This window comes from Flavobacterium chungbukense, assembly GCF_020805785.1.
Lineage (GTDB): Bacteria > Bacteroidota > Bacteroidia > Flavobacteriales > Flavobacteriaceae > Flavobacterium > Flavobacterium chungbukense.
Genome location: NZ_JAJGZV010000006.1, coordinates 115,343 through 172,240, shown reverse-complemented (window position 1 = coordinate 172,240; position 56,898 = coordinate 115,343). Strand labels below are relative to the sequence as shown.

68 protein-coding genes (2 of these 68 only partly in view) are annotated in these 56,898 nt (G+C 31.9%); 67 read left to right on the top strand and 1 reads right to left on the bottom strand.

Features of this window, described 5'->3' with window-relative positions; genetic code table 11:
• The 36 genes from rpsG to ctlX form a co-directional block, all read left to right on the top strand.
• Positions 1-461, top strand: partial view of a 30S ribosomal protein S7 gene (rpsG, locus tag LL966_RS17405; RefSeq protein WP_017495022.1) — the 3' portion only. 16 nt of this gene lie to the left of the window's left edge; the window shows 461 of its 477 coding nt (coding positions 17-477); its start codon lies off the left edge, out of view; it ends in the stop codon at positions 459-461.
• A 10-nt stretch (positions 462-471) separates the two neighbouring features.
• Entirely contained in the window at positions 472-2,628 is a 2,157-nt protein-coding gene (gene fusA, locus LL966_RS17400; RefSeq protein ID WP_229354989.1) for an elongation factor G, read from the top strand.
• 11 nt (positions 2,629-2,639) lie between these two features.
• Positions 2,640-2,945, top strand: coding sequence for a 30S ribosomal protein S10 (gene rpsJ / locus LL966_RS17395; RefSeq protein WP_007803605.1), 306 nt, complete (start codon positions 2,640-2,642; stop codon positions 2,943-2,945).
• Between the two features lie 405 nt (positions 2,946-3,350).
• Complete coding sequence (gene rplC / locus LL966_RS17390) at positions 3,351-3,968, top strand: 50S ribosomal protein L3 (protein ID WP_026727877.1); 618 nt, start codon at positions 3,351-3,353, stop codon at positions 3,966-3,968.
• Positions 3,968-4,597: a 50S ribosomal protein L4 gene (gene rplD, locus LL966_RS17385; RefSeq protein WP_229354988.1), complete on the top strand. Its 630-nt coding sequence runs from the start codon at positions 3,968-3,970 to the stop codon at positions 4,595-4,597. The genes rplC and rplD overlap by 1 nt, the downstream gene beginning before the upstream one ends.
• 7 nt (positions 4,598-4,604) lie before the next feature.
• Positions 4,605-4,895, top strand: coding sequence for a 50S ribosomal protein L23 (rplW, locus tag LL966_RS17380; protein WP_091496652.1), 291 nt, complete (start codon positions 4,605-4,607; stop codon positions 4,893-4,895).
• Between the two features lie 9 nt (positions 4,896-4,904).
• Positions 4,905-5,729 (top strand): 50S ribosomal protein L2, encoded by an 825-nt coding sequence (gene rplB / locus LL966_RS17375; RefSeq protein ID WP_035650459.1) that lies wholly within the window; start codon positions 4,905-4,907, stop codon positions 5,727-5,729.
• Between the two features lie 6 nt (positions 5,730-5,735).
• Positions 5,736-6,014: a 30S ribosomal protein S19 gene (gene rpsS / locus LL966_RS17370; RefSeq protein ID WP_008464288.1), complete on the top strand. Its 279-nt coding sequence runs from the start codon at positions 5,736-5,738 to the stop codon at positions 6,012-6,014.
• A gap of 8 nt (positions 6,015-6,022) precedes the next feature.
• Complete coding sequence (gene rplV, locus LL966_RS17365) at positions 6,023-6,436, top strand: 50S ribosomal protein L22 (RefSeq protein ID WP_007803631.1); 414 nt, start codon at positions 6,023-6,025, stop codon at positions 6,434-6,436.
• Between the two features lie 5 nt (positions 6,437-6,441).
• Positions 6,442-7,200, top strand: coding sequence for a 30S ribosomal protein S3 (gene rpsC / locus LL966_RS17360; protein WP_008464292.1), 759 nt, complete (start codon positions 6,442-6,444; stop codon positions 7,198-7,200).
• A gap of 19 nt (positions 7,201-7,219) precedes the next feature.
• Positions 7,220-7,645: a 50S ribosomal protein L16 gene (gene rplP / locus LL966_RS17355; protein WP_017495016.1), complete on the top strand. Its 426-nt coding sequence runs from the start codon at positions 7,220-7,222 to the stop codon at positions 7,643-7,645.
• Positions 7,646-7,657: 12 nt separating this feature from the next.
• Positions 7,658-7,849, top strand: a complete 192-nt coding sequence (gene rpmC / locus LL966_RS17350; RefSeq protein ID WP_008464297.1) for a 50S ribosomal protein L29 — start codon at positions 7,658-7,660, stop codon at positions 7,847-7,849.
• A gap of 17 nt (positions 7,850-7,866) precedes the next feature.
• Complete coding sequence (gene rpsQ / locus LL966_RS17345; RefSeq protein ID WP_012022485.1) at positions 7,867-8,127, top strand: 30S ribosomal protein S17; 261 nt, start codon at positions 7,867-7,869, stop codon at positions 8,125-8,127.
• Positions 8,128-8,129: 2 nt separating this feature from the next.
• The gene (gene rplN, locus LL966_RS17340) at positions 8,130-8,498 is read left to right on the top strand and encodes a 50S ribosomal protein L14 (RefSeq protein ID WP_007803649.1); all 369 of its coding nucleotides are present in this window, start codon (positions 8,130-8,132) and stop codon (positions 8,496-8,498) included.
• 11 nt (positions 8,499-8,509) lie between these two features.
• Positions 8,510-8,824 carry a 50S ribosomal protein L24 gene (gene rplX, locus LL966_RS17335; RefSeq protein WP_026727873.1) on the top strand — a complete coding sequence of 105 codons (315 nt, stop codon included), beginning with the start codon at positions 8,510-8,512 and terminating at the stop codon, positions 8,822-8,824.
• 2 nt (positions 8,825-8,826) lie between these two features.
• Positions 8,827-9,378: a 50S ribosomal protein L5 gene (gene rplE, locus LL966_RS17330; protein ID WP_017495015.1), complete on the top strand. Its 552-nt coding sequence runs from the start codon at positions 8,827-8,829 to the stop codon at positions 9,376-9,378.
• A gap of 3 nt (positions 9,379-9,381) precedes the next feature.
• Positions 9,382-9,651 carry a 30S ribosomal protein S14 gene (gene rpsN / locus LL966_RS17325; protein ID WP_008464305.1) on the top strand — a complete coding sequence of 90 codons (270 nt, stop codon included), beginning with the start codon at positions 9,382-9,384 and terminating at the stop codon, positions 9,649-9,651.
• A 105-nt stretch (positions 9,652-9,756) separates the two neighbouring features.
• Positions 9,757-10,155 carry a 30S ribosomal protein S8 gene (gene rpsH, locus LL966_RS17320; RefSeq protein WP_008464306.1) on the top strand — a complete coding sequence of 133 codons (399 nt, stop codon included), beginning with the start codon at positions 9,757-9,759 and terminating at the stop codon, positions 10,153-10,155.
• 18 nt (positions 10,156-10,173) lie between these two features.
• Positions 10,174-10,716, top strand: a complete 543-nt coding sequence (gene rplF / locus LL966_RS17315; RefSeq protein WP_229354987.1) for a 50S ribosomal protein L6 — start codon at positions 10,174-10,176, stop codon at positions 10,714-10,716.
• An 11-nt stretch (positions 10,717-10,727) separates the two neighbouring features.
• Positions 10,728-11,078, top strand: coding sequence for a 50S ribosomal protein L18 (gene rplR, locus LL966_RS17310; protein ID WP_035650451.1), 351 nt, complete (start codon positions 10,728-10,730; stop codon positions 11,076-11,078).
• 3 nt (positions 11,079-11,081) lie between these two features.
• Positions 11,082-11,606: a 30S ribosomal protein S5 gene (rpsE, locus tag LL966_RS17305; protein ID WP_085949269.1), complete on the top strand. Its 525-nt coding sequence runs from the start codon at positions 11,082-11,084 to the stop codon at positions 11,604-11,606.
• A 10-nt stretch (positions 11,607-11,616) separates the two neighbouring features.
• Positions 11,617-11,799: a 50S ribosomal protein L30 gene (gene rpmD / locus LL966_RS17300; protein WP_008464315.1), complete on the top strand. Its 183-nt coding sequence runs from the start codon at positions 11,617-11,619 to the stop codon at positions 11,797-11,799.
• A gap of 11 nt (positions 11,800-11,810) precedes the next feature.
• Positions 11,811-12,263 carry a 50S ribosomal protein L15 gene (gene rplO / locus LL966_RS17295; protein WP_095931496.1) on the top strand — a complete coding sequence of 151 codons (453 nt, stop codon included), beginning with the start codon at positions 11,811-11,813 and terminating at the stop codon, positions 12,261-12,263.
• A 13-nt stretch (positions 12,264-12,276) separates the two neighbouring features.
• A complete protein-coding gene (secY, locus tag LL966_RS17290) occupies positions 12,277-13,623 on the top strand; it encodes a preprotein translocase subunit SecY (RefSeq protein ID WP_229354986.1) in 1,347 nt (448 codons plus the stop codon).
• Positions 13,624-13,630: 7 nt separating this feature from the next.
• On the top strand, positions 13,631-13,846 hold the full coding sequence (infA, locus tag LL966_RS17285) for a translation initiation factor IF-1 (protein WP_007136545.1): 216 nt from the start codon (positions 13,631-13,633) through the stop codon (positions 13,844-13,846).
• Positions 13,847-13,858: 12 nt separating this feature from the next.
• A complete protein-coding gene (ykgO, locus tag LL966_RS17280; protein ID WP_002987490.1) occupies positions 13,859-13,975 on the top strand; it encodes a type B 50S ribosomal protein L36 in 117 nt (38 codons plus the stop codon).
• A gap of 2 nt (positions 13,976-13,977) precedes the next feature.
• Positions 13,978-14,352 carry a 30S ribosomal protein S13 gene (gene rpsM, locus LL966_RS17275; RefSeq protein WP_229354985.1) on the top strand — a complete coding sequence of 125 codons (375 nt, stop codon included), beginning with the start codon at positions 13,978-13,980 and terminating at the stop codon, positions 14,350-14,352.
• 8 nt (positions 14,353-14,360) lie between these two features.
• Entirely contained in the window at positions 14,361-14,744 is a 384-nt protein-coding gene (gene rpsK, locus LL966_RS17270; protein ID WP_026727866.1) for a 30S ribosomal protein S11, read from the top strand.
• 92 nt (positions 14,745-14,836) lie between these two features.
• A complete protein-coding gene (rpsD, locus tag LL966_RS17265; RefSeq protein ID WP_008464326.1) occupies positions 14,837-15,442 on the top strand; it encodes a 30S ribosomal protein S4 in 606 nt (201 codons plus the stop codon).
• Between the two features lie 21 nt (positions 15,443-15,463).
• Entirely contained in the window at positions 15,464-16,456 is a 993-nt protein-coding gene (locus LL966_RS17260) for a DNA-directed RNA polymerase subunit alpha (RefSeq protein ID WP_008464329.1), read from the top strand.
• A 62-nt stretch (positions 16,457-16,518) separates the two neighbouring features.
• Complete coding sequence (gene rplQ / locus LL966_RS17255; protein WP_057114917.1) at positions 16,519-17,010, top strand: 50S ribosomal protein L17; 492 nt, start codon at positions 16,519-16,521, stop codon at positions 17,008-17,010.
• Between the two features lie 250 nt (positions 17,011-17,260).
• Positions 17,261-18,370 carry a glutamine-hydrolyzing carbamoyl-phosphate synthase small subunit gene (carA, locus tag LL966_RS17250; protein WP_229354984.1) on the top strand — a complete coding sequence of 370 codons (1,110 nt, stop codon included), beginning with the start codon at positions 17,261-17,263 and terminating at the stop codon, positions 18,368-18,370.
• Positions 18,371-18,481: 111 nt separating this feature from the next.
• A complete protein-coding gene (gene eno / locus LL966_RS17245; protein ID WP_229354983.1) occupies positions 18,482-19,774 on the top strand; it encodes a phosphopyruvate hydratase in 1,293 nt (430 codons plus the stop codon).
• A 153-nt stretch (positions 19,775-19,927) separates the two neighbouring features.
• The gene (locus tag LL966_RS17240) at positions 19,928-21,205 is read left to right on the top strand and encodes a citrate synthase (RefSeq protein ID WP_229354982.1); all 1,278 of its coding nucleotides are present in this window, start codon (positions 19,928-19,930) and stop codon (positions 21,203-21,205) included.
• 63 nt (positions 21,206-21,268) lie between these two features.
• Positions 21,269-22,183: a dimethylarginine dimethylaminohydrolase family protein gene (locus LL966_RS17235; protein WP_229354981.1), complete on the top strand. Its 915-nt coding sequence runs from the start codon at positions 21,269-21,271 to the stop codon at positions 22,181-22,183.
• A gap of 90 nt (positions 22,184-22,273) precedes the next feature.
• Positions 22,274-23,209, top strand: a complete 936-nt coding sequence (gene ctlX, locus LL966_RS17230) for a citrulline utilization hydrolase CtlX (protein ID WP_229354979.1) — start codon at positions 22,274-22,276, stop codon at positions 23,207-23,209.
• A gap of 78 nt (positions 23,210-23,287) precedes the next feature.
• Here ctlX and LL966_RS17225 read toward each other — a convergent pair whose 3' ends face one another.
• Entirely contained in the window at positions 23,288-23,914 is a 627-nt protein-coding gene (locus tag LL966_RS17225; protein ID WP_179002214.1) for a MarC family NAAT transporter, read from the bottom strand.
• 153 nt (positions 23,915-24,067) lie between these two features.
• Here LL966_RS17225 and LL966_RS17220 point away from each other — a divergent pair, with 153 nt between their 5' ends.
• The 31 genes from LL966_RS17220 to rfbA all read left to right on the top strand — a co-directional run.
• Complete coding sequence (locus LL966_RS17220) at positions 24,068-24,433, top strand: CoA-binding protein (protein ID WP_229354977.1); 366 nt, start codon at positions 24,068-24,070, stop codon at positions 24,431-24,433.
• 129 nt (positions 24,434-24,562) lie between these two features.
• Entirely contained in the window at positions 24,563-25,183 is a 621-nt protein-coding gene (recR, locus tag LL966_RS17215; protein WP_229354975.1) for a recombination mediator RecR, read from the top strand.
• Positions 25,184-25,255: 72 nt separating this feature from the next.
• Positions 25,256-26,047 carry a polysaccharide biosynthesis/export family protein gene (locus tag LL966_RS17210; RefSeq protein ID WP_229354973.1) on the top strand — a complete coding sequence of 264 codons (792 nt, stop codon included), beginning with the start codon at positions 25,256-25,258 and terminating at the stop codon, positions 26,045-26,047.
• 12 nt (positions 26,048-26,059) lie between these two features.
• A complete protein-coding gene (locus LL966_RS17205; RefSeq protein ID WP_229354971.1) occupies positions 26,060-28,513 on the top strand; it encodes a polysaccharide biosynthesis tyrosine autokinase in 2,454 nt (817 codons plus the stop codon).
• A 10-nt stretch (positions 28,514-28,523) separates the two neighbouring features.
• The gene (locus LL966_RS17200; RefSeq protein WP_229354970.1) at positions 28,524-29,507 is read left to right on the top strand and encodes an SDR family oxidoreductase; all 984 of its coding nucleotides are present in this window, start codon (positions 28,524-28,526) and stop codon (positions 29,505-29,507) included.
• A 28-nt stretch (positions 29,508-29,535) separates the two neighbouring features.
• Positions 29,536-30,927, top strand: coding sequence for a UDP-glucose 6-dehydrogenase (locus LL966_RS17195; protein WP_229354969.1), 1,392 nt, complete (start codon positions 29,536-29,538; stop codon positions 30,925-30,927).
• 75 nt (positions 30,928-31,002) lie between these two features.
• A complete protein-coding gene (locus LL966_RS17190) occupies positions 31,003-31,467 on the top strand; it encodes a UpxY family transcription antiterminator (RefSeq protein WP_229354968.1) in 465 nt (154 codons plus the stop codon).
• A gap of 281 nt (positions 31,468-31,748) precedes the next feature.
• Positions 31,749-33,038, top strand: a complete 1,290-nt coding sequence (locus LL966_RS17185) for a nucleotide sugar dehydrogenase (protein WP_229354967.1) — start codon at positions 31,749-31,751, stop codon at positions 33,036-33,038.
• A gap of 34 nt (positions 33,039-33,072) precedes the next feature.
• On the top strand, positions 33,073-34,080 hold the full coding sequence (locus tag LL966_RS17180) for a mannose-1-phosphate guanylyltransferase (RefSeq protein WP_229354966.1): 1,008 nt from the start codon (positions 33,073-33,075) through the stop codon (positions 34,078-34,080).
• A 12-nt stretch (positions 34,081-34,092) separates the two neighbouring features.
• Positions 34,093-35,139 carry a dTDP-glucose 4,6-dehydratase gene (rfbB, locus tag LL966_RS17175; protein WP_229354965.1) on the top strand — a complete coding sequence of 349 codons (1,047 nt, stop codon included), beginning with the start codon at positions 34,093-34,095 and terminating at the stop codon, positions 35,137-35,139.
• Positions 35,140-35,181: 42 nt separating this feature from the next.
• Positions 35,182-37,614: an SLBB domain-containing protein gene (locus LL966_RS17170; protein ID WP_229354964.1), complete on the top strand. Its 2,433-nt coding sequence runs from the start codon at positions 35,182-35,184 to the stop codon at positions 37,612-37,614.
• Positions 37,615-37,635: 21 nt separating this feature from the next.
• Complete coding sequence (locus tag LL966_RS17165) at positions 37,636-38,688, top strand: Wzz/FepE/Etk N-terminal domain-containing protein (RefSeq protein ID WP_229354963.1); 1,053 nt, start codon at positions 37,636-37,638, stop codon at positions 38,686-38,688.
• Between the two features lie 196 nt (positions 38,689-38,884).
• Entirely contained in the window at positions 38,885-40,234 is a 1,350-nt protein-coding gene (locus LL966_RS17160) for an oligosaccharide flippase family protein (RefSeq protein ID WP_229354961.1), read from the top strand.
• A gap of 19 nt (positions 40,235-40,253) precedes the next feature.
• The gene (locus LL966_RS17155) at positions 40,254-41,363 is read left to right on the top strand and encodes a glycosyltransferase family 4 protein (RefSeq protein WP_229354959.1); all 1,110 of its coding nucleotides are present in this window, start codon (positions 40,254-40,256) and stop codon (positions 41,361-41,363) included.
• Positions 41,364-41,385: 22 nt separating this feature from the next.
• Entirely contained in the window at positions 41,386-42,375 is a 990-nt protein-coding gene (locus LL966_RS17150; protein ID WP_229354957.1) for a GDP-mannose 4,6-dehydratase, read from the top strand.
• A gap of 41 nt (positions 42,376-42,416) precedes the next feature.
• Positions 42,417-43,169 carry a glycosyltransferase family 2 protein gene (locus tag LL966_RS17145; RefSeq protein WP_229354955.1) on the top strand — a complete coding sequence of 251 codons (753 nt, stop codon included), beginning with the start codon at positions 42,417-42,419 and terminating at the stop codon, positions 43,167-43,169.
• Between the two features lie 32 nt (positions 43,170-43,201).
• Entirely contained in the window at positions 43,202-44,008 is an 807-nt protein-coding gene (locus LL966_RS17140) for a glycosyltransferase family 2 protein (RefSeq protein ID WP_229354953.1), read from the top strand.
• A gap of 1 nt (position 44,009) precedes the next feature.
• Complete coding sequence (locus LL966_RS17135) at positions 44,010-45,224, top strand: O-antigen polymerase (RefSeq protein WP_229354951.1); 1,215 nt, start codon at positions 44,010-44,012, stop codon at positions 45,222-45,224.
• Complete coding sequence (locus LL966_RS17130; RefSeq protein ID WP_229354950.1) at positions 45,218-46,129, top strand: glycosyltransferase; 912 nt, start codon at positions 45,218-45,220, stop codon at positions 46,127-46,129. The genes LL966_RS17135 and LL966_RS17130 overlap by 7 nt, the downstream gene beginning before the upstream one ends.
• Positions 46,130-46,134: 5 nt before the next feature.
• On the top strand, positions 46,135-47,010 hold the full coding sequence (locus LL966_RS17125) for a glycosyltransferase family 2 protein (RefSeq protein WP_229354949.1): 876 nt from the start codon (positions 46,135-46,137) through the stop codon (positions 47,008-47,010).
• On the top strand, positions 47,007-48,113 hold the full coding sequence (locus LL966_RS17120; protein ID WP_229354948.1) for a glycosyltransferase: 1,107 nt from the start codon (positions 47,007-47,009) through the stop codon (positions 48,111-48,113). Before LL966_RS17125 ends, LL966_RS17120 begins: the two co-directional genes overlap by 4 nt.
• On the top strand, positions 48,103-49,251 hold the full coding sequence (locus tag LL966_RS17115; protein WP_229354947.1) for a glycosyltransferase: 1,149 nt from the start codon (positions 48,103-48,105) through the stop codon (positions 49,249-49,251). The genes LL966_RS17120 and LL966_RS17115 overlap by 11 nt, the downstream gene beginning before the upstream one ends.
• On the top strand, positions 49,251-50,150 hold the full coding sequence (locus tag LL966_RS17110) for an NAD-dependent epimerase/dehydratase family protein (RefSeq protein ID WP_229354946.1): 900 nt from the start codon (positions 49,251-49,253) through the stop codon (positions 50,148-50,150). The genes LL966_RS17115 and LL966_RS17110 overlap by 1 nt, the downstream gene beginning before the upstream one ends.
• 67 nt (positions 50,151-50,217) lie before the next feature.
• Entirely contained in the window at positions 50,218-51,336 is a 1,119-nt protein-coding gene (gene gmd, locus LL966_RS17105) for a GDP-mannose 4,6-dehydratase (RefSeq protein WP_229354945.1), read from the top strand.
• Between the two features lie 41 nt (positions 51,337-51,377).
• Positions 51,378-52,310: a GDP-L-fucose synthase family protein gene (locus LL966_RS17100; RefSeq protein ID WP_229354943.1), complete on the top strand. Its 933-nt coding sequence runs from the start codon at positions 51,378-51,380 to the stop codon at positions 52,308-52,310.
• Positions 52,311-52,319: 9 nt separating this feature from the next.
• Entirely contained in the window at positions 52,320-53,285 is a 966-nt protein-coding gene (locus LL966_RS17095) for an MraY family glycosyltransferase (RefSeq protein ID WP_229354941.1), read from the top strand.
• Positions 53,282-53,710, top strand: coding sequence for a WxcM-like domain-containing protein (locus tag LL966_RS17090; protein WP_229354940.1), 429 nt, complete (start codon positions 53,282-53,284; stop codon positions 53,708-53,710). The genes LL966_RS17095 and LL966_RS17090 overlap by 4 nt, the downstream gene beginning before the upstream one ends.
• A complete protein-coding gene (locus LL966_RS17085; RefSeq protein ID WP_229354939.1) occupies positions 53,703-54,830 on the top strand; it encodes a DegT/DnrJ/EryC1/StrS family aminotransferase in 1,128 nt (375 codons plus the stop codon). Before LL966_RS17090 ends, LL966_RS17085 begins: the two co-directional genes overlap by 8 nt.
• Before the next feature lie 13 nt (positions 54,831-54,843).
• Complete coding sequence (gene rfbC, locus LL966_RS17080; RefSeq protein WP_229354938.1) at positions 54,844-55,392, top strand: dTDP-4-dehydrorhamnose 3,5-epimerase; 549 nt, start codon at positions 54,844-54,846, stop codon at positions 55,390-55,392.
• Positions 55,392-56,237 carry a dTDP-4-dehydrorhamnose reductase gene (gene rfbD / locus LL966_RS17075; protein ID WP_229354937.1) on the top strand — a complete coding sequence of 282 codons (846 nt, stop codon included), beginning with the start codon at positions 55,392-55,394 and terminating at the stop codon, positions 56,235-56,237. Before rfbC ends, rfbD begins: the two co-directional genes overlap by 1 nt.
• Positions 56,238-56,299: 62 nt before the next feature.
• On the top strand, positions 56,300-56,898 hold the 5' portion of the coding sequence (gene rfbA / locus LL966_RS17070) for a glucose-1-phosphate thymidylyltransferase RfbA (RefSeq protein ID WP_229354936.1). It continues 286 nt past the right edge of the window; the window shows 599 of its 885 coding nt (coding positions 1-599); its start codon is at positions 56,300-56,302; its stop codon lies beyond the right edge, outside the window.

The window sequence follows — 56,898 nt, the reverse complement described above, 5'->3', positions numbered from 1 at the left end:
CAAAGAAAAGACCACTTTTACCGGATCCAAGGTTTAACGACCAATTAGTAACACGTTTTGTGAACAACTTGATGTGGGATGGTAAGAAATCTACAGCTTTTAAAGTATTTTATGATGCAATTGATATCATTGAATCTAAAAAGCAAAATGATGAGAAAACTTCATTAGAGATCTGGAAAGATGCTTTAACAAACGTTATGCCTCACGTAGAAGTACGTAGCCGTAGAGTTGGTGGAGCTACATTCCAAATTCCAATGCAAATTCGTCCAGACAGAAAAATTTCTATGGCAATGAAGTGGTTAATACTTTATTCAAGAAGAAGAAATGAAAAATCTATGGCGCAACGTTTAGCTTCAGAGTGTTTAGCTGCTGCTAAAGAAGAAGGTGCTGCGGTTAAGAAAAGAATGGATACTCACAAAATGGCAGAAGCTAACAAAGCATTCTCTCACTTTAGATTTTAATTCGTAAGAAATGGCTAGAGATTTAAAATATACAAGAAATATCGGAATCGCTGCTCACATTGATGCTGGTAAAACAACAACAACTGAGCGTATTCTTTTTTATACTGGAAAGTCACATAAAATTGGTGAGGTGCACGATGGTGCTGCAACAATGGACTGGATGGCACAAGAGCAAGAAAGAGGTATTACAATTACTTCTGCTGCTACAACTTGTACTTGGAATTTTCCAACTGAACAAGGTAAAGTGTTGCCAGAATCATTGCCATACCACTTTAATATTATTGATACTCCTGGACACGTTGACTTTACTGTAGAGGTAAACCGTTCTTTACGTGTACTTGATGGTTTAGTTTTCTTATTTAGTGCTGTTGATGGTGTTGAGCCTCAATCAGAAACTAACTGGAGACTTGCAGATCAATATCGAGTTCCTCGTATGGGATTCGTAAACAAAATGGACCGTCAAGGTGCTAACTTTTTAGGAGTTTGCGGACAGGTTAAAGATATGTTGAAATCAAATGCGGTTGCAATTACTTTACCTATCGGAGACGAGGCAGATTTTAAAGGTATTGTTGACTTAGTGAAAAATCAGGCTATTGTATGGCATGATGAAACTCAAGGAGCTACTTTTGATATCGTTGATATTCCTGCTGATATGGTAGACGAGGTTAGACAATATCGTTCTATCCTTATCGAAGAAATTGCAACTTACGATGAAAATCTTTTGGATAAATACATGGAAGATGAAAACTCTATTACAGAGGATGAAATCAACAATGCATTAAGAGCTGCTACTATTGACATGGCAATCATTCCTATGCTTGCTGGTTCTTCTTTTAAAAATAAAGGAGTTCAGTTTATGTTAGATGCTGTTTGTAAGTATTTGCCATCTCCATTAGATAAAGAAGGTATTGAAGGAATTCACCCTGATGATGCTGAATTATTAGAAGAAGATCAAACTAAAATCTTACGTAGACCAGATGTAAAAGAGCCGTTCGCTGCTTTGGCATTTAAAATTGCTACTGACCCATTCGTAGGTCGTTTAGCTTTCTTCCGTGCTTACTCTGGACGTTTGGATGCTGGTTCTTATGTTTTAAATACTCGTTCTGGTAACAAAGAGAGAATTTCTCGTATTTACCAAATGCATGCTAATAAACAAAATCCAATCGAATTTATTGAGGCTGGAGATATTGGTGCTGCTGTAGGATTTAAAGATATCAAAACTGGAGATACATTATGTGATGAAAAGAATCCAATTATTTTGGAATCTATGAAATTCCCTGATCCAGTAATTGGTATTGCTATTGAGCCAAAAACAAAAGCTGACGTTGATAAAATGGGTATGGCTTTAGCTAAATTAGCTGAAGAGGATCCAACATTTACTGTTAGAACTGATGAGGCTTCTGGTCAAACTATTATTTCTGGTATGGGTGAGCTTCACTTAGATATCTTAGTTGATCGTATGAAACGTGAGTTTAAAGTAGAGGTAAATCAAGGTGAGCCTCAGGTTGAATATAAAGAAGCGTTTACAAAATCTGCTCAACATAGAGAAACTTACAAAAAACAATCTGGAGGTCGTGGTAAATTCGGTGATATCGTATTTACAATTGAGCCTGCTGATGAAGTTGATGGTAAAGTTCCAGTTGGATTGCAATTTATCAATGCTGTAAAAGGTGGTAACGTTCCTAAAGAATATATCCCTGCTGTTGAAAAAGGATTTAGAGAAGCTATGAAAACTGGTCCATTAGCAGGATATGCTGTAGATAGTTTAAAAGTAACTCTAACTGATGGATCTTTCCACCCTGTGGATTCTGATGCATTATCTTTTGAGTTAGCTGCAAGAATGGGTTATAAAGAGTCTGGACGTGCTGCTGGTGCTGTTATTCTTGAGCCAATCATGAAAATTGAAGTTATTACTCCAGAAGAAAATATGGGTGATATCGTAGGTGACTTGAACCGTCGTAGAGGTCAGGTTAATGATATGGGTGACAGAAATGGAGCTAAAACTATTAAGGCTGATGTGCCTTTATCTGAAATGTTTGGTTATGTTACAACATTAAGAACATTGTCTTCGGGTAGAGCTACTTCAACAATGGAGTTTTCTCACTATGCAGAAACGCCTTCTAATATTTCAGAAGCGGTAATTAAAAAAGCAAAAGGTAACGCTTAATTCTTAAGAAAATGAGTCAAAAAATCAGAATAAAACTAAAATCTTACGATCACATGTTGGTAGATAAATCTGCTGAAAAGATCGTAAAAACAGTAAAAACTACTGGAGCGGTTGTAACAGGTCCAATTCCGTTGCCAACTCACAAAAAACTTTTCACTGTATTGCGTTCTCCGCACGTTAACAAAAAAGCGAGAGAGCAATTTGAAGTAATGTCATACAAGAGATTGATTGATATTTATTCATCTTCATCAAAAACTATTGACGCTTTAATGAAACTTGAATTGCCAAGTGGAGTTGAAGTTGAGATTAAAGTATAATTTTTTTTATATTTTTTATATAAAAAGCGAGACAGAAATGTCTCGCTTTTTTTGTTTTTAAAAGTTAGTTTTTGTCTTCATCTTTTTTAAGATGTAATGGTTTTGAGAGTGTCATAAAGCTGTGTAAAGTCCTTTGTTTTAAGGAGGTGTGGCGATTTTTTGTTTTGTTTTTATTAAGTGATTGTTAAGTTTAAATTGCGTTAAAATTAGGAAGAATGTTTCGATTTTTAGTGTTAAAAAAAATGTTTTCGATGCTATTTTGAAGCTTGGATTTTGATAATGAGCGATTTAATTTTTGTAACTGTTTGGTATATTCAATTTTAATATCTACTTTTGCACTCCCTGTTTGGAAATTTCTGTTATTTTCAAATTGAAGGGAATTTTAGTAATTAATAATTAATATTTATGTCTGGGTTAATTGGTAAGAAAATCGGCATGACTAGTATTTTCGATGAAAACGGGAAAAACATTCCTTGTACAGTAATCGAAGCTGGACCATGCGTTGTTACCCAAGTCAGAACCAACGAGGTTGACGGGTATGAAGCGTTGCAACTTGGTTTCGATGACAAAAACGAGAAACATTCTACTAAAGCGGCTTTAGGTCACTTTAAAAAAGCTGGAACTGTTGCTAAGAAAAAAGTCGTTGAATTTCAGGATTTTGCAACTGAACAAAAATTAGGAGATCTTATTGATGTTTCTATTTTTGAAGAAGGAGAATTTGTGGATGTACAAGGTGTATCTAAAGGTAAAGGTTTCCAAGGTGTTGTTAAACGTCACGGTTTTGGTGGTGTTGGGCAGGCTACTCATGGTCAGCATAACCGTTTAAGAGCGCCAGGTTCTGTAGGAGCTTCTTCTTATCCATCTAGAGTATTCAAAGGAATGCGTATGGCTGGAAGAATGGGAGGAGAAAATGTAAAAGTTCAAAACCTTAGAGTTTTAAAAGTAGTTGCTGAAAAGAACCTACTTGTTGTTAAAGGGTGTATTCCTGGTCACAAAAACTCTTACGTAATCATTCAGAAGTAATGGAAGTAAAAGTATTAGATTTCAACGGAAAAGATACTGGTAGAAAAGTTCAACTTTCTGATTCAGTATTCGCAATTGAGCCAAACAATCACGCTGTATATCTTGATGTTAAGCAATATCTTGCTAATCAGAGACAAGGTACTCATAAAGCTAAAGAAAGAGCTGAAGTAACTGGAAGTACACGTAAGATTAAAAAACAAAAAGGAACAGGTACTGCACGTGCAGGTAGTGTTAAAAACCCTTTGTTTAAAGGTGGAGGAACAGTATTCGGACCAAGACCAAGAAGTTATTCATTCAAATTGAATAAAAACTTGAAAAGATTGGCTAGAAAATCTGCTTTCTCAATTAAAGCAAAAGAGTCAAACATTGTAGTTCTTGAGGACTTTAATTTTGAAGCGCCAAACACTAAAAATTTCATTAACGTTTTGAAAGCTTTAGGGTTAGAAAATAAAAAATCTCTATTCGTGTTGGGTGAGTCAAATAAAAATGTATATTTGTCGTCACGCAATTTGAAGGCTTCTAGTGTCGTAACTAGCTCAGAATTAAGCACTTACGCAATATTAAACGCTAATAATTTAGTGCTTTTAGAAGGTTCTTTAGAGTTAATTGAAGAAAATTTAAGTAAATAATAGGAATATGAGCATCATTATTAGACCTATAGTAACGGAAAAAGTAACCAAAGAAAGTGAAGTTCTAAACCGCTTCGGATTCGTTGTTGACAAAAAAGCAAACAAAGTTGAAATTAAGAAAGCTGTAGAGGCTGCTTATGGAGTAACTATCGTTTCTGTTAACACAATGAATGTGAGACCAGATAGATCTACTAAATACACTAAAAGTGGTTTAATCAGTGGAAAGACAAATGCTTATAAAAAAGCAATTGTACAAGTACAAGAAGGAGAAACAATTGATTTTTACAACAATATCTAAGATAGAAAAATGTCAGTAAGAAAATTAAAACCTATTACCCCGGGTCAGCGATTTAGAGTTGTGAATGGTTATGACGCTATTACAACTGATAAGCCGGAACGCTCTTTGATAGCGCCGATAAAAAACTCTGGAGGTAGAAATAGTCAAGGAAAGATGACCATGCGTTATACGGGTGGTGGTCACAAGCAGAGATATCGTATTATTGATTTCAAAAGAACTAAAGATGGAATTCCAGCTACAGTGAAATCAATTGAATACGATCCAAATCGTACTGCATTTATCGCTTTATTAGCTTATGCTGATGGAGAGAAAACTTATGTAATTGCTCAAAATGGATTGAAAGTTGGTCAGAAATTAGTTTCTGGTCCAGAATCTCAACCAGAAATTGGTAATACATTACCTTTAAGCAGAATTCCTCTTGGAACTGTTATATCTTGTATTGAGTTACGTCCAGGACAAGGAGCGGTTATTGCTCGTTCAGCTGGAACTTTTGCTCAGTTAATGGCAAGAGACGGGAAATATGCAACAATTAAAATGCCATCTGGAGAAACAAGATTAATCTTGTTGACTTGTTCGGCTACAATTGGAGCTGTTTCAAACTCTGATCACCAATTAGTTGTATCTGGAAAAGCAGGTAGAACAAGATGGTTAGGAAGAAGACCTAGAACTAGACCAGTAGCGATGAACCCAGTTGATCACCCTATGGGAGGTGGTGAAGGACGTTCTTCTGGAGGGCACCCACGTTCAAGAAACGGATTGCCAGCTAAAGGTTACAGAACTCGTTCTAAGAAAAACCCGAGTAACAAGTATATCGTAGAACGTAGAAAGAAATAATAAGATATGGCACGTTCATTAAAAAAAGGACCTTTCGTTCATTATAAATTAGACAAGAAAGTTCAAGAAAACGTAGAAAGTGGTAAAAATGCAGTTGTAAAGACTTGGTCTAGAGCTTCAATGATTACACCAGATTTCGTTGGACAAACTATCGCAGTTCATAACGGTCGTCAATTTGTACCGGTTTACGTAACAGAAAACATGGTAGGTCACAAATTAGGAGAGTTTTCACCAACTAGATCTTTTAGAGGTCATGCTGGAGCAAAAAATAAAGGTAAAAAATAAAAGAAGCAATGGGAGTTCGTAAAAGAGAAACAGCAGATGCGAGAAAAGAGGCTAATAAGTCTATCGCTTTCGCAAAATTGAATAACTGCCCTACTTCACCTAGAAAAATGCGCTTAGTAGCGGACTTGGTAAGAGGTCAGAAGGTAGAAAGAGCACTTAACATCTTAAGATTCAGTTCTAAAGAAGCTTCAAGAAAATTAGAAAAACTATTATTATCTGCAATCAATAACTGGGAGCAAAAAAATAGTGAAGGTAATTTAGAAGAAGCTGGATTATTTGTTAAAGAGATCAGAGTAGATGGTGGAATGATGTTGAAAAGACTTCGTCCAGCTCCACAAGGTCGTGCACACAGAATAAGAAAACGTTCTAACCACGTTACAATCGTGCTTGGAGCTATCAATAACACACAAAGCAATTCTTAAGCAGCATGGGACAAAAGACAAATCCAATTGGAAATAGACTTGGTATCATCAGAGGGTGGGACTCAAACTGGTATGGTGGAAATGATTACGGTGATAAATTAGCCGAAGATCACAAAATCAGAAAGTATATCCACGCTCGTTTATCAAAAGCTAGTGTATCAAAAGTAATCATCGAGAGAACTTTGAAACTTGTAACCGTTACTATCACTACTGCTAGACCTGGTATCATTATCGGAAAAGGTGGACAAGAGGTAGACAAGTTAAAAGAAGAACTTAAGAAAGTTACTGACAAAGAGGTTCAAATCAACATCTTTGAAATCAAAAGACCTGAGTTAGATGCTTATCTTGTGGCGACAAGCATCGCTCGTCAAATCGAAAGTCGTATTTCTTACAGACGTGCAATCAAAATGGCTATTGCTGCTTCTATGCGTATGAACGCTGAAGGTATCAAAGTTTTGATTTCTGGTCGTTTGAATGGAGCTGAGATGGCGCGTTCAGAAGGTTTCAAAGAAGGTAGAATTCCTCTATCAACTTTCAGAGCTGACATTGATTATGCTTTGGCTGAAGCTCACACTACTTACGGTAGAATGGGTATCAAAGTATGGATCATGAAAGGTGAAGTTTACGGTAAGAGAGAGCTTTCTCCACTTGCTGGAATGGACAAAAAACAATCTGGTACAGGTGGTGGTAAAGGTGGAGATGCTCCTAGAGGCAAATCTAACTTTAACAAAGGCGGTAAACCAGATGCTCGTAAAAGAAAGTAAATTTTTAAACTAAAGAAAAATGTTACAGCCTAAAAGAACAAAATACCGTAAGGTACAAAAAGGTAAAATGAAAGGTAACTCTCAAAGAGGGCACGAACTTTCAAATGGAATGTTTGGTATTAAATCTGTACATGAAGATGGAATGTTCTTAACTTCTCGTCAAATCGAAGCTGCGCGTATTGCTGCAACTCGTTACATGAAGAGAGAAGGACAATTATGGATTAAAATATTTCCAGACAAACCTATCACTAAGAAGCCTCTTGAAGTACGTATGGGTAAAGGTAAAGGAGCAGTTGAGTATTGGGCTGCTGTTGTTAAACCAGGAAGAATTATGTTTGAAGTTGGAGGAGTTCCATTGTCAGTTGCAAAAGAGGCGTTACGTCTTGCGGCTCAAAAGCTTCCAGTAAAAACTAAGTTCGTCGTTGCTAGAGATTTCGAAGCATAATTTATATTTATTATGAAACAATCAGAAATAAAAGATCTTTCTGCAGCGGAGTTGCAAGAAAAGCTTAGTCAAACTAAGAAAGTATATGCTGACCTAAAAATGGCTCACGCTATTTCTCCAATTGCAAACCCACTTCAAATTAGAAGTGTAAGAAGAACAGTTGCAAGATTAGCTACAGAGTTAACTAAAAGAGAGTTACAATAATTGTATTCTGCTGAAAGATGGAAGAAAAAAGAAATTTAAGAAAAGAAAGAATAGGTGTTGTTACTTCAAATAAGATGGATAAATCTATCGTTATTTCTGAAGTAAGAAAAGTAAAACACCCATTATACGGTAAGTTCGTGTTGAAAACTAAGAAATATGTTGCACACGACGAAACAAACGACTGTAACATTGGAGATACTGTAAGAATTAGCGAAACGCGTCCTTTAAGTAAAACAAAATGTTGGAGATTAGTTGAAATCTTAGAAAGAGCTAAATAATTATGGTACAACAAGAATCAAGACTAAAAGTAGCAGATAACACGGGAGCTAAAGAAGTTTTAACTATTCGTGTTTTAGGAGGTACTAAAAGAAGATATGCCTCTGTTGGTGACAAAATTGTAGTTTCTATCAAAGATGCAACTCCAAACGGAAACGTGAAAAAAGGAGCTGTTTCAACTGCAGTTGTTGTACGTACTAAAAAAGAAGTGAGAAGAGCTGATGGTTCTTATATCCGTTTCGATGACAATGCATGTGTTCTTTTGAATGCTGCAGGGGAAATGAGAGGAACACGTGTTTTTGGTCCGGTAGCAAGAGAACTTCGTGAAAAACAATTCATGAAAATTGTATCATTAGCACCAGAAGTGCTTTAATTCGTTTTAAGATGATAAAGCTAAAAATAAAATCAGGAGATATCGTAAGAGTTATTGCTGGAGACCATAAAGGTGCTGAAGGTAAAGTTTTACGTGTTTACCGTGAGAAAAATAAAGCGATAGTTGAAGGTGTAAACATGGTTTCAAAACATACAAAACCAAGTGCTAAAAACCCTCAAGGTGGTATCGTTAAGAAAGAAGCTTCTATTCAAATTTCTAACATTGCTTTAATTGATCCTAAAACTAAGGAAACAACTAGAGTAGGTATTAGAGTAGAAGGAGATAAGAAAGTAAGATTTTCAAAAAAATCTAATCAAGTACTATAGTAATGGCATATACACCTAGACTAAAAGAAGAATATAAGAGTAGAGTAATCTCTGCTCTTAAAGAAGAGTTCGGATATACAAACGTAATGCAAGTTCCAAAACTTGAAAAAATCGTTTTGAGCCGTGGAGTTGGTGCAGCTGTATCTGATAAAAAACTTATTGACTATGCTGTTGATGAGTTGACAAAGATCACTGGACAAAAAGCAGTATCTACAATTTCTAAGAAAGACGTTGCGTCTTTCAAATTAAGAAAAGGGATGCCTATTGGAGCAAAAGTAACTTTACGTGGAGAAAGAATGTATGAGTTTTTAGATAGACTTATTACTTCTGCTTTACCACGCGTTAGAGATTTTAGTGGTATTAAAGCTACTGGTTTCGATGGAAGAGGTAACTACAATCTTGGAGTTTTAGAGCAAATCATTTTCCCAGAAATTGATATTGACAAAGTAAATAAAATTTCAGGAATGGATATTACATTTGTTACTACTGCAAAAACAGACAAGGAAGCAAAGTCATTATTGGCTGAATTAGGATTACCTTTTAAAAAGAATTAAGACATGGCTAAAGAATCAATGAAAGCCCGTGAGGTGAAAAGAGAGAAAACGGTAGCTAAGTATGCTGAAAAAAGAAAAGCTTTATTAGAAGCTGGAGATTATGAAGGCCTACAAAGATTACCTAAAAATGCTTCACCAGTTCGTTTACACAATCGTTGTAAATTAACAGGTAGACCTAGAGGTTATATCCGTCAATTTGGTATTTCACGTGTAACTTTCCGTGAGATGGCTAATAATGGATTAATTCCAGGTGTTAAAAAAGCGTCTTGGTAATCTCGCAATAAGTTATTACTTTTGCAAACCGAAAAATAATTTTTAATTGATTAAAGGTTCGGGAAACGAGTGTTTCCCGAAAACCATAATCGCAATCAAATACATATGTATACAGATCCTATTGCAGATTATTTGACTAGAGTTCGTAACGCTGTGGCTGCAAACCACAAAGTTGTTGAGATTCCAGCATCTAATCTAAAAAAAGAGATAACTAAGATCTTATTTGATCAAGGTTACATCTTAAGTTACAAATTTGAGCAGAATACTGTACAAGGTTCTATCAAAATTGCTTTGAAGTATGATAAAGATACTAAAGAGCCTGTAATTAAAGATATCCAGAGAATTAGTAAACCTGGTTTACGTAAGTACGCAGGTGCTGCCAAATTACCAAGAATCCTTAATGGATTAGGAATTGCTATTGTTTCTACGTCAAAAGGTTTGATGACAGGAAAACAAGCTAAGCAATTAAATGTTGGTGGTGAGGTAATTTGTTACGTATACTAATTTTAAACACTAGATAAGATGTCAAGAATAGGTAAAAGCCCAATTGTAATCCCTGCTGGTGTAACTGTTGAAGTTAAAGACGGTATTATTACAGTAAAAGGAAAAAAAGGTCAACTAGTTCAGGAGTTTTCGGACGTTACTGTAACTGTTGAAGGTGATCAAATTTCAGTAGAAAGATCATCTGATCATAAAGACCATAGAGCAAAACACGGATTATTCAGATCTTTGATCAGTAATATGATTGTTGGTGTTTCTGAAGGTTTCACAAAAGAACTAGAATTAGTTGGAGTTGGTTATAGAGCTTCAAACCAAGGTCAAAAATTAGATTTAGCTCTTGGATATTCTCACAATATTGTTTTAGAAATTGCTCCAGAAGTATCTTTAGAAACAATATCTGAAAAAGGTAAGAACCCTATCGTAAAATTAACATCATTTGATAAACAACTTTTAGGTCAAGTAGCTGCGAAAATTAGAGGTTTCCGTAAGCCTGAGCCGTACAAAGGAAAAGGTGTTAAATTTGTGGGTGAAGTATTAAGAAGAAAAGCAGGTAAATCAGCTTAAAATATAAGATTATGTCATTAACAAAATCTGAAAGAAGACAGAGAATTAAATTCAGAATTAGAAAATCGGTTAGTGGTTCTGCTGCAAGACCAAGACTTTCTGTTTTTAGAAGTAATAAAGAAATTTACGCTCAAATTATTGATGATGTAAATGGAGTTACTATATTAGCTGCATCTTCTAGAGAAAAAGAAATAGGAAAAGGTACTAACGTTGAAGTAGCTGCTGCTGTTGGAAAATTAGTTGCAGAGAAAGCGTTAAAAGCTGGGATTGATACCATCACTTTTGATAGAGGTGGATATTTATATCACGGTCGTATTAAATCATTAGCGGAAGGCGCAAGAGCTGCTGGACTTAAATTCTAATATATTATGTCTAAATACAAAAATGTAGAATTGGTAAAACCTAGTGGTCTTGAACTTAAAGATCGTCTAGTAAGTGTTAATCGTGTTACTAAAGTTACAAAAGGTGGTAGAGCTTTCGGTTTTTCTGCTATTGTAGTTGTAGGTGATGAAAATGGAGTAGTTGGTCACGGATTAGGAAAATCTAAAGACGTTTCTGAAGCAATTGCGAAAGCAGTAGAAGATGCTAAGAAAAACTTAGTTAGAATTCCTTTGAATGGACAATCTGTTCCTCACGAACAAAAAGGTAAATTTGGTGGTGCACGTGTATTTTTAATTCCAGCATCTCATGGTACTGGAGTTATTGCTGGTGGAGCTGTTCGTTCAGTTTTGGAGTCAGTAGGGATTCACGATGTATTGTCTAAATCTCAAGGATCATCAAATCCACATAACGTAGTAAAAGCAACTTTTGATGCTTTATTGCAAATGAGAAGCGCTCATACTGTTGCAAAACAAAGAGGTGTTTCTTTAGAGAAAGTTTTTAAAGGTTAATTAGGAAATTATGGCTAAATTATTAGTAAAACAAGTAAGAAGCAAAATCAACTGCCCTCTTTCTCAAAAAAGAGGATTGGAAGCTTTAGGTCTACGTAAAATTGGACAAGTTGTGGAGCATGAGTCAAATCCTGCTATCCTTGGGATGATAAACAAAGTTAAACACTTAGTTTCTGTTGAAGAAGCTAAATAACAAATACTGTTATGAATTTAAGTAACTTACAACCTGCTGAGGGATCTACACACAATCAAAATAAAAGATTAGGTAGAGGAGAAGGTTCTGGAAAAGGTGGTACCGCTGCACGTGGACACAAAGGAGCAAAATCTCGTTCTGGTTATTCTAAAAAGATTGGTTTTGAAGGAGGGCAAATGCCACTTCAAAGACGTGTACCTAAGTTTGGTTTCAAAAACATCAATCGTAAAGAATACGAAGGTGTTAATTTAGATACTCTTCAATTATTAGTTGATAACGGTGCAATTACTGATTCTGTTTCTATGACAGAATTTGTGGCAAATCGTCTAGCTACTAAAAATGAAATCGTTAAGATTTTAGGTAGAGGAGAATTGAAAGCAAAATTAAAAGTAACTGCCCACAAATTTACTGCTACTGCAAAAGCTGCTATTGAAGCTGCTGGTGGAGAAGCTGTAACTATATAACTTATCTATTAAGATGAAGAAATTTATTGAATCAATAAGTAATGTTTGGAAAATCGAAGAACTAAAAAATAGAATCTTAATTACGTTAGGATTACTTTTAGTATATCGTTTTGGAGCACACGTTACGCTTCCTGGAATTGACGCAACGCAATTGACTGGTTTAGCGGGACAAACTAAAAATGGTCTAGGATCTATTCTAGACATGTTCACCGGGGGTGCTTTCTCTAAGGCTTCAGTTTTTGCCTTAGGTATCATGCCTTATATTTCTGCGTCTATTGTTGTTCAGTTGATGGGGATTGCGATTCCATATTTACAAAAACTTCAAAATGATGGAGAAAGTGGTAGAAAAAAGATTAATCAAATCACTCGTTGGTTGACAATCGCTATCACATTGGTTCAAGGTCCAACTTATATCTATAATTTATACAGAACATTGCCTAGTGATGCATTTTTGCTAGGCTTTAATTCTCCTGAATTTTTGTTCTCTTCTGTTATAATCTTGGTTACAGGTACAATTTTCGCTATGTGGCTTGGAGAAAAAATTACAGATAAAGGTATTGGAAATGGTATTTCATTGTTAATTATGGTTGGTATTTTAGCTCGTTTACCGCAAGCTTTTATTCAAGAGTTTACAACTCGTGTTACCAATAACAATGGAGGCCCAATGTTATTAGTTATTGAAATTATTGTGTGGCTATTAGTAATTATTTCTTGTGTATTGCTTACAATGGCGGTACGTAGAATCCCAGTTCAATACGCTCGTCGTACAACAACTGGTGATTATGAGCAAGATTTAGCAGGTGGTAATAGACAATGGATTCCTCTTAAGCTAAATGCTTCTGGAGTTATGCCAATTATTTTTGCTCAGGCAATTATGTTTATCCCTGCAGCTGTAGCTGGGCTATCTAAATCAGATACATCACAATCAATTGTTGGTGCATTTAGTAATATGTTTGGTTTCTGGTATAATTTTGTTTTTGCAACTTTAATTATTGTATTTACATTCTTTTATACTGCAATCACTGTACCTACTAACAAAATGGCTGATGATTTAAAGAGAAGCGGTGGTTTTATTCCTGGGGTTCGTCCTGGTGCTGAAACTTCTGATTTCCTTGATAAAGTGATGTCTTTAATAACTTTCCCAGGATCTTTATTCCTTGCTTTGATTGCTGTGTTCCCAGCTATTGTTGTAAGTATTATGGATGTACAACAATCTTGGGCAATGTTTTTTGGAGGTACCTCATTAATAATTATGGTTGGAGTTGCAATAGATACTATTCAACAAATCAATTCATACTTGTTAAACAAACATTATGATGGTTTAATGAAGACTGGTAAAAATAGAAAAGCGGTAGCTTAATATATTTATGGCAAAACAATCAGCAATAGAACAAGACGGATCAATTATTGAAGCATTGTCAAATGCAATGTTCCGTGTAGAGTTAGAAAATGGACATATCGTAATTGCTCATATTTCTGGAAAGATGCGTATGCATTACATCAAATTATTACCTGGTGATAAAGTGAAACTAGAAATGAGTCCTTATGATTTGTCAAAAGCAAGAATTACTTATCGATATTAAAGGATATTCAATATGAAAGTTAGAGCATCAGTAAAAAAGAGAAGTGCCGAGTGCATTATCGTGCGTAGAAAAGGGAGACTGTACGTAATAAACAAAAAGAATCCTAGATTTAAACAAAGACAAGGATAATTATGGCAAGAATAGCAGGGGTAGATATCCCAAAAAACAAAAGAGGTGTTATCGCACTTACTTATATCTTCGGATTAGGTAGAAGTAGAGCTATTGAGATTTTAGAAAAAGCTCAAGTTAGCCAAGATAAAAAAGTTCAAGATTGGAATGATGACGAGATCGGAGCAATTCGTGAGGCAGTTTCATTTTACAAAATTGAAGGAGAATTACGTTCTGAAATTTCTTTAAACATTAAACGTTTAATGGATATTGGATGTTACAGAGGTATTCGTCATAGATCTGGTCTTCCATTAAGAGGACAAAGAACTAAAAACAACTCAAGAACAAGAAAAGGTAAAAGAAAAACTGTTGCTAACAAGAAAAAAGCAACTAAATAATAAGTAATATGGCTAAAGCAACTGCAAAAAAACGTAAAGTTATCGTTGAATCAACGGGTGAGGCTCATATTTCTGCCACTTTTAATAACATTATTATTTCTTTAACTAATAAGAAAGGTGAAGTTATCTCTTGGTCTTCAGCTGGTAAAATGGGTTTCAGAGGTTCTAAAAAGAACACTCCTTACGCAGCTCAAATGGCAGCAGAAGATTGCGCTAAAGTAGCACTTGAGGCAGGACTTAAAAAAGTGAAAGTTTATGTAAAAGGACCAGGTAACGGACGTGAGTCTGCTATCCGTTCTATTCATAACGGTGGAATTGAAGTTACTGAGATTATCGACGTTACTCCAATGCCGCACAACGGATGTCGTCCTCCAAAAAGACGTAGAGTTTAATTTTTTATTTTTATAGTATAAACAAGGTAGAACATAGATTATCGAAGGATTAGACCTGAATTCATAATTTCTACCTTAAAATTTTTTTTAAAATGGCAAGATATACTGGTCCTAAAACCAAAATCGCTCGTAAATTTGGCGAGGCAATCTTCGGAGATGATAAATCTTTCGAAAAAAGAAATTACCCACCTGGACAACACGGGATGGCTAAAAAAAGAGGAAAAAAATCTGAGTACGCTGTTCAGTTAATGGAAAAGCAAAAAGCTAAATATTCTTATGGAATTTTAGAAAAACAATTCAGAAATTTATTCGAAAAAGCATCAGCAACTAAAGGAGTTACTGGTGAAGTTTTATTACAATTATGCGAAGCAAGATTAGATAATGTTGTTTTTAGAATGGGAATTGCTCCATCTAGAAGAGGTGCGCGTCAAATCGTTTCTCACAGACACATTACTGTAAATGGAGAGGTTGTTAATATTCCTTCTTACCACCTTAAGCCTGGTGATAAAGTTGCAGTTCGTGAAAAATCTAAATCTTTAGAAGCTATCGAACGTTCTTTATCAAATTCAAGTCATGTTTATGAATGGATTACTTGGAACAATGATCTTAAAGAAGGAACTTTCGTTTCTGTACCTGCGAGACTTCAAATTCCAGAAAACATTAAAGAACAATTAATCGTAGAGTTGTACAACAAATAATAATTGACTTAGTCGAAATTTATGGCAATATTTAATTTTCAAAAGCCCGATAAAGTTATCATGATCGATTCAACCGATTTTGAAGGTAAATTTGAATTTAGACCTTTAGAACCTGGTTATGGATTGACAGTTGGTAATGCACTTAGAAGAGTTTTGCTTTCAGCATTAGAAGGTTATGCAATTACATCTGTTCGTATCGAAGGTGTAGATCATGAGTTTTCTACTATTTCAGGTGTTGTTGAAGATGTTACCGAAATTATCCTTAATCTAAAACAAGTACGTTTCAAACGTCAAATTGAAGATATAGATAATGAATCAGTTACTATTTCTGTTTCAGGTAAAGATCAATTAACAGCAGGTGATTTTCAGAAATTTATTTCAGGTTTCCAAGTTCTGAACCCAGACCTTGTTATCTGTAATTTAGATTCTAAAATCAAATTGAATTTCGATTTAACTATCGAAAAAGGTAGAGGATACGTGCCTGCTGAAGAGAACAAAAAACAGAATGCTGCAATTGGAACGATTTTTACAGATTCTATTTTTACTCCGGTAAAAAATGTAAAATATGCAATCGAAAACTTCCGTGTAGAGCAAAAGACAGATTACGAAAAATTAGTTTTTGAAATCAAAACTGATGGATCGATTAATCCTAAAGATGCTCTTACTGAAGCTGCTAAAGTTTTAATTCACCATTTCATGTTGTTTTCTGATGAAAGAATTACACTTGAGGCTGACGAAATTGCACAAACAGAATCGTATGATGAAGAGTCATTGCATATGAGACAATTGCTTAAAACTAAGCTTGTTGATATGGATCTATCTGTAAGAGCATTAAATTGCTTGAAAGCGGCTGAAGTTGATACACTTGGTGATTTAGTATCGTTCAATAAAAATGACTTAATGAAGTTCCGTAACTTCGGTAAAAAATCTTTAACTGAGCTTGATGAGCTTGTAGCAGTGAAGAATTTAACTTTCGGAATGGACTTAGCTAAATACAAATTAGATAAAGAATAATTTACTTCATATTTTGCTCTCCATAGTGGATTGTAGCAAGATGAAGATAAAAAAAACACGTCATGAGACACGGAAAAAAATTCAACCACTTAAGCAGACAGACTGGACATAGAAAAGCTATGTTGGCTAATATGGCTTGTTCTCTTATCGAGCACAAACGTATTAATACTACTGTTGCTAAAGCTAAAGCGCTTAAACAATTTGTTGAGCCTTTAATCACAAAATCAAAAGAGGATACGACTCATAATCGTCGTATTGTTTTTGCTTACTTACGTAGTAAATATGCAGTAACTGATTTGTTCAGAGATGTAGCTGCTAAAGTTGGTGACCGTCCAGGTGGATACACTCGTATCATTAAAGTTGGAAATCGTTTGGGAGATAATGCTGATATGGCAATGATCGAACTTGTTGATTTTAACGAACTTTACAACGGAGGTAAAAAAGAAGTTAAAAAAGCGAAAAGCCGTCGTGGTGGTAAAGCTAAAAAAGCTGAAGCTGCTACTCCAGAAGCTCCTGCTGCTGAATCAGAAACGACTACTGAAGCTTCTGAATAATTATGAAAGTAATCATTCTATAATATTAAAGGATAAACTAATTATTAGTTTATCCTTTTTTTTTGATTTTTTTAAGCCTGAGTAAAAATGTAACTTATTTAAAAAGATAGGTTTTATTTTTACGAATGAAAGTTTTAAAAAGTCTTGGAAGAGCTTCTTTAAAGAAGTAAATTTGCAAAATATCTAATCACATTTAAAACCGCTATTTTGGTTTTAGCACTTGATAAAAAAAAACAATACAAATTAAATAATGAAATACACAACACGACAAAGCGCCATTTTATTACTTAGTGACGGAACAATCTTTCATGGAAAATCTATCGGTATCAGCGGTAAAACTTTCGGTGAAGTTTGTTTTAATACAGGAATGACAGGTTATCAGGAAATTTTTACTGATCCGTCTTACTTTGGACAAATAATGGTAGCTACAAATACACATATCGGAAACTATGGTGTTAATGATTCTGAAGTTGAATCTGATAGTATTAAAATTGCCGGTTTGGTTTGTAAAAACTTCAGTTTTAATTTTTCTAGAGAAAACGCTTCAGGAAGTTTGGAGGATTACTTTGCAAAACAAAATTTAATCTGTATTTCTGATGTTGATACTCGTGCACTTGTAAGTTACATACGTGACAATGGTGCAATGAATGCTGTTATTTGTACAGATGGTACGTCTATTGAAGACTTGAAGAAAGAGTTGGAAAATGTTCCAAATATGGAAGGTTTGGAGTTGGCTTCGAAAGTGTCGACAAAAGAACCTTATTTTTTTGGTGATGAAAATGCTACTTATAAAATATCTGCTTTAGATCTTGGTATTAAGAAGAATATTCTAAGAAATCTGGCAAAAAGAGATTGTTATATTAAAGTTCATCCGTACAATTCGACTTATAAAGATATGTCTGAATTTAATCCTGATGGTTATTTCTTGTCAAATGGTCCTGGTGATCCTGATCCTTTGTTTGGAGCTATTGAAGTTGCAAAAGAAATATTGGCTGATAATAAACCGCTTTTCGGAATCTGTTTAGGACATCAAGTTATTGGTTTGGCAAATGGTGTAGAAACTTATAAAATGTTTAATGGGCACCGAGGAATTAATCATCCTGTAAAAAATATTATTACAGGTAAAGGTGAAATCACATCTCAAAATCATGGATTTGCTGTTAAGAAAGAGCAATTAGATAATCATCCAGAACTTGAAATTACGCATGTGCATTTAAATGACGGTACTGTAGCGGGAATGAGAATGAAAAATAAAAATTGTTTCTCAGTTCAATATCACCCAGAAGCGAGTCCGGGACCACATGATTCATCATATTTGTTTGATCAATTTGTGGAGAACATTAAAAGTGCTAAAGCCTAAAACGATGTAGTTAATAAATAAAGGTGTTTAATATTTAAAATGCGTTTATAGTATTAAATATTTTTATAATTTCGAAAAAAAAATATAATTTATTAATAAAAAACAAAAATAATGAGTATTATAATTAAAGTTCACGCAAGACAAATTCTTGATTCTAGAGGTAATCCTACTATTGAGGTAGATGTAGTAACTGAAAATGGAGTTTTAGGTAGAGCTGCGGTTCCGTCTGGAGCTTCAACTGGAGAGCACGAAGCTGTTGAATTACGTGATGGAGGTAAAGCTTATCTAGGTAAAGGTGTTTTGAATGCAGTGAACAATGTAAATACTGTTATTGCTGAAGAATTAGTTGGTACTTCTGTTTTCGAACAAAACACAATTGACCAATTAATGATTGATTTAGATGGAACTCCAAACAAATCTAAATTAGGAGCTAATGCTATTTTAGGTGTTTCTTTAGCTGCTGCAAAAGCTGCTGCTAATGAACTTGGTTTACCATTGTACAGATACGTTGGTGGTGTTTCTGCTAATACATTGCCAGTTCCAATGATGAATATCATCAACGGAGGTTCTCACTCAGATGCGCCTATCGCATTCCAAGAATTCATGATTTTCCCAGTAAAAGCAACTTCTTTTACACATGCGATGCAAATGGGAACTGAAATTTTCCACAGTTTGAAAAAAGTATTACATGATAGAGGCTTAAGTACTGCTGTAGGTGATGAAGGAGGTTTTGCTCCAAACTTAGCTGGTGGTACTGAAGATGCTTTAGATACTATCAAACTAGCAGTTGAAAAAGCAGGATATACTTTCGGAGACGAAATTATGATTGCTCTTGACTGTGCTGCTTCTGAATTTTATGTAAACGGTAAATACGATTATACTAAATTTGAAGGAGAAACTGGAAAAATCAGAACTTCTGAAGAGCAAGCTGATTATTTAGCTGAACTTGCTGCTAAATATCCAATTATTTCTATCGAAGACGGGATGTACGAAGATGACTGGGATGGATGGAAAGCTTTAACTGAAAAAATTGGAGATAAAGTACAATTAGTAGGTGATGATTTATTTGTTACTAACGTTGCTCGTTTATCAACTGGAATTGAAAAAGGAATTGCTAATTCAATTTTAGTAAAAGTTAATCAAATCGGAACTTTAACTGAAACAATTGCTGCTGTAAACATGGCGAAAAACGCTGGTTATACTTCTGTAATGTCTCACCGTTCTGGAGAAACTGAAGATAATACAATTGCAGATTTAGCTGTTGCTTTAAACTGCGGTCAAATTAAAACTGGTTCTGCTTCTCGTTCAGATCGTATGGCTAAATACAATCAATTGTTGAGAATTGAAGAAGAATTAGGAAGTACTGCTTACTTCCCTGGTTTAAAAGCTTTCAAGATTAAATAATCATAAGAGTTATATTAAGACAGACCATTCATTTTTTAATGAATGGTTTTTTTTTGGAGTTTTAACAAATTCATAGCAGTATTCTTTTTTTAATTAGTCTTAAATTCATTAGATTTGGTAAATTATTATTTAAAGAATTATTTCCAAGATATTATGTCAAAAATAGCTACATTAGAAATAGATGGTAAAAAGATTGAACTTCCGGTAATCACAGGAAGCGAAAACGAATCAGCTATCGATATTAACAAATTACGTGATTTAACAGGTGTTATAACAATTGATCCAGGTTACAAAAACTCAGGATCTTGTACAAGTGAAATCACTTTCCTAGATGGAGAAGAAGGAATTTTACGTTACAGAGGATATTCAATCGAAGATTTAGCTGAAAAAGCTAGCTTTTTAGAGGTTTCGTATCTTTTGATTTTTGGAGAATTGCCAACTGCTGCACAATTAGAAGATTTTGAGAATAATATTAGAAAACATTCTTTGGTCAACGAAGAAATGAAAAATATTATCGACGGTTTTCCAAAAACAGCTCATCCAATGGGAGTTTTATCTGCTTTAACAAGTGCTTTAACGGCATTTAATCCAAAAGCAGTAAATGTTGATAACGAAAAAGAAATGTACGAAGCTATTTGTAAAACAATGGCTAAATTTCTTGTAATTGCTACATGGACTTACAGAAAGTCTATGGGTTATCCTTTAAATTACTATGATAATACAAAAGGATATGTAGAAAGCTTCATGCAATTAATGTTTAAATTGCCTACAGGGCCTTACGCTGCAAATCCAGTAATTGTAAACGCTTTAGATAAATTATTTATCCTTCATGCTGATCACGAACAAAACTGTTCTACTTCTACAGTAAGAATGGTTGGTTCTTCTCACGCAGGTTTATTTGCTTCTGTTTCTGCAGGTGTTTCTGCATTATGGGGACCACTTCACGGTGGAGCTAACCAAGCAGTACTTGAGATGCTTGAAGAAATTAATAAAGACGGTGGAGATACAGATAAGTTTTTAGCGAAAGCGAAAGATAAAAACGATTCTTTCCGTTTAATGGGATTTGGTCACAGAGTTTACAAAAACTTTGATCCAAGAGCTAAAATCATCAAAAAAGCAGCTACAGAAGTATTAGAAACTTTAGGTGTTGAAGATCCGATTTTAGATATCGCAAGAAAATTAGAAAAAGCAGCTCTTGAAGACGAATATTTCAAATCAAGAAACTTGTATCCAAACGTTGATTTCTACTCTGGAATTATTTACAGAGCATTAGGAATTCCTACAGATATGTTTACAGTAATGTTTGCTATCGGAAGACTTCCAGGATGGATCGCACAATGGAAAGAAATGCGTGAAAATAAAGAACCAATAGGAAGACCAAGACAAATTTACACTGGACACCCTTTAAGAGAGTTCAAGTCTAACAAATAAAAAAAAGAAAGCTTCACTTAACTGTGAAGCTTTTTTTATATTTGCTCAAAATATAATAGAGTTATGTTGCAATTAAATGTAAAGAACGAAACATCGAGACTTCGTGCGGTTGTTTTGGGTTCTGCTGTTCATAATGGGCCTACTCCAACTTTAGAGGAAGCTTATGATCCTAAATCATTGGAACATATTAAGGCAGGAACTTATCCTGTCGAAAAAGATATGGTTGTTGAAATGGATGCTTTTAATGCTGTTTTTCAAAAATATAATGTAACAGTTTATCGTCCAGAAATGATTGAAAATTACAATCAGATTTTTGCAAGAGATATTGGCTTTGTAATTGATGATGTTTTTGTAAAATCGAATATTCTTCCAGATAGAGAACGCGAATTAGATGCGATTCAATATGTTATTAACCAAATAGAACCATCAAAAGTAGTTCGTCCTCCAGTAGAAGTCCATATTGAAGGTGGTGATGTGATGCTTTGGAATGATCATGTTTTTATTGGGACTTACAAAGGAAGCGACTATAAAGATTATATTACTGCAAGAACAAATATGCATGGCGTTAATTATATCAAGTCACTTTTTCCAAATAAAATTGTAAAAGAGTTTGATTTAGTAAAATCAAAACTTGAAGCCAGAGATAATGCTTTGCATTTAGATTGCTGTTTTCAACCAGTTGGAAAAGATAAAGGAATTATTTATAAAAGAGGTTTCCGAGAAGAAGCAGATTATTTGTATTTAGTAAAACTTTTTGGAAAGGAAAATTTATTTCATATCGAAAGAAATGAAATGTATAATATGTTTTCGAATGTGTTTTCAATTGATGAGAATGTCGTTGTTTCTGAGAAGAATTTTACGAGATTGAATAACTGGCTTCGTGAAAAAGGTTTCGTTGTCGAAGAAATTCCATATGCAGAAATTGCTAAACAAGAAGGTTTGTTAAGATGTTCGACCTTGCCGTTAATTAGAGACTAAAATAGTTTTTGAGTTTCAAGTTTCAGGGTTCACGTTTTCTAAAAACTTGAAACCTGAAACTTAAACTTGAATAAAAAAAGAATATAAAAAATGAAACAAACAACTAATGCTATCGTAATGATTCGTCCAGTTGCATTCAGAATGAATGAACAGACAGCGGTAAATAATTATTATCAAAAAGTTTTAGACGGACTTTTGCCAAGTACGGTTAATGCTAAAGCGCAACAGGAATTTGATACTTTTGTAGAAAAATTAAGAGCAGTTGGTGTTGATGTTACTGTAGTTGAAGATAATTTAGAAACAGATACTCCGGATAGTATTTTTCCAAATAACTGGGTTTCATTTCATGAGAATGGTGATGTAGCTCTTTATCCCATGTTTGCAGAAAATCGTCGTCAGGAACGTCGTGAAGATATTTTGGATACTTTGGAAGAAAAAGGATTTGAAATTGCTAATATTATGGACTATACTTCTGCAGAAGAAGATGGCATTTTCTTAGAAGGAACAGGAAGTTTACTGTTAGACAGAGCTAACGGAAAAGCATATTGTGCACTTTCTCCAAGAGCAGATGAAGAATTATTTATAGAATTCTGCGAAGATTTTGATTATGCTCCAGTTATTTTTGAAGCTTTTCAAACTGTCGATGGAGAACGTAAATTGATTTATCATACGAATGTGATGATGTGTCTAGGGGAAACTTTTGCTGTAATTTGTGCAGATTCCATCGATGATAAAAAAGAACGCAAAATGGTTTTGGATAATCTTAAACAAGACGGAAAGGAAATAGTGCTAATAACAGAAGCACAAGTAAATAATTTTGCAGGAAATATGCTTGAAGTTAGAGGAAAAGATGATAAACGATATATTGTTATGAGTGCAGCTGCTCATCAAAGTTTAACTGCGAAACAAATTGCTCAGTTAGAAAATCATGCAGAAATTTTAAGCTCAAGTCTCGATACTATTGAAGCTTGCGGTGGTGGAAGCGCCAGATGTATGATGGCTGAAGTTTTTTTGCCAAGAACTTAAAATAAAAATATTTAATAAAAAGAAAGGGATAAAATCACAATATGATTTTATCCCTTTCTTTTTTAAGGAGGTATGACGTTAGAAATTTCCTTTGATGATATTTACAAGTGCACTTACAATATACTGAATACCAATTGAGATCACAATAAAACCAACAATTCTGGAAATAGCAACAATTCCAGATGCACCTAAAATTCTAGCTAAATAATGAGCACTTTTTAAAATAGCAAAAATTGCAACTGCAATAGCAAGAATTGCTAATGAAGAAATTATGATTTCATTCAATTCATGATGCTCTTGGTAAAAAGCAATTAAAAGAGACATCGACCCTGGACCAGCCAACATCGGAATTGCTAAAGGTGTAAGGGCAATATCGTTTCGTTGCTGTGCCTCATTTTCAATCTTCTTATTGATTCCCCGTTTTTTATTGAATTTTCCAGAAAGCAAAGAAAAACCAGAATTTACGATTACAATTCCACCTGCAATTCTTAAGGCGTCAATACTAATGCCAAAAAAAGTTAAAACATATTGTCCAATAAAATAAGAGACTAGCAGTATGATAAAAACATTAATAGCGGTCCAAAGAGAAATTCTAGATCTCTCTTTTTGTGAATCATGTTGGGTTAATCCGACGAAAATAGGGACAGTTCCAATTGGGTTTAATACTGAAAACAACGCAGCAAATAAGTAAATGAATAATTCCATATAAATTGGGGTTAATAAAGTAAAAGTAATTAATTTTTGAGGTTTTTAAACGAAATAATGTTAGGATAATGTTTTTGAATGTTACGGATTATGAATCAAACACATAGGTTAAAATGCTACTTTTTGATTACTTTTGCAATCTAAATGAAAAAAATGAAAAGTAAAAAAACATTAGTTATAGGAGCATCTACAAATCCAGAGCGTTATTCTTATAGAGCAGTAAATATGTTAGTTGGAAAAGGTCATTCTGTTTTGGCTATAGGTCAAAAAGTAGGAGAGGTCGCTGGGGTAAAAATTCAGACTAAAGCAATACCAGTAAAAAATATTGACACAATTACTTTATATCTTAATCCTGCACGCCAGCGAGATTATTATAATTATATCATTGAAGCGCAGCCTAAAAGGGTAATCTTTAATCCTGGTACAGAAAATCCAGAATTCTACCAGTTGTTAGAGTTAAATGATATTAAGATTGAAGTCGCTTGTACCTTGGTTTTATTAGCTACAAGCCAATATTAGAACATAGAAAAGTTTATTTAATTGATAATTTGTAATTCGACTTTTAAGAATAAGTCAGTAATGGTAATAAACATTGAAATTAATTGCCATCATGTGGGCTAAACCATTAAAAGTATTACTTTTGTCGTCATGGAATTTTCATCAAAACTAATTGAAAAAGCGGTTAACGAAATGTCTCAATTGCCTGGTATAGGTAAACGTACGGCACTTCGTTTAGTTCTTCATTTATTAAAACAACCAAAGGAACAAACTTCTTTTCTGTCTCAGGCTTTAATAAATATGCGTGAGGATATTAAGTTTTGCGAAAGCTGTCACAATATTTCAGATACAAAAATTTGCGAAATATGTGCCAATAAAGCTAGAAACCACGAGACCATATGTATTGTTGAGGATATTCGAGATGTAATGGCGATTGAAAACACGGGGCAATATAAAGGCATTTACCATGTTTTGGGTGGCAAAATTTCGCCGATTGAAGGTGTAGGTCCAAACCAATTAAATATTTCAAGTTTGGTAGATAAAGTTAAATCAGGAAAAGTAGCTGAAATTATTTTTGCATTAAGCTCTACTATGGAAGGCGACACAACCAATTTTTATATCTATAAACAAATTGCAGGTTCTGAAATTATTATCTCAACAATTGCAAGAGGAATATCTGTTGGTGATGAATTAGAATATGCAGACGAAGTTACTTTGGGAAGAAGTATTCTTCATCGAGTTCCTTTTGAAAAAACGTTTAAAAATAATTAACTAAACCCCAAATAAAATTTAGGTTTTTCTAAGCAATTAGAGAAAAACTATATTTGCTATAAAATTTGACTGATGACAAAAAACAGTTTTTATTTATTGTTATTAATTTCGGTATTATTTACTTCATGTATACCGATGAAAGATATGGTTTATCTTCAAGACAAAAACACTTCGAGTGAGCAAAATACAATTGCTTCAGTAGAAAGTAAGCCCTATCGATTACAAATAAATGATGTTTTGAGTATTGATATTAAGGCTATTGACCCGAAGCTGGTTTCTATTTTTAATACTACAAACGTTGGGACCGCGGGAGGTAAGTCTGAGTCTACTTTGTATTTTGAAGGATTTACAATTGATGATCATGGAAATATCAGAGTGCCAATTTTAGGAGAAATAAATGTTATTGGTTATACACTTGAAGAAGTGAGGGTAATAATTGAAAAAAAATTACTTGAAGAATATTTTAAAACTGAGGCAAATATCTTTGTTACTGTAAAACTAGCTGGTTTTAGATACACTATTAACGGAGAAGTTGGGCAAACAGGAACCAAGACATTATTTAAAGATAATGTAACTATTTTGGAAGCTGTTGCTAATTCAGGCGATATAACAGCAGTTGGTAACAGAAAAGAAGTAACTATAATTCGTCAGACTCCAACTGGGGTTCAGATGCATGATATTGATCTAACCGATCGCAATGTTATGAAATCTCCTTATTACTATTTACAGCCGAACGATTACATCTATGTAAAGCCATTAAGACAGAAAACTTGGGGTACCGGTCAAACTGGAATCCAGTCAATTGGTACAATTATAACATTATTGTCTTTAGCTACAACGGTTTACTTTATTATAAAAAATTAAAAGATTTGAAAAATGTTAGATATTAAAGATTTTTCCATTTTTGAAAATCATGCCAATTTTGATTTTAAAGGCCTTTTATTGAAGATTATTAGCTATTGGAAATGGTTTTTAATCAGTTTGATAATATCATTTACAATTGCGTATCAAATAAACATTCGTAAAGAAAAAGTTTACGCAATGCAGACTATGGTTTCTATTAAAGAAGAAAGTAATCCATTCTTTACTTCTAATACAAGTTTGGTTTTCAATTGGGGAGGAGTGTCGGATCAGGTCAATGGGATTTCGACAATTCTTAAATCAAGATCTCATAACGAGTTGGTTGTAGATAAACTACAATATTATATTGATTACTTAGAACAAGGGAAATATAATTTTATAGACTCTTATGGATCGGTGCCTTTTTTTGTAGATATTGATAAATCAAAAGGACAAATTGCTGGAACATTAATAAAAATTAAGTTTTTAAGCGAAAATGAGTATCAAATTAGTATTCCTTTTGAAAGTAATTCTGTTTCAGTTTTAACTTATAGTACCAATACATACAGTAATACTTCTGTTCAGCTTGGAGATTTCTCAAAAACGTATAAAGTTGGAGAACACGTTGAGTTGCCTTTTTTAAATTGGAAATTACAAATAACTGATAATCCTGGTTTTTATAAAGGAAAAGAATACTTTGTTAGATTTAATGATTTTGATGGAACCGTTTCTGGCTACAGAGGCATAGGTGTTGATAGTGATAAAAATGGTGGTTCAATATTAACTTTGTCGATGCAGGGAGGAAACAAGGCAAGAATGGTTGAGTATTTGAATTCGACTGTAAAAATGCTTATTAAAATTCAGCTTGATGGAAAAAATCAATTTGCGACAAATACTATTAGGTTTATTGACAGTACTTTGGTTGCCATGGAATCGCAATTAAAGCAAACAGGAAATGAACTTAAAACATTTCAAAAAGATAAAAATATTTATCAAATTGAAGATGGAGGAGCTAAGGTTTCTGAAAAAATAATGAATTTTGATGTTGAAAAAGATGAGATTACTCGAAAAATAGCCTACTACAATTCACTAAAAGCCTATTTGAATAGCAGTACGGATTATTCAAGACTTCCTGCGCCATCAGTGGCAGGAATTGAAGATCCAAATATCGTAGCGAACATTTCAAAATTGATAGCGCTTTCTACTCAAAGATCAGAAATGGCTTATGCAGTAAAAAGTGAAAAAATATTTAAAGATTTTGATAATCAAATGGTAGCCATAAAAAATGTGCTCCAAGAAAATATTGCTTCAGCAAAAGTATCATTGATTTCTGATTTGTCAATGGTTAATGCTAAACTAGGTCAAGCTGAAAGCACGGTAAAAAAGCTTCCTGCAGAACAGCAAGAATTATTGAAAATCAAACGTAAATATGATCTAAATGACAATATTTACACAGAGTTTCTTCAAAAAAGAAATGAAGCCGAAATAGTTAAAGCATCTAATTTGTCTGATATTCATTTTATAGATCCAGCAAAAGACATTGGAGGAGGATTAATTGGTCCTAAAACTTCAGCAAATTATATTCTAGCTCTGTTTCTAGGAATATTAATTCCATTAGCGTTCGTTTTTGGTATTTTCTTCATAAACAATTCAATTCAAAATACTGACGATATCAGTAAATTAACTCAAATACCATTACTTGGTGTAATTGGTGTTAATAAAAGCGATATTAGTTTAGCTGTATTTGACAAACCAAAGTCCGCACTATCAGAGGCTTTTCGTGGAATTCGTTCTTCATTGCAGTTTTTGTATAAAAAACAACAAGTTAACGGTTCAAAAACTTTAATGATTACTTCATCAATAAGTGGGGAGGGAAAAACATTTTGTTCTATAAATATTGCAACTGTTTTTGCTTTAAGTGAAAAGAAAACTGTAATTGTTGGTTTAGATTTAAGAAAGCCAAGGCTGGCAGATGAATTTCAGTTAACTTCTTCTTTAGGAGTTGTTAATTATCTTATCAGACAAAACAGTCTGGAAGAAATAACAAATTCAACTACAATTCCAAATTTAGATGTAATTCTCTCAGGTCCGATTCCTCCGAATCCTTCAGAGCTTATTTTAGGAGAAGCAATGAAAGAGTTAATAGACGAATTGAAGCAAAAATATGACTACATAATTTTGGATACCCCTCCAGTTGGTTTGGTTGCAGATTCTTTAGAACTAGATCAATTTGCAGATGTCACATTGTACATTGTGAGACAAAACTATACTAAGAAAGAAATGATCACGTTGTTAAATACCAGAATGAAACGAGGTGAGTTAAGAAATGTAAGTATTGTCTTGAATGGTTATGAGAATAAAGCAAAATATGGCGCAGGATACGGATATGGATATGGTTACGGATATGGAGCGTATGCAAATGGTTATCATGATGAAGAAAATAAACTAGGTTTTTGGAATACCCTTGTAAATAGATTTAGAAAACGTTAATCTTTAATAAATGGAAAATGTGGTAAAAAGTACGGTATTAATTACCGGAGGTGCTGGATTTATTGGTTCAAATTTAACGGAGTATTTTTTAGGATTAGGTTATAAAGTGGTTTGTCTGGATAATTTTTCTACAGGACATCGTCATAATTTGAAAGATTTTCTAGATAACCCAAATTTTAAATTGATTGAAGGTGATATTCGAAATCTTAGCGATTGTGCTTTTGCAGTTGAAGGAGTAGATTTCGTTTTACATCAGGCGGCTTTAGGTTCAGTTCCTAGATCAATAAAAGATCCCATTACGACAAATGACGTAAATGTTTCCGGATTTTTAAATATGCTTACCGCAGCAAGAGATGCTAAAGTTAAACGATTTGTTTACGCCGCTAGTTCTTCAACTTATGGAGATTCACAAGGATTACCTAAACTAGAAGAAGTTATTGGAAAGCCATTATCACCCTACGCAATTACGAAATATGTAAACGAATTGTATGCTGAAATTTTCAGTAAAACATATGGATTAGAAACTATTGGACTTCGTTATTTTAATGTTTTCGGAAGAAAGCAAGATCCTAATGGAGCCTACGCAGCGGTGATTCCAAAATTTGTAAAACAGTTTATGAGTTATGAAAGTCCAGTGATTAATGGAGATGGAAATTATTCACGTGATTTTACTTATATTGATAATGTAATTCAGATGAATGAACTGGCAATCACTTCTCAGAATCCAGAAGCAATTAATACTGTTTATAATACGGCTTTTGGTGATAGAAATACATTAAATGACTTAGTGAAATATTTAAAACAATACTTATCTGAATTTGATTCGAAAATAAATGATGTGCAAGTTGTTTATGGAGAAAATAGAGCAGGCGATATTCCTCATTCATTAGCAAGTATAGAAAAAGCCAAAAAAATGCTAGGCTATGATCCGAAATATTCTTTGCAAGATGGTTTGAAAGAAGCAGTTGGATGGTATTGGAATAATTTAAAATAAATTAAAGATCAAGATAATAATAGATCAAATGAAAATTACAAAAATTTGCTGCATAGGTGCAGGATATGTTGGCGGACCTACAATGGCAATTATTGCTCAAAAATGTCCACATATTCAGGTTACGGTTGTTGATTTAAATGAACAAAGAATTGCAGATTGGAATGATCCAAATCCAGAAAATATTCCAATTTATGAGCCAGGCCTATCTGAAGTTGTTTCAGAAGCCAGAGGACGAAACTTGTTCTTCTCAACAGATGTTGATAAGGCAATAGATGAAGCAGAAATGATATTTATTTCGGTAAATACGCCAACCAAAACTTATGGAAAAGGAAAAGGAATGGCAGCTGATTTAAAATATATAGAATTATGCGCTAGACAAATTGCTAGAGTTGCAAAACAAAATAAAATTGTAGTAGAAAAATCAACTTTACCCGTTAGAACGGCAGAAGCGATTAAAAGCATATTAGATAATACTGGAAACGGAGTTCAGTTTCAGATTTTATCAAATCCAGAATTTTTAGCCGAAGGTACAGCTGTTACAGATTTATTAAAACCAGATAGAATTTTAATTGGTGGAGATACAACTCCAGAAGGTGAAGAGGCGATAAACGCATTGGTCGATGTTTATGCAAATTGGGTCAATAAAGATCTAATCTTAACAACAAATGTATGGTCGTCAGAATTATCTAAACTTACCGCAAACGCTTTTCTGGCACAACGTATTTCCTCAATAAACGCGATGTCAGAATTATGCGAAAAAACAGGAGCAAATGTGACTGAAGTAGCTAAAGCAATTGGAATGGACAGCAGAATTGGAGCTAAGTTTCTAAAAGCATCTGTTGGTTTTGGAGGATCTTGTTTTCAAAAAGACATTTTGAATTTGGTTTACATTGCAAAATCATATGGATTAAGCGAGGTGGCAGATTATTGGGAACAGGTTATCATTATGAATGATCATCAAAAAAGAAGATTTTCTAATAAGATTGTTCAAACATTATATAATACTGTTGCAGATAAAAAGATTGCATTTCTTGGTTGGGCATTCAAAAAAGATACCAATGATACAAGAGAATCTGCTGCTATTTATGTTGCCGACGATTTGATAAACGAACAAGCTAAGATTTCAGTTTACGATCCAAAAGTATCAAGAAATAAAATGATTAACGATTTAGACTATTTGGAAACAAGAACTAGTCAAGAAAATTCTTCTTACTTAGAAGCGTTAGATAATGCTTATGATGCTTGTAAAGATGCACATGCTGTTGCTGTTTTAACAGAATGGGATGAATTTACAACTTACGATTGGCAAAAAATTTACGATTCAATGCATAAACCAGCTTTTGTTTTCGATGGAAGAAATATTTTAGATGCAAAACAATTAGAATCAATTGGATTTATTTACCATGGAATAGGTTCGTGATTTAAGTTGTGGTGAAGTAAAGTAGTGTGAAAATGTGAAGTAGTAAGTTAGTTTTGCTTCGTTATAAAAAGAAAAATGAATTGGTACGTAATTTATACAAAACCGAAGTGGGAAAAAAAAGTTGCCGATAAGCTCCAGCAATTAGGAATCGAATGTTATTGTCCTTTAATTACTCAGGTTAAGCAGTGGTCAGATAGGAAGAAAAAGATTGAAGTGCCACTATTTAATTCTTATGTTTTTGTTCAGATAGCAGATTCGGAGAGAAGTTCAGTTTTTCAAGTTGCTGGAGTAATTAGATATTTGTTTTGGCTGGGCAAACCAGCTATTGTAAAAGATGAAGAGATTAACATTATAAAAACAAATCTTAAAGCTCCTAATATTAGTGATGTTTCAGTTTCAACTTTACAAGTAGGCGATAAAATCAAATTAGAATCCGGGGCATTTAGTAATCAAAGTGCTATTGTGCAAGAAGTATCTAATAATTATTATATTCTTGTATTAGAAACTTTAGGATGTGTTCTGAAAATAAAATATAAATAACATCGTTATTTAATAGGAAAATAGCAGAAGAGAAAGTCTTTTTAGATTTTTTTCTTCTGTTTTTTTTATAAAGTAATTATTTACAGCCTGATTAATAAGGTGTTGTGCATGAGTGTGTTTTTATTAACAATTTGTTTTTGATGATTACGTGAAACCGTATTGAATAAGTTGACTTATTGTACTATATTTGCCGAAAATGATTAATTTAGGTAGCTGAGACCAAACAATGGGACTCGGAACGGCGAAGCCGTGAATTTTAATGACCTAAATAAAATTAAAAAATGAAATTAGAAAATAAAGTAAGAATTGCGGTTATAGGTTTAGGCTATGTTGGTTTGCCTTTAGCTCGATTATTTGCTACAAAATATTCAGTCGTTGGATTTGATATAAATGAATCGAGAGTCAATTCTTTAAAATCAGGAACTGATACAACTTTAGAAGTTGAAGATGATGTTCTTCAAAATGTTTTAATTACCAATGCTGATGTCGATAAGGGATTATATTGTACCACTTCTATAAATGATATTGCAGATTGCAATTATTATATAGTTACAGTTCCTACTCCTGTTGATAGAAATAATAGACCCGATTTGACACCTTTATACAAGTCTAGTGAGACCGTTGGGAAGGTTCTGAAAAAAGGAGATATTGTTGTTTATGAATCGACAGTATATCCTGGTGTTACAGAAGAACAATGTGTGCCAGTTTTAGAACGAGTTTCAGGATTGGTATTCAACGAGGATTTTTTTGCTGGATACTCTCCAGAAAGAATAAATCCAGGAGACAAAGAACATACAGTTGAAAAAATATTAAAAGTTACCTCTGGTTCAACTCCCGAGATAGGCTTGAAAGTAGATGCGTTATATAAATCAGTTATTACTGCTGGAACACATCTAGCACCTACTATTAAAGTTGCAGAAGCAGCAAAAGTTATTGAAAATTCGCAACGTGATATTAATATTGCTTTTGTTAATGAGCTGGCTAAAATATTCAATTTAATGAATATTGATACCCAAGAAGTGTTGGAAGCTGCCTCTACAAAGTGGAACTTCTTGCCTTTTAAACCAGGTCTTGTTGGTGGACATTGTATAGGAGTAGATCCATACTATCTCGCACAAAGAGCGCAGGAATTTGGATATCATCCAGAAATAATATTGGCAGGAAGACGTTTAAATGACAGTATGGGAGAATATGTAGCTTCACAAATTGTGAAACTAATGATTAAAAAAGGAATTTCTGTAAATGGAGCTGAGTTACTAATGCTTGGAATTACTTTTAAAGAAAATTGTCCAGATGTTAGAAATACTAAAATTGTAGATGTTGTAAAGGCTTTAAAAGATTATGGGATAGCGGTTACTATTTTTGATCCTCTTGCGAATGTAGATGATGTAATAAAAGAATATAATTTAATAACATTAGGCTCTATTCCGAATAATAAATTTGATGCAATAGTTCTAGGAGTTTCTCATTCAGAATTTTTAGAATTAGATTTTGCCAGTTTGCAAAAAGATAAAAGTTTAATTTATGACGTAAAAGGGGTTTTAGGATCTTTAGCTGATAATAGGCTTTAGTTTTTAGAATTTTCTTTTTTTTATTTAAAAAAATATGAGTTTAGATAAATCTATAACACACGTAATTCTTACAGGAGGCGTTGGAAGCCGACTTTGGCCACTTTCTCGTAAAAGTAGACCAAAACAATATCTTGAAATATTCGAAGGGAAATCATTATTTGAAATGACAGTTGATCGAAATAGTCATTTAGCTAATAAAGTAATGGTTGTTGGAAATGTTGATAATCATCAGTTAAGCGGAAAAGTAATGGATAAAACCAATACTTCTTACATAAATATTATTGAGGCGACGCCTAGAAATACTGCTGCGGCTATTGCTTTTGCTGCATTTGCATCAGAACCTGATGATGTTTTAATTATCACTCCCTCAGATCATATTATTGATCAAATGGATAATTATAACCAAGCTATTTCAGAAGCTGTTTCAAAAGCAAATGAAGGTTTTATTGTGACTTTCGGCGTAATACCTACCAAGCCAGAAACAGGTTACGGATATATAGAAGCAAAAGGAGACAATGTTATTTCTTTTCGCGAAAAACCAAATGAAACAACTGCAAAAGAATTTATCTCAAAAGGAAATTTTCTATGGAATAGTGGAATGTTTTGTTTTAAAGCGAGTGTACTTTTGGAAGAGTTGAAGAAATTTCAACCTGATGTCTATGAGAAATCTAAAGCAGTTTGGGAATCGAGTAAAGATGGATTTCTAGATCTAGATTTATCAATGGAAATTCCGTCTATCAGTATTGATTATGCTGTCATGGAAAGAAGTAAAAAAATTAAAGTTGTTCCAGCTTCTTTTTCTTGGTCTGATTTAGGTTCTTTTGAATCTGTTTATGATTATCTTAATTCAAAAGGACATTCTACAGATTCAAATGGGAATATGGTTATCGGTTGTGATAAACATACTACTTTTTTAGGATTAAAAAATACAATTTTTGTTTATACTGAAACTGCTAATTTAATTTTGCAAAAAGAGAGTTCACAAGACGTTAAAGATATTTACAGTGAATTAGAAAAGCAAAATTCTGAATTACTTAATTAGAAAAAATTAAAAATGAAAAAAATACTTATAACTGGTGGCGCGGGGTTTATTGGTTCGCATGTAGTAAGACGATTTGTAAATAAATATCCTGACTATCAGATTTTTAATTTAGATGCTTTGACTTATGCCGGGAATTTAGAAAATATAAAAGATATTGAAAATAATACAAATTATACTTTCGTAAAAGGAGATATTGTAGATGAAAAGTTTATTAATGAACTTTTTACTTTGCATAATTTTGATGGAGTTTTACATCTAGCTGCAGAATCACATGTTGATCGTTCTATTGAAGATCCTTTAGCATTTGTAAAGACAAATGTTATTGGTACAATGAATTTATTAAATGCTGCCAAGAATCAATGGAAAGGGAATTTCGAAGGTAAAAGATTCTATCACATTAGCACAGATGAAGTGTATGGCTCGTTAGGCTCTGAAGGACTTTTTACTGAAACAACTTCTTACGATCCGAATTCTCCATATTCAGCTTCAAAAGCTAGTTCTGATCACTTTGTTAGAGCTTACGGAGAAACTTATAGTCTGCCTTATGTTTTGACAAACTGTTCAAATAATTATGGATCATATCATTTTCCTGAAAAATTAATTCCACTTTTTATTAATAATATAATAAATAATAAGCCATTGCCAGTTTATGGAGATGGAAATTATACTCGTGATTGGTTATTTGTTGAAGATCATGCAATTGCTATTGACTTAGTTTTCCATGAAGGAAAAAACCACGAAACCTATAATATTGGAGGATTTAATGAGTGGAAAAATATTGATTTGGTAAAGTTACTTTGTAAGGTAATGGATCAAAAATTAGGAAGGGATAATGGAACTTCAGAAAAATTAATTACTTACGTAAAAGACAGACCAGGTCATGACTTACGATATGCAATTGATGCATCTAAGATTAATAAAGAGTTAGGTTGGAAACCATCAGTTACTTTTGAAGAAGGATTAGAGAAGACTATAAATTGGTATTTGAATAACCAAGAATGGCTTCAAAATGTAACCTCAGGGGCTTATAAAGATTATTATCAAAAACAATATTCATAATTTTTTAATCGGCAGTTTTTTTAAAGAAAATTTAAATACAAGATGAAGAAAATCACTTACGTTCTTACTTTGTTTTTTATACTTGTAATGACAATAAACGTTCATGCTCAAGATATTCTTAAGTCAAAAGATTTGAGTTCTATTAATGTTGACTATCTATCTGATGACGATCTAGCAAAAATAAGTGCTCAACTTAAAAGTAATAACACGACGATTGACCAGATAGAATCTATGGTCCTTTCAAAAGGGATGAGTTTATCAGATTTTAATAAGCTCAAAACTAAACTTAATGAATACCAGAAAAAGAATCTAAAAGATTCCAAAAAAGACGTTGCTTCAAAAAAGGACGATAATGATTCTAAGTCTGGAAGAAAACAGGAAAAAATAGTAAATGAAAAAGTCAAAGATTCTGTGAATTCTTTAATTTTTGGCTCAGAACTATTTGATAATCCAACTTTAAATTTTGAACCAGATTTAAAGTTAGCAACTCCAATGAATTATGTTTTAGGACCAGGTGACGAGCTACAAGTTAGTGTTTTTGGCGTTCAGGAATATAATGCTAGTATACCCGTAAGTGTTGAGGGAAAAATAAGTATTGACTATGTTGGGCAGATAGCAGTATCGGGAATGTCTATAGAAGCGGCATCACAAAAAATAAAAGCAGCTATTGCAAGAGTTTACAGCACAGTTCGTTCAGGACAATCGCAAGTAAGTGTAAGTTTAAGCCAAATTAGGACAATCAAAGTTACAATTGTGGGAGGTAAGCAACCTGGAAACTATTCAATTTCATCACTAGCGACAGTTTATAATGCTTTGCATTTAGCTGGTGGACCAGGGAAAAACGGCAGTTATAGAAATATAGAATTAATAAGAAACAATAAAGTTTACAGAAATATAGATATTTATCGATTTTTAGTAAAAGGCGATCAATCTGATAATGTTAGTTTAAAAGAAAATGATGTAATCAGAATTCCTGCATATACGCAAAGAGTTACTGTTGAAGGAGAAGTAAAGCGTCCAGGTATTTTTGAAATGAAAAAAGGAGAGAAATTCTCCGATTTATTGAATTTCGCTTCAGGATTTAATGAGTTTGCTTATACAGCTTCTGTAAATGTATTGCAAAAAACAGGAAAAGAGTTTAAAGTTCATGATATAAACGAAAGTGAGTATAGTTCTTATCAACCGCAATCAGGAGATGTATTTAGAATTACCAAAATTTTAAATCGTTTTGAAAATCGTATTAAAATTGAGGGAGCAGTCTTTAGACCTGACTATTATTCTTTTACAGACGGAATGAGAATTTCTGATCTTATTACAAGAGCGGAAGGTTTAAAAGAAGATGCTTATAGTAAAAGAGCAAGAATAATTCGTTTAAAAACCGATTTAACTACAGAAATTGTTAATGTAGATTTAGGTGCAGCTCTTTCAGGAAATTTAAATGCTGATATTGAATTAAAAAGGGAAGATATTGTTACTGTTTATTCAATTTTGGATTTTAGAGAAGAGTATAAAGTTACCATCGATGGTGAAGTAAAAAATCCCGGAGAATACGAATATTTTGAAAATTTGACATTAAATGATCTTGTTGTCCAAGTTGGTGGTTTGACTGGTTCAGCATCAAAAAGAGTTGAAATTGCTAGAATGGTTAAGTCAGATGCTATTGATGATGCTGACCCAAAGCGTATTGAATTGGTAGAATTGGAAATCACTGCAGATAATAACGAACAAATTAAAAATTTTGTTTTGAAGCCTTTTGATGTAATTAATATTCGTCGAATGGCAGTTTATGAAAAACCTCAGATGGTTACTGTAAGTGGAGCTGTAGGATACCCTGGAAAATATGTTTTGGCTAATAAGAAAGAAACTGTTTATAATGTTGTAATGAGAGCAGGTGGTTTAACTTCAATTGCGAATCTAGATGGAATGAAAATTAAGAGACCAATCAAAGAAGAACAAATTGAGACCTTAGAAAGAATTGACCTAAATATTTCTAAGAATGATACTTTAAAGGGAAAACTAGCTAAAAAACTGAAGGAAGATTTAAAATTTTCGACAATACCAGTTAATTGGGAAAAAATTGTAAAAGATAAGAATCACTTTTCCAATGTTACTTTATTTCCAGGCGATGAAATTGAAGTAGCAGTTTACAATGAAGGTGTTAAAGTCACAGGTAATGTTTTGTTAACTTCTGAAATTCCATACAGAAGCGGTAAAGGATTTAAGTATTATATTAATTCTGTGGGAGGTGTAGATAGTAAAGGATGGAAACGAAAGGCTTATATAATATATCCAAATGGAAAAGCCGATGTGACTACCTCTTTTTTATTTTTTAGATCATATCCTAAAGTTGAACCAGATTCTCAAATTGTAGTTCCAGAAAAGCCAGAAAAGAAAAAAATGAGCGCGGGAGAGTGGGCAGGTTTAGGAACGGCATTTGCTAGTTTGGCATTATTAATTGTTACAGCATTTAAATAAAAATAGATAAATATTTTTTTAGTGGAAAATAATGAAATCTCGTTGAGAGAACTTATAAAGAGAATAAAAGAGTGGTATGGTTATTTGTTCTCTAAATGGAAAATAATTTTATTAGCAGGTATTTTCGGGGCATCCCTTGGTGTTGTTTATTCACTACTTAAAAAACCAGTTTATACAGCAACTTTAACATTTGCCCTTGAGGATGAAAAAGGTGGAGGACTTGGTGGAGCTTTAGGTTTAGCTAGTACATTTGGATTGGATTTAGGAGGGAGTGGAGGTGGAATTTTTACAGGAGCCAATTTGACCGAATTGTTTAAATCTAGGTCAATGGTTGAAAAAACACTGCTTTCAGAAGTAAATTTAAATGGCGAAAAGATTTCTCTTATGGAAATGTATATTAGAAATAATAATTTAAGAGAAAGTTGGAGTAAAAATCCTAAGCTAACAAAAATTGAATTTTTGCCAAATTCAAATCGTGATAAGTTTAATCGACTGCAAGATAGTATTTTAGGTAAAGTTTATGAAAAACTTATAACGACAAGTTTATCTGTAGGACAAAGAGACAAGAAAATCTCGATCATCAGTATAGATGTATCTTCTAAAAATGAATTGTTTTCTAAATATCTATGCGAAGCTTTAGCTAAGCAAGTAGGATCTTTTTATATCGAAACGAAAAGTAAAAAGTCAAAAACAAATATGACTATTTTACAACGCCAGGTTGACTCTATTCGAGGAGAACTTAACGGCGCCATTACGGGTGTGGCGATTGCGAATGATAATACATTTAATTTAAATCCGGCACTTAATGTACGTCGTGCACCTTCAGCTAGACGACAAGTTGATGTGCAGGCTAATACTGCAATTTTAAGTGAATTAGTTAAGCAGTCAGAAATAGCAAAAGTTACATTGAGAAAAGAAACGCCTTTAATTCAGGTTATAGATAGACCGATTTTGCCTCTGCATATGGAGCGTTTTGGTAAAGCAAAAGGCTTAATAATTGGAGGGTTTTTAGGAGTTTTCTTTATTGTATTTCTTATAATTGTAAAAAGGTTGTTGAAAATGTTAAGCCTTTGAGATTTTTATATTTTAAATTCCTCAAGTAATTAAATTACCTTTTTTTATGGCGATTTCTTTTAGTAGTTTTTATCTAAATAATAACTTGTTAAATGAATTTTTAGGAATAAAAACAAACATATTAATTTTTTTTTTAGTAAATGAATTCAAACTAGAAATAAGTTAAATATATATAAATTTATGCATCGATCATAACATGATAAAACGAATATTTAAAAAATCTTTTGAAGATAGAACAAAAAGAGCAAATATTAATATTTTAGTTTCCTTTTTTTTTAGAGGCGGAAGTATTTTATTGTCATTTATTTTAATTCCTTTAACTATAGATTATATTAAACCTGACGCGTATGGTCTATGGCTAACTTTAACCTCTTTGGTTGGGTGGGTTTCTATGTTTGATATAGGTATTGCAAATGGACTAAGGAATAGGCTTTCTGAAAGTTTAGCGGATCATGATTATGATAGAGGTAAAATATACGTAAGTACCACTTATGTGATTATATCTTTAATAGCTTCATTATTAATACTTTTTTATTTTGTGTTTTATAAATTTGTCAATTGGCAAGTTATTTTTAACTCTTCATTTATTGCAGAGGAAAGGTTGCAGAATGTAGTAACTATTGTAGCAGTTTTATTTTTATTAAAGTTTATTTCTGATATTATAAATGTTGTTTCTGCTGCATTTCAAATGGTTTATGTTAGTTCTGTATTGCTGTTCTTGAGTAATTTGGGTACTACGTTGGCAGTATGGATACTGTCAAAAACGACATCTGAAAATATGATCTTTTTGGCATTGAGTCTAAGTTTTATACCTTTTCTGGTTTCAGTTATTGCAAGTTTATACCTATTTAGAAATAATTTTAATTCTGTAAGACCATCTTTAAAACATATCGATTTTCAAAAAGCTAGGGGTATTGTAGGATTAGGATCTCAGTTTTTTATTTTACAAATAATATCTTTAATAATTTTCCAAACCGATAATATACTTATTGCTCAATTTTTTCGCCCATCAGAAGTAACAAATTTTAATATAGCATATAAGTATTACAGTGTTGTAATTATAATTTTTACTATAGTTCTTACTCCTTATTGGACAGCATTTACAGAAGCATATTTCAAGAAAGAGTATAGTTGGATAAAAACAACAATAAATAGACTTCTGTTTTATTGGATTTTTAGTGTCGTTTTTTTATTCTTTATGTTTCTAATAAGTAATTGGGTAATAAAATTATGGATAGGAGATTCTGTATTTATTTCTAATGCTTTATCATTGTCAATATGTGCATACATCGCTGTCACAAATTGGAATGCTATTTTTGCTAATTTTTTAAATGGTGTTGGCAAAATTAGAGTTCAGATAGTATATGCTATTATAATGGGATTAATTAATATTCCAATTTGTTTTTTGTTAGTAAAAATTTTCAACTTTGGAACTTTTGCGATGCCATTATCTAATTTTATTTGCTTGACGTTTGGAGCATTAATTAGTTATGTACAATATAATAAAATTGTTAGCGAAAAAGCGACTGGAATTTGGAATAAATAATTTATATAACTAAAGGTAAATGAAAATATTATACGATCATCAGATATTCACAGAACAGCAGTATGGTGGAATATCTAGATATTTTTTTGAATTAATTAAAAGATATGAGAATAACGAAAATAGTTGTGAGGTAGCTACTTTTTTTAGTAATAATGCGTATTATAATAAAAGTTTTAACCCTTCGTTAAATAAATTTTTGCCTGAAAATAATTTTAAAGGAAAAGTTAGGCTTGCAAATTATTTAAATAAAGTACAATCTTTAAATAAAGTTGCTAAAGGAGATTTTGACGTATTTCACCCCACTTATTATAATGATTCTTTTATTTCGAAAATAAAAAACAAGCCATTCGTTGTTACCTTTTATGACATGATACATGAGAAATTTTCTGATCAGTTTGAAATTTTAAAATCGGATGATAAAATACTTGATAATAAAAAGAGATTGTTAGAAAAATCAAGCAGAGTAATAGCAATATCTCAAACGACAAAAAATGATATTATTGAACTTTTTGACGTAGATTCATCAAAAATTGATGTAGTATATTTGGGAAGTTCCCTTGAAAATTTTAATATAGAAAATAAGAGTTTAGTTGAAGAAGACTATGTGTTGTTTGTAGGGAATAGGGGTAATTACAAAAATTTTGATTTTTTTTTAAATGCTATAGCAGAATTACTTATACAAGAGAATCTAAAGCTAGTATGTGCGGGGGGAGGAGAATTCTCTCATGAAGAAAGAATTTTGATAAGTTTTTTGAAATTAGATTCTCGCGTTATTTTTAAAAAAATATTAAATGATAATGACCTGTCTAATTATTATTCAAATGCATTATTCTTTTGCTTTCCTAGCCTTTATGAAGGATTTGGAATACCTGTATTGGAAGCCTTTGCATCTGGATGTCCCATTTTATTAAGTAACGGAGGATCATTGCCAGAAGTTGGAGGTGATGCGGCAATTTATTTTGATCCAACTGATCAAGATTCTTTGAGAAAATCTATGATTGAATTATTAAATGATGAAAAATTAAGATTCTTACTTAAAGAAAAAGGTTATAAGCGATTGGAAAAATTTTCATGGGATAAAACTTTTGAGAATCATTTAGATGTTTATAAAAGTATTATTAAGGTTTAATTTAGCTGATGAACTAGAGTAAATGACTGCAAAAAAAATAAAAACTGCTTTTATCACTGGAATAAGTGGTCAGGATGGAGCATATCTTTCTAAGTTATTACATGAGAAAGATTACAAAATAATTGGAATTACTAGAAATAATCATTCTGACAGTTTAGAAAAACTCAAGTTTTTTAAGATTGAACAATTTGTGATTATGGAGGAGTGTGATTTATTGGATATTTCAAGTGTTCTAAACTTGGTAAAAAAATACAATCCTGATGAGATTTATAATTTAGCAGCTCAAAGTTCTGTAGGACTATCTTTCAAACAACCCATTGGTACTATTAACTTTAATATTATCTCGGTATTAAATTTATTAGAGGCTATTAGATTAGTTAAGAATGATATAAGATTTTATCAAGCGTCAAGCAGTGAAATGTTTGGCAAAGTTTCTAATCTTCCAGTGCATATAAATACTCCAATGCATCCCCTTAGTCCTTATGCTATTTCAAAAGCCTCTGCTCATTGGATAGTAGTTAATTATCGTGAATCTTATAGCTTGTTTGCTTGTAACGGAGTTTTGTTTAATCATGAATCTTATTTAAGATCAAATAGTTTTTTTGTAAAAAAAGTCCTACAAGAAACTGTTAAAAACAGAGATAAATCTGATTGGACTTTGAAAGTTGGAAATATTGATATTAAAAGAGATTTTGGTTACTCACCCAATTATGTTCAAGCAATGTGGTTAATGTTGCAAAAGAATGATCCAGAAGACTTTATTATTTGTTCAGGGAAGAGTATAACTCTCCGATCTATAATAGAATATGTATTTAAAAAGTTAAATGTATCGCTAGATAGGTTAGTTATAGATAACGATTTAATGAGGCCGACAGATATAGAAGATATATACGGAGATAATACACCTGCTAAGGTAAAATTGGGATGGGATTATAATCTTGATTTTTATGAAGTTTTAGATTTGTTAATAGAAGAAGAATTAAGTTTTTTTAGTAAAAGTTCAAATAATTAATTTTGTTTTAAAAGAATCACGTAAAATATATAAAATTTTAGATGGAGAGAATTAAATCACCCCTTATTTCGGTAATTACTGTTTCGTATAATGCAAAGGCAACTATTGAACGAACAATTTTGAGTGTGCTAAATCAAACATATTCAAATATCGAATATATTATAATTGATGGAGGTTCAAAAGATGGAACGGTTGATATTATTGAACAGAAAGATTCTCTATTTACAGAAAAGGGTATATCTTTTAAATATATTTCAGAAAAGGATGATGGGATTTATTATGCAATGAATAAAGGAATAAAAATGGCTAATGGTGAATTAGTAGCCCTTTTAAATGCTGATGACTGGTATGAGTCAGGAACTATTGAAAAAGTTGTGACCTATTATCAATCGAATACCGAAATTGATATATTTCACGGAATTTTAAGATTTGTGTCAATGCTTAATGGAGAAGCGTATATGTTAAGGGGAAGTGCAGATTCGTTCTTAAAGCATGGCATGATTGAACATCCAACATGTTTTATAAAAAAGTCATTATATGAAAAAGTAGGATATTTTAATGTTTTATATAAAAATGCGTCAGATTATGATTGGATGTTACGTGCAAAAAAAACTAATGCGAAATTTTTATTGATACCTTATATATTAACAAATTTTCAGAGTGGAGGGGTTTCTGATTCACTTCTAAGTACAAACGAGGAGCTTTTAATAAAAAGGCGACATGGTATTATGAATAGACCTAAATATGTATATAAGAAAATTTTTGCTTACTTATTATCCAAAAGAAAATCTTAGTATTTGTAAGGATTCTAAAAATAAAGTTTTATATGAATCAAGAGATTAAAGTTTCTATAATAGTACCCTGTTACAATAGTGAAAAATATCTGCCAGAGACGATAAAAAGTATTCTTTCTCAAAGTTTCAAATTTTGGGAATGTGTTTTTGTCAATGATGGATCTATTGATGGAACAGAAAATGTAATTTTAAATGCAGTTTCTCTCGACAAACGCTTTCGCTATATTAGCCAAAATAATAAAGGAGTTTGTATAGCTCGTAATACAGCGATTGGAGTTTCTAGAGGTAAATATATATTATGCTTAGATGCAGATGATTTAATATCTGAAAATTTTATCGAAGAAACTGTAAAGATTTTGGATAAAAATCTAGAAGTTAAAGTTGTTGCTTCAACTGTAAGGTTTTTTGGAAGAAAAAAAGGAATTTTAACACCCTTGTCATACAATATTCCCACAATGTTGGCATCAAATCAACTTGTGGTAACATCTCTTTTTAGAAAAATAGATTTTGATCGGGTAGAAGGATTTAATGAAAATATGAAAGATGGTCTTGAAGATTGGGATTTCTGGATTTCTATTTTAAAAAATGGAGGTAAGGTTGAGCGATGTGAACAGGCTGTTTTTTTTTATAGAATATTAAAAAAATCAAGAAATTCTGAGATGGCTAAAGTAAATATGTTTAAATTAAGATTGCAGATGTGGGAAAATCATAAAGAGCTCTATAGCAAATATTTTGTTGCACCAACAAGTTATTCGGAATATCAAAGTATAGAAAAGTCCAAAGAATATAGATTAGGAAAATTATTATTGGCACCAGTTAGGAAAATATTGGGAAAATAATATGATTTTATTAACTGCTATATTTTTACTTTTATTAGCCTTCTTAGGATATCTTAGAAAAAAAAGTTTTATTGCTCCTACATTTTTGTCTCCATTATCTTGGGGTATTGTTTTGTTTCTTTATGGTACATTAGATCATGGTATGAATAATTTATCAAATGAAGTTTTGGTAGTTATTTTAATTTGGAATTTATCCCTTTTAATTGGAGCATGGTTTTTTAGTGAAGTTTCACTATCATTCAGCATACTGAAAGAAGAAAGTGCAGGAAAAGCTATATTTAATAAAAGTATTAGAAACTTATATTATTGGATTTCTGTTTTAGGATCATTTCCGTTACTTTTAATAGCTTATAAACAAGGAACTACTTTAGGTCAAGGAAGCTTTTTTTTCAATCTACGATTAGCTAATACTGGAATTGTGGAAACAGAATATAATTATGGTATTTGGCAATATGTTTTTACTTTTGCATTTGTATCTTTTCTTATCGAACTTTTTACTTACCAAAAAGGTGAAAACAAGAAAAGGATTGTTATTTTAATAATAATAAATTTACTACTTTCTTTGATTACAATGGCAAAAAGTAGTTTTTTCTTCCTATTCCTATCTGTTCTATTTTCGATAATGTTTAGAAGGAAAATCCCTATCCGTAATTTATTCATTGTATTTAGTATTCTAATAGGTATTCTGAGTTTATTGCAGTTGTTGAGGGCTGGTGATGAAAGTAATGTAATTTCTTCAATGTTTTATACCTATATATTTGGGGGTATTCCAGCTTTAGATCAATTAGTAAAAGGAGAAATGTATTCTGTTCAGTGGGGACAAATGACGATGCGATTTTTTAGATTATTTTATGGCTATTTGGGAGGGGAACCATTAAGTCCCAATGGAATGATTTTTGCAAATGATGTAACCGAAAAGGGATATATCTATGTGCCGTTTCCAACGAATGTTTTTACGGTCATAGGCCCATTTTGGTTAGATTTTGGCTATAAGGGTATAGCAATATTCAGTTTTATTATTGGTTCTATTTCAGGTTATCTATACAGATTAGCATTAAAGAAAAGACTTTGGGCGGTAATATCTTACTCTTTTTTTGCATGTACTCTTGTTTTACAATTTTTTGGGGAGTATGTATTTACAAATTTATCCTATACAATTCAAATAATTGCACTTACATTATTTGCATTTAAATTTAAATATATAATCAAATGGTAAAGGTTGATATATTAATGGCAACATATAATGGCGAGTTATATGTTAAATCTCAAATACTATCTTTACAGGCTCAGACTTTCCAGAACTGGAGGCTTTTAATACATGATGATGGAAGTACTGATAATACCATAAGTATTTTAAAACAAATTGCTAGTACCGATTCTAGGATCGTTATTCTTGAGGATACGACAAAATTTGGAAATGCAGCAGAAAATTTCACTTATTTATTAAATTTTTCGAATGCTGAGTATTTAATGTATTGCGATCAAGATGATATTTGGTTTGATAATAAGATTGAATGTCAATTACAAGCAATTTCGAAAAAGAATAATAAAATACCTCAAGTTGTTTATTCCAATTCATATGTTTGGATTCCTGAAGAAGGAATAAAAGGATTAGCTACTTTAACTTTTCCAAAAAAAATCAATCAACTTTTATTTTTAAACTCTGGAATGCAAGGCTGTAGCGCAATTTTTAACGGAGTTATGAGAGAATTGTTAGTGTCTTATAAAGGTAAACTGGCTATGCACGATCATCTTTTACATTTGTCTGCTATATGTTTAGGTGAGGTTGAGTATCTAGAAGCTAAATTGATGTTGTATAGAAATCATGAAAAAAACGTTACAGGAGCGACTTCTGTTTCTACTATGGATGTCAGTAGAATTTTAAAGAATACTAATTTCCCAGTGGTGGATAGACACCATTATGAAGCTATTTTTGATTTCTATCAAGCTTTTAAAGCAAAATTAGAAATGCGGGATCAGATGAAGGTTAAAATCTATCTGGAAATGGTTGATTATTGTTTTTTTAAGAAACTATTTTTAGTCTTAAAAGAAGATTATCAATTATTTGGATCAAAATTGCGTTTACTAAGTAAAATTACACTACGATCTTATATTAATTAAATAAAATGCTATTAACAATTTTTACCCCTACATACAATCGTGCCTATACATTGCAAAATCTTTATAAAAGTTTATTAAATCAAACTTGTAATGATTTCGAGTGGTTGATAATTGATGATGGATCCATTGATGACACAAAACAATTAGTTGATGTTTTTATCCACGAAAGAAAATTAAATATTAATTATATTAAAACTTTAAATAGAGGAAAACATATAGCAATAAATAAAGGAGTTGAAGAGGCAAAAGGAGAGTTGTTTTTTATTGTAGACAGTGATGATGAATTGCCTCAAAATAGTGTATGTGACATTTTATTGAAGTATAAAAAGATTCAAGAAGATAAAAATATTGCAGGAGTAATAGGGAGGCGAGGATATAAAAATAATACAATAATTGGTAATAAAGGTGATTATAATGAATTGATAACTAATGCTATAGGGTTTAGGTATTTGTATAAAATATCTGGAGACATGGCAGAAGTAGTTAAAACAGAAGTTCTTAAAAATTATAAATTTCCAAGCTTTGAAAATGAGAAATTTTGTCCAGAAAGTTTAGTTTGGAATAGAATAGCTTTAAATTATGACTTTTTATGGTTTAATGAAGTTGTATATAATTGCGAATACTTAGAAGACGGCCTTACAAGTAATAGTGTTAAAATTAGAATGAATTCTCCAAATTCGTCAATGTTGTATTATTCAGAATTGGCTAAATATAAAATACCTTTTAAGGAAAAATCAAAAGCAGTTACAAATTATTGGAGATTTTCATTTAATACTGATTTTTCTATTGCTGAAAAATTTAAAAATGTTTCTTTTCTTCTATCATTATTTTGTATGCCTTTAGGATATTTAATGTATAAAAAAGACAAGTCAAAAATATGAGAATTCTTCAAATAATAAATAATCTTTCAACAGGAGGAGCAGAGAAATTAATTATTGAAAGCATTCCATTGTTACAAAAAAAAGGTATAGAAGTTGATTTATTAGTATTGGATAATACCTTTACTCCATACATGAAACAATTAAAAGAATTAAATTGTTGTAACATTTATTCTCTTGGAACAGGAAACCTATATAATCCCTTTAATGTTTTTAAAATTATCCCTTATTTAAAAAAATACGAACTTATTCATGTTCATTTATTTCCTGCACAATATTGGGTAGCAATTGCAAAAATCTTAAGTTTTTCCAAAGTAAAATTAATTTTTACAGAACACAACACATCAAATAAGAGAATGCAAAATTTTATTTTTCGAACTCTTGACAGGAATATTTATAGATTCTACAACAAAGTTATTTGTATAACAAATGAAGTTAAGGATGTCTTAATCAAATATTGCAAATTTAAATCGAAAGACATTATTGTTATCGAAAATGGGATTAATCTCGATACAATTATTAACTCGAAACCATTATTAAAAAATCAAATAAATAATGAAATTTTAGAATCAGATAAACTGATAATTCAAATAGCAGGATTTAGGGCCCAAAAAGATCAAAAAACAGTAATTCGAGCTTTAAAATATTTAAATGAAGATGTAAAGTTGGTTTTAGTTGGAGAAGGTGATTTAATGGATGATTGTATCGAACTTGCAGATCATTTAGGATTAGGAAGAAGAGTTTTTTTTCTTGGAGTAAGAATTGATGTGCCTAATTTATTAAAAACCGCTGATTTATCAGTAGTCAGTTCTCATTGGGAAGGTTTTGGCCTAGCTGCTGTTGAAGGTATGGCTTCAGGAAAACCTGTAATTGCATCCAACGTTCCTGGTCTGTCAAATGTAGTACAAGATGGAGGGGTTTTATTTGAAAAAGGGAATGAAAAGGAACTTGCAAAAATTATAATAAAGTTTTTTAGTGATAATGATTATTATAATAAAGTTGCAAATTCAGGTTTGGAGGTTTCCAAAAGATTTAGTATCAATTTTATGATAGAAAAGCAATTAAGCCAATATAAGGATTTGTTTAAAAGTGGTTATGAAAAGTAAAAAAATTTTGCACATTATTGCAGTTTCATTTTCAATTAATTATTTTTTTGGAAAACAATTTTCGTATCTCACAAAAAAGAATGGTAATGAGTATCACCTTGGCTGTTCACCTTCAGAAGAATTTTTTCAATTAGCCAATGATTTAGATTATATTCCTTTTAGTTTATTAATAACAAGAGAAATAAGCCCATTTAAAGACTTAAAATCTATATTTTGTACTTATACTTATATAAAGAGAAATAAAATAGAAAAAGTTATAGGGCACACCCCTAAAGGAGGAATGGTGGCAATGATAGCTTCTTTTTTAGCACGAGTTCCAGAAAGAATTTATTTCAGACATGGTATTATTTATGAAACTAGCACCGGCTTAAAAAGAGTAATTTTAAAAAGCATCGATAAACTATCTGGTTCTCTGGCAACAAAAGTTGTTTGCGTTAGTAATTCAATACGTGAAATTAGTGAGCGAGAAAAATTAAATAATTCTTCAAAAAATGTTGTTTTAGGGTTAGGTACATGTAATGGTATAGATGCTGAGGAAAAGTATAATCCAGAATCTTATGATGAAAATCGTATTCAATCGTTAAAATCTAAACTTAATATCCATGAGGATGATTTTGTAGTGGGATTTGTGGGACGAATAGTTAAAGACAAAGGAATTAATGAATTAATTTTATCATGGGAAAGTGTTAAGAAAAATTGTCAAAGAGTTAAATTATTGTTAGTTGGGCCAATTGAGTCGAGAGATTCAATTTCAGAATTTTCGAAAGAAAAAATTAAAAATGATCCGTCTATTATTTTTACAGATTTTATTTTGGACGCATCGATTTATTATTCTTTAATGAATGTTTTTATCTTACCATCTTATAGAGAAGGATTCCCTACCGTTGCATTGGAAGCTTCTTCAATGAAAATACCTGTTTTAATAACTAGAGCAACTGGATGTACAGAAGCTATTATTGAAAATGAAACGGGACTTTTTATAACACATGAACCTTCAGATATAGCTTTTAAAATTAGTTATTATTTTAAAAACAATAAAATTGCAAAAATTCACGGTGATAATGGTAGAAAGTTTGTTCGTGAAAATTTTGAGCAGACAAAAATTTGGAATATAATTGACAAAACATTAAAAATCTAATGACTATATTATTAACGGGAGCAAATGGTTTTTTAGGGAAAGAAATTATTCGAATTTTTGATCAAAAATCAAACATAATTACTTTATCACGTAGTTCAGGAAACTATCAATTATCTTTAAATAAAGAAGTTCCAGAATTTAGTCATCATTTTGATACTGTCATCCATGCGGCAGGCAAAGCCCACTCAGTTCCTAAAACGGAAATTGAAGAAAGAGAATTCTATGAAGTTAATGTTATTGGTACGGAAAATTTGTTAAAAGCATTAAAAAGAAATGGAGTTCCCAAACAATTTGTATTTATAAGTTCAGTTTCGGTTTATGGTAAAGATTTTGGCAGTGAAATAAATGAAAAATGCCTGCTAGAGGCCAATGATGCTTATGGACTAAGTAAAATTCGAGCTGAAAAGTTAGTAGAAAATTGGTGTAAAGAAAATAATGTAATTTGTTCAATATTGCGTTTACCTTTATTAGTAGGTACAAACCCTCCAGGCAATTTAGGTGCAATGATAAAAGCTATAAGAAAAGGCTATTATTTTAACATTGATGGTGGAAAAGCACGTAAAAGTATGGTTCTAGCAGAAGATGTGGCAAAATTTTTAATAAATGTTTCTTCTGAAGGAGGTATTTATAATCTGACAGATGGAGTTCATCCAAGTTTTAATGAGTTAAGTCTGGCTATTGCAAAAAATGAGAATAAGTCAAATCCTATGAGTTTATCAATTAGATTTGCAAAAACTCTAGGAAAACTAGGGGATTTTTTTGGTAGTAAAGCACCAATTAACTCATTAAAAGTAAAAAAAATTACTTCTGATTTAACATTTGATGATAAAAAAGCTAAAGTTGAATTGGGTTGGAATCCACAATCTGTAATTAGTTACATAAAAAAAAATAAAATTTAATTTAAATCTTATAAAGAGATTTATTGTAAAAAATAGTAATAACAAAACAAGAAAAATAACATACGAAATGAAAATTGCACTTATAACAGGAATTACTGGACAAGACGGATCATACTTGGCAGAATTATTATTAGAAAAAGGATATATGGTTCATGGTGTTAAAAGGAGAGCTTCTTCTTTTAATACTCAACGTATTGATCATATCTATCAGGATCAGCATGAAGCTCATGTCAATTTTAAATTGCATTATGGAGATTTAACTGACTCTACCAATGTTATTAGAATTATTCAAGAAGTGCAACCTGATGAAATCTACAATTTAGGCGCAATGAGCCACGTTAAGGTTTCTTTTGATTCTCCTGAATATGTTGCAAATGTAGATGGAATTGGAACTCTAAGAATTTTAGAAGCTGTACGTATTCTAGGATTAGAAAAGAAAACACGTATCTATCAAGCATCAACCTCTGAATTATATGGTGGTTTAGCGGAAAATAAAAACGAAAAAGGACTTTATGATGAACAGTCACCTTTTTATCCACGTTCTCCTTATGGGGTAGCAAAAATTTATGGTTTTTGGATTACTAAAAATTACCGAGAGGCATATGATATTTTTGCTTGTAATGGAATTTTGTTTAATCACGAATCGCCACGTAGAGGAGAAACTTTTGTAACTCGTAAAATAACTATGGCTACTGCTGCTATTGCTCTCGGAGAACAAGATTGCTTATATTTAGGTAATCTAGATGCACAACGTGATTGGGGGCATGCAAAAGATTATGTAGAAGCGATGTGGCGTATTTTACAGCAAGATGAGGCAGAAGATTATGTGATTGCAATGGGAGAAACTACCTATGTTCGTGATTTTGTTAAAATGTCATTTGCAGAGGTGGGAATTGATATTGAATTTAGGGGAGAAGGAGTAGATGAAAAAGGGTATGTGGCATCTTGCAGTAATCCAAGTTATCAAATCGAGATTGGTAAACAAGTTATTGCCGTTGATCCACAATATTTCCGCCCAACAGAAGTAGACTTGCTTATTGGAGACCCAACAAAATCTAAAACAAAACTTGGATGGGTACCACAGTATGATTTGGCTGGATTAGTAAAAGAAATGATGATGTCTGATCTTCAATATGTTCAAAGAGAAAAGATGTTAAATGAAGTAAGATCAACTATTAGATACTAATTATTTAGTATGCTTCATAATCTAGATTGAAGAAGAACACTATGAATTTACAAGATAAAATATATATAGCTGGGCATAGAGGTATGGTTGGTTCAGCGATTTTACGTCAATTGAAAGAAAAAGGATACACAAATTTTGTATTGAAGACTTCTTCAGAACTAGATTTGAGAAATCAACAGGCGGTATCAGATTTCTTTGCTGAAGAAAAACCAGATTATGTTTTTTTAGCAGCAGCAAAAGTAGGGGGTATTATTGCTAACAATACCTACAGAGGGGATTTTATTTATGAAAACTTGATGATACAAAATAATGTAATTCATCAGTCTTACTTAAATAATGTAAAGAAATTAATGTTTTTAGGTTCTTCATGTATCTATCCTAAAATGGCTCCACAACCGTTAAAGGAAGAGTATATGCTTACAGGAGAATTAGAGCCTACAAACGAACCTTACGCTATTGCTAAAATTGCTGGAATAAAAATGTGTGATGCATACAGAGACCAATTCGGATGTAATTTTATTTCTGTTATGCCAACAAATTTGTATGGTCCTAATGACAATTACGATTTAAAGAATTCGCACGTTCTTCCCGCAATGTTAAGAAAATTTATTACCGCGAAACGTAATAATGAATCTTCTGTTACTATTTGGGGAACAGGAAGTCCAAAAAGAGAATTTTTACATGCCGATGATCTTGCTGAAGCATGTCTTTATTTAATGGAAAATTACAATGAAGAAGGTCTTGTAAATATTGGAGTAGGAGAAGATATTTCAATTTTAGATTTAGCTATTTTAGTAAAAAAAATAGTTGCTTTTGAAGGCGAAATTTTAACTGATACTTCTAAACCAGATGGTACACCTCGTAAATTAATGGATGTTTCTAAGTTAAATGGTTTTGGTTGGAAAGCAAAAACAACTTTAGAAGAAGGTATTCAGAAAGTTTATGATGAAATAAAAGATACTAACTGGGAATAATTTCGTAAAATGGAATATACAATTTTAGGAATTATCTTAATGATCATAATGCTACTTTATTTTAAAGTTGCTGATCATTTTAATATAATTGACAAACCCAATCAAAGGAGTTCGCATACAGAGATAACGTTAAGAGGAGGAGGAATTATTTTCTGGTTTTCAGCTTTGCTTTATTTTATACAGCATATCCAAACAAATTATTTTTTCTTTACAGGAATAACATTAGTAAGTTTAGTTAGTTTTTGGGACGATATTCAAAGTTTATCAAATAAAATTAGAATTTCAATTCATTTTCTTTCCATTACCCTCATTTTTTTTGACCTAGGGTTATTCACTTTATTTCCAATTTGGGGTATTGCATTGGCTTATGTTTTAGCAATTGGTCTAATAAATGCCTATAATTTCATGGATGGAATTAATGGTATTACTGGAGTTTACACTTTAGTAGTTATGGGATCGCTATTATATGTAAATACAAAACTCCAGCTTTTTACGGATAGCGGTTTTATAAAGTATTCGATGATGGCTAGCTTAATATTTTTGTTTTTTAATTATAGAAAAAAGGCAAAATGCTTTGCTGGAGATGTTGGGAGTATTGCCATTGCATTTTGGGTAATTTATCTAACTTTAAAACTAATTCTTGTAACAGAATCACTAATTTGGCTTTTGTTTTTAGCTGTATATGGTGTTGATTCAATATGTACCATTATGCACCGATTATATTTAAAACAAAATATATTTGAGGCACATCGTCTGCATTTTTATCAAATCTTAAGTAATGAATATAAAATACAACACAGAATGGTATCATTACTTTATGGGTTGGTTCAAATTATAATTTCATGTATAGTGGTAAATCTTTATCAGAAAGTTAACGATGCAGTTATCTTTTTAATTATAATTCTGCCTTTGATTGTTGTTTATTCATTAAAATTTTATTTGCTAAATAAAAATAATTTAAGATTAAACGCATGAAACCAAAAGTAATTCAAGGTGGGAATTTTGCCGATCATAGGGGAAGTATCACTTTTGTAAATGATTTTGATTTTTCTGATATCGAAAGATTTTATATTATAAGCAACTCCAAAGAAAATCCTTTGCGCGCATGGCAAGGACATAAATTAGATGCTAAAAATTTTTATTGTCTTACAGGATCTTTTAAAGTGCATTTTATAAAAATTGATAATTGGGAAAATCCTTCAAAAGATTTAATCATTGAGACGATTTTAGTTTCGGAATTTGACAGTAAAATTGTTCACATTCCCGCAGGTTATGCTAATGCTATAGAATCTTTAGAAGAGAACTCGAAACTAATGTCATTTTCTACATTACCATTAACAAATGTAAGCGAGGATGATGTGCGTTATCCAGCAGATTATTGGTCAATTCCTAATGAGTAATAAAAGAATTTATTTGTCGTTATCTCAAGAAAGTGGTTTTGAACAAAAATATATTCAAAAGGCTTTTAAATCAAACTGGATTACTTCTGGAGGACCAAACGTAGATGAATTTGAAAATGAGCTCCAAGATTATTTTGGAAAAAAAAAATTTATTGCGGCATTGAATTCTGGAACATCTGCGATACATATAGCGTTAATTTTGTTAGGAGTAAAAGATGGAGATGAGGTAATTTGCCAAACTATGACATTTTCGGCATCAGCAAATCCAATTTTGTATCAAAATGCAATTCCATTATTTATTGATAGTGAGTCTGAAACATGGAATATTTGTCCAGAAAATTTAGAAATTGCCATAAAAGATCGAATAAAAAAAGGAAAAAAACCGAAAGCTATTATCGCAGTTCATTTATATGGTACACCTTATAAAGTAGATGAAGTTCATGCTATTGCTGACCAGTATGGTATTCCAATAATCGAAGATAGTGCAGAAGCATTTGGAAGTACTTATAAAGGAAAGAAATGTGGTAAATTTGGTGATTTTGGAATCATTTCTTTTAATGGAAATAAAATTATTACAACTTCAAGCGGAGGAGCATTAATAGTTAATTCAAAAGAGGAAAAAAATAAAGCAATTTTTTACGCTACACAATCTAAAGAAAAGGCGGTACATTATCAGCATAGTGAATTGGGATACAATTATAGAATGAGTAATATTTGCGCAGGAATAGGTCTCGGACAGCTGAAAATATTAGAACACAATATTCTGTCTAGAAGAAATAATCACCTGTTTTATAAAGAAGCTTTTAAAGGCATCAATGACGTAGAGCTTTTTGACAATCTTAATGAGGATTTTTTTTCAAATTATTGGCTTAATACAATATTATTAAAAACAAAAGAACAAAGAGAAAATTTCAGAATTGCTTTTGAAGAAGCAAATATAGAAAGTCGTCCTTTATGGAAACCAATGCATTTACAGCCACTTTTTAAAAGATACCCTTACTACGGTAATAATATAGCGGAAAGGTTATTTGAAAGAGGGTTGTGTTTGCCATCAGGATCAAATTTAAAACAGCAAGATAAAATTAGAATAAAAGAGGTTATATTTAATTTCTTTAACTGAATAACATTAAAAAATGAAAATTGAAAAAACATTTATAAAAGATTTAGTAATTGTAGAACCTACAGTTTTTGGAGATGAAAGAGGCTATTTTTTTGAATCTTACAGTAAAGCAAAATTTGAAGATTTAGAAATTAATATTGATTTTGTTCAGGATAATCAATCCTTTTCTAAAAAAGGAACTTTAAGGGGATTACATTATCAAAATCCTCCTTTTGCTCAAACAAAATTAGTTCGAGTTTTAGAAGGTGAAATTATTGATGTTGCAGTAGATTTAAGAAAAGATTCTCCTACGTACGGGAAAGCATTTAGCATTTTGTTATCTGCAGAAAATAAAAAACAATTATTAGTTCCTCAAGGCTTCGCTCATGGTTTTTCAGTAATAAGTGATACTGCCTCAGTAATGTATAAATGTGATCAATTTTATAATAAAGCTTCAGAAGGCGGAATTAAATATGATGATCCATCTTTAAATATTGATTGGGGAATGAATTTAGAAGAAGCAATAGTTTCTGAGAAAGATCAGATTCTTCCTTTTATAGATAATTGTAACAGTTTATTTTAATGAAAAAAATTTTAGTAACCGGCGCAACAGGACAAGTAGGAACCGAACTTTCTGTTTTAGCACCTAAGTATCCTCAATATGAATGGATATTTGCCGATCGTACGAAAGCAACATTAGATAATTTAGAATTACTTCAAACTCAAATAGAAGCAATTAATCCAGATATTGTATTTAATTGTGGAGCTTACACTGCAGTTGACAAAGCTGAATCGGAAAAAGAATTGGCATATACTATAAATCAAGCTGCGGTAGCATTAATTGCAAAATATACAGCAGAAAAGAATGCAAGATTAATTCATATTTCGACAGATTACGTTTTCGATGGCACTTCTTCAATAGCCTTATGCGAAGACTCAAAAACTAACCCTATAAATATTTACGGAGAAAGTAAGTTAGATGGCGAAATTGCTTGTATAAAAGAAAATCCAGAATCAATTATCATTAGAACTTCTTGGGTTTACAGTAAGTTCGGAAACAATTTCGTGAAAACAATGCAAAGGTTAATGCAAGAAAGAGACGAAATTAATGTGGTAAATGATCAAATAGGATCACCTACATATGCTGCCGATTTAGCAAAAGCAATGATTGATATAATAGAATCGCCAAAGTGGATCCCAGGAATTTATAATTATTCAAACGAAGGAGAAATTAGCTGGTACGAATTTGCGTTAAGTATAAAAGAATTTGGTGGTTACAATTGCAAAGTAGGAGGGATTCCAACATCATCTTATCCGACACCTGCAAAACGCCCAAATTTTTCATTGTTGGATAAAACAAAAATAAAATCAGTTTATAATCTAGAAATTCCAAATTACAAAAAGAGTCTAAAGAAAATATTTGTTTAAAAGATGATTTTATATTTTAGTTTAATTATGAATAGAAATTTTAAAATCTTACATCAAATTTTATGAAAGGAATTATATTAGCTGGAGGTTCTGGTACAAGATTACATCCGCTAACGTTAGCGGTTAGTAAACAATTAATGCCAGTTTATGATAAACCGATGATTTATTATCCATTGTCAACGTTAATGATGGCAGGAATTAATGAAATTTTAATTATTTCTACTCCACATGATTTGCCTCATTTTAAGAAACTTCTAGGGGACGGAAGTACTATTGGTTGTAAATTTAGTTATGCTGAACAACCGAATCCAAATGGTTTGGCTCAAGCTTTTGTAATAGGAGAAGAGTTTATTGGTACTGATAAAGTTGCTTTAGTATTAGGAGATAATATTTTCTTTGGAACAAATATGCAACAACTTTTAAAAGATAATGCAGATCCAAATGGTGGAGTTGTTTTTGCTTATCATGTTTCTGATCCTGAAAGATATGGAGTGGTAGAATTTGATGAAAACAAAAATGCTATTTCAATTGAAGAGAAGCCATTAGAACCAAAATCGAATTATGCTGTGCCAGGACTTTATTTTTATGATAACTCTGTTGTTGAAATAGCTAAAAATATAAAACCAAGTGCTCGCGGTGAATATGAAATTACTGATGTAAA

Excerpts from the sequence above, each read along its gene's own strand:
- fusA (WP_229354989.1), top strand. The coding sequence starts at position 472 with ATGGCTAGAGATTTAAAATATACAAGAAATATCGGAATCGCTGCTCAC.
- rpsJ (WP_007803605.1), top strand. The coding sequence starts at position 2,640 with ATGAGTCAAAAAATCAGAATAAAACTAAAATCTTACGATCACATGTTG.
- rplC (WP_026727877.1), top strand. The coding sequence starts at position 3,351 with ATGTCTGGGTTAATTGGTAAGAAAATCGGCATGACTAGTATTTTCGAT.
- rplD (WP_229354988.1), top strand. The coding sequence starts at position 3,968 with ATGGAAGTAAAAGTATTAGATTTCAACGGAAAAGATACTGGTAGAAAA.
- rplW (WP_091496652.1), top strand. The coding sequence starts at position 4,605 with ATGAGCATCATTATTAGACCTATAGTAACGGAAAAAGTAACCAAAGAA.
- rplB (WP_035650459.1), top strand. The coding sequence starts at position 4,905 with ATGTCAGTAAGAAAATTAAAACCTATTACCCCGGGTCAGCGATTTAGA.
- rpsS (WP_008464288.1), top strand. The coding sequence starts at position 5,736 with ATGGCACGTTCATTAAAAAAAGGACCTTTCGTTCATTATAAATTAGAC.
- rplV (WP_007803631.1), top strand. The coding sequence starts at position 6,023 with ATGGGAGTTCGTAAAAGAGAAACAGCAGATGCGAGAAAAGAGGCTAAT.
- rpsC (WP_008464292.1), top strand. The coding sequence starts at position 6,442 with ATGGGACAAAAGACAAATCCAATTGGAAATAGACTTGGTATCATCAGA.
- rplP (WP_017495016.1), top strand. The coding sequence starts at position 7,220 with ATGTTACAGCCTAAAAGAACAAAATACCGTAAGGTACAAAAAGGTAAA.
- rpmC (WP_008464297.1), top strand. The coding sequence starts at position 7,658 with ATGAAACAATCAGAAATAAAAGATCTTTCTGCAGCGGAGTTGCAAGAA.
- rpsQ (WP_012022485.1), top strand. The coding sequence starts at position 7,867 with ATGGAAGAAAAAAGAAATTTAAGAAAAGAAAGAATAGGTGTTGTTACT.
- rplN (WP_007803649.1), top strand. The coding sequence starts at position 8,130 with ATGGTACAACAAGAATCAAGACTAAAAGTAGCAGATAACACGGGAGCT.
- rplX (WP_026727873.1), top strand. The coding sequence starts at position 8,510 with ATGATAAAGCTAAAAATAAAATCAGGAGATATCGTAAGAGTTATTGCT.
- rplE (WP_017495015.1), top strand. The coding sequence starts at position 8,827 with ATGGCATATACACCTAGACTAAAAGAAGAATATAAGAGTAGAGTAATC.
- rpsN (WP_008464305.1), top strand. The coding sequence starts at position 9,382 with ATGGCTAAAGAATCAATGAAAGCCCGTGAGGTGAAAAGAGAGAAAACG.
- rpsH (WP_008464306.1), top strand. The coding sequence starts at position 9,757 with ATGTATACAGATCCTATTGCAGATTATTTGACTAGAGTTCGTAACGCT.
- rplF (WP_229354987.1), top strand. The coding sequence starts at position 10,174 with ATGTCAAGAATAGGTAAAAGCCCAATTGTAATCCCTGCTGGTGTAACT.
- rplR (WP_035650451.1), top strand. The coding sequence starts at position 10,728 with ATGTCATTAACAAAATCTGAAAGAAGACAGAGAATTAAATTCAGAATT.
- rpmD (WP_008464315.1), top strand. The coding sequence starts at position 11,617 with ATGGCTAAATTATTAGTAAAACAAGTAAGAAGCAAAATCAACTGCCCT.
- rplO (WP_095931496.1), top strand. The coding sequence starts at position 11,811 with ATGAATTTAAGTAACTTACAACCTGCTGAGGGATCTACACACAATCAA.
- secY (WP_229354986.1), top strand. The coding sequence starts at position 12,277 with ATGAAGAAATTTATTGAATCAATAAGTAATGTTTGGAAAATCGAAGAA.
- infA (WP_007136545.1), top strand. The coding sequence starts at position 13,631 with ATGGCAAAACAATCAGCAATAGAACAAGACGGATCAATTATTGAAGCA.
- ykgO (WP_002987490.1), top strand. The coding sequence starts at position 13,859 with ATGAAAGTTAGAGCATCAGTAAAAAAGAGAAGTGCCGAGTGCATTATC.
- rpsM (WP_229354985.1), top strand. The coding sequence starts at position 13,978 with ATGGCAAGAATAGCAGGGGTAGATATCCCAAAAAACAAAAGAGGTGTT.
- rpsK (WP_026727866.1), top strand. The coding sequence starts at position 14,361 with ATGGCTAAAGCAACTGCAAAAAAACGTAAAGTTATCGTTGAATCAACG.
- rpsD (WP_008464326.1), top strand. The coding sequence starts at position 14,837 with ATGGCAAGATATACTGGTCCTAAAACCAAAATCGCTCGTAAATTTGGC.
- LL966_RS17260 (WP_008464329.1), top strand. The coding sequence starts at position 15,464 with ATGGCAATATTTAATTTTCAAAAGCCCGATAAAGTTATCATGATCGAT.
- rplQ (WP_057114917.1), top strand. The coding sequence starts at position 16,519 with ATGAGACACGGAAAAAAATTCAACCACTTAAGCAGACAGACTGGACAT.
- carA (WP_229354984.1), top strand. The coding sequence starts at position 17,261 with ATGAAATACACAACACGACAAAGCGCCATTTTATTACTTAGTGACGGA.
- eno (WP_229354983.1), top strand. The coding sequence starts at position 18,482 with ATGAGTATTATAATTAAAGTTCACGCAAGACAAATTCTTGATTCTAGA.
- LL966_RS17240 (WP_229354982.1), top strand. The coding sequence starts at position 19,928 with ATGTCAAAAATAGCTACATTAGAAATAGATGGTAAAAAGATTGAACTT.
- LL966_RS17235 (WP_229354981.1), top strand. The coding sequence starts at position 21,269 with ATGTTGCAATTAAATGTAAAGAACGAAACATCGAGACTTCGTGCGGTT.
- ctlX (WP_229354979.1), top strand. The coding sequence starts at position 22,274 with ATGAAACAAACAACTAATGCTATCGTAATGATTCGTCCAGTTGCATTC.
- LL966_RS17225 (WP_179002214.1), bottom strand. The coding sequence starts at position 23,914 with ATGGAATTATTCATTTACTTATTTGCTGCGTTGTTTTCAGTATTAAAC.
- LL966_RS17220 (WP_229354977.1), top strand. The coding sequence starts at position 24,068 with ATGAAAAGTAAAAAAACATTAGTTATAGGAGCATCTACAAATCCAGAG.
- recR (WP_229354975.1), top strand. The coding sequence starts at position 24,563 with ATGGAATTTTCATCAAAACTAATTGAAAAAGCGGTTAACGAAATGTCT.
- LL966_RS17210 (WP_229354973.1), top strand. The coding sequence starts at position 25,256 with ATGACAAAAAACAGTTTTTATTTATTGTTATTAATTTCGGTATTATTT.
- LL966_RS17205 (WP_229354971.1), top strand. The coding sequence starts at position 26,060 with ATGTTAGATATTAAAGATTTTTCCATTTTTGAAAATCATGCCAATTTT.
- LL966_RS17200 (WP_229354970.1), top strand. The coding sequence starts at position 28,524 with ATGGAAAATGTGGTAAAAAGTACGGTATTAATTACCGGAGGTGCTGGA.
- LL966_RS17195 (WP_229354969.1), top strand. The coding sequence starts at position 29,536 with ATGAAAATTACAAAAATTTGCTGCATAGGTGCAGGATATGTTGGCGGA.
- LL966_RS17190 (WP_229354968.1), top strand. The coding sequence starts at position 31,003 with ATGAATTGGTACGTAATTTATACAAAACCGAAGTGGGAAAAAAAAGTT.
- LL966_RS17185 (WP_229354967.1), top strand. The coding sequence starts at position 31,749 with ATGAAATTAGAAAATAAAGTAAGAATTGCGGTTATAGGTTTAGGCTAT.
- LL966_RS17180 (WP_229354966.1), top strand. The coding sequence starts at position 33,073 with ATGAGTTTAGATAAATCTATAACACACGTAATTCTTACAGGAGGCGTT.
- rfbB (WP_229354965.1), top strand. The coding sequence starts at position 34,093 with ATGAAAAAAATACTTATAACTGGTGGCGCGGGGTTTATTGGTTCGCAT.
- LL966_RS17170 (WP_229354964.1), top strand. The coding sequence starts at position 35,182 with ATGAAGAAAATCACTTACGTTCTTACTTTGTTTTTTATACTTGTAATG.
- LL966_RS17160 (WP_229354961.1), top strand. The coding sequence starts at position 38,885 with ATGATAAAACGAATATTTAAAAAATCTTTTGAAGATAGAACAAAAAGA.
- LL966_RS17155 (WP_229354959.1), top strand. The coding sequence starts at position 40,254 with ATGAAAATATTATACGATCATCAGATATTCACAGAACAGCAGTATGGT.
- LL966_RS17150 (WP_229354957.1), top strand. The coding sequence starts at position 41,386 with ATGACTGCAAAAAAAATAAAAACTGCTTTTATCACTGGAATAAGTGGT.
- LL966_RS17145 (WP_229354955.1), top strand. The coding sequence starts at position 42,417 with ATGGAGAGAATTAAATCACCCCTTATTTCGGTAATTACTGTTTCGTAT.
- LL966_RS17140 (WP_229354953.1), top strand. The coding sequence starts at position 43,202 with ATGAATCAAGAGATTAAAGTTTCTATAATAGTACCCTGTTACAATAGT.
- LL966_RS17135 (WP_229354951.1), top strand. The coding sequence starts at position 44,010 with ATGATTTTATTAACTGCTATATTTTTACTTTTATTAGCCTTCTTAGGA.
- LL966_RS17130 (WP_229354950.1), top strand. The coding sequence starts at position 45,218 with ATGGTAAAGGTTGATATATTAATGGCAACATATAATGGCGAGTTATAT.
- LL966_RS17125 (WP_229354949.1), top strand. The coding sequence starts at position 46,135 with ATGCTATTAACAATTTTTACCCCTACATACAATCGTGCCTATACATTG.
- LL966_RS17120 (WP_229354948.1), top strand. The coding sequence starts at position 47,007 with ATGAGAATTCTTCAAATAATAAATAATCTTTCAACAGGAGGAGCAGAG.
- LL966_RS17115 (WP_229354947.1), top strand. The coding sequence starts at position 48,103 with ATGAAAAGTAAAAAAATTTTGCACATTATTGCAGTTTCATTTTCAATT.
- LL966_RS17110 (WP_229354946.1), top strand. The coding sequence starts at position 49,251 with ATGACTATATTATTAACGGGAGCAAATGGTTTTTTAGGGAAAGAAATT.
- gmd (WP_229354945.1), top strand. The coding sequence starts at position 50,218 with ATGAAAATTGCACTTATAACAGGAATTACTGGACAAGACGGATCATAC.
- LL966_RS17100 (WP_229354943.1), top strand. The coding sequence starts at position 51,378 with ATGAATTTACAAGATAAAATATATATAGCTGGGCATAGAGGTATGGTT.
- LL966_RS17095 (WP_229354941.1), top strand. The coding sequence starts at position 52,320 with ATGGAATATACAATTTTAGGAATTATCTTAATGATCATAATGCTACTT.
- LL966_RS17090 (WP_229354940.1), top strand. The coding sequence starts at position 53,282 with ATGAAACCAAAAGTAATTCAAGGTGGGAATTTTGCCGATCATAGGGGA.
- LL966_RS17085 (WP_229354939.1), top strand. The coding sequence starts at position 53,703 with ATGAGTAATAAAAGAATTTATTTGTCGTTATCTCAAGAAAGTGGTTTT.
- rfbC (WP_229354938.1), top strand. The coding sequence starts at position 54,844 with ATGAAAATTGAAAAAACATTTATAAAAGATTTAGTAATTGTAGAACCT.
- rfbD (WP_229354937.1), top strand. The coding sequence starts at position 55,392 with ATGAAAAAAATTTTAGTAACCGGCGCAACAGGACAAGTAGGAACCGAA.